This is a genomic window from Cupriavidus sp. 05L310, from assembly GCF_056398185.1.
The window spans coordinates 1-40,743 of the sequence record NZ_JBFTOX010000073.1 but is presented as its reverse complement, the minus strand read 5'-3'; the positions used below and the strand labels follow the sequence as shown (position 1 = coordinate 40,743).

Sequence of the window (40,743 nt, the reverse complement as noted above, 5' to 3'; positions counted from 1 at the left end):
TCGGGATCCGGCGAAAAGAGCGGCCGGGACCCAAACTCGCATCGCCTTAAGGCGATACTCAAACATGGGTCCCTCTTTTCCGCTCTTTTCGCCGGATCCCGAGGCGCCCCATACGGCCTGGTACACCTTGACGGCTCGCTTCGCATCGCTTGGGGGGCTCGCTTCGCATCGCGTTGGGGCTATACAAAAAACAACGGGTTGTCGGAGGTTCTTGGGGGGGAGGCGCTTAGGGGGCGGCCCGCCCTGCGCCTTTTGGTGCACGTGCAAGGCGGGGGCAGGGGGCGTTGGAAAAAGTATATGAGCATGGGCGGACGGCGTGCGCTCTGTTTCGCCGGAGCGTCATCGCCCGGCGGTGTGCAGTGCCGGCGCGGCGGCTGGTTCATGGCTCATGGCGAGTCCGCGAGCAGGGCGCGCAGTTGGTTCTTTGCCACTTTCTCCAGGGTGGACCGGGGCAGGCTCTCAACCAGCCTGATGTCATGCGGATGCTTGAAGCCCGCCAGTTGCGCCTTGCATGCGGACAGGATGCGCTCGGCCAGGGCCTGGCCGGTGCCGGCGTGCGGGATCACGAAGGCGACTGGCACTTCGTCCAGCATGGGATGCTTCTTGCCGACGACGGCGACTTCCGCTACGCCCTCGACCAGCGCGATGACGCGCTCGATTTCCGAGGCTGCCACGTTTTCCCCGCCGACCTTGAGCATGTCCTTGGCGCGGTCCGAGAAGTACAGGAAGCCGTCGTGGCCCAGGCGGACCCGGTCGCCGGTGATGAAGAGCCCGTCGTCGCGGAAGGCCGCCGCCGTCGCCGCCGGGTCGCCCGCATACTCCAGGAACAGGGAAACGCCACGGTGGCCGCCCACATGGAGGTTGCCTGTCTCGCCGGGGGCGACAGGCTGCCCGTCATCATCCAGCACGTGGATCGCATAGGCCTGGGACGGCCTGCCCATGGACATCGGGGCGTTTGCGAGGTGCGCGGAACCTATCGTGCCGTGGGTGATGGTTTCGGTCATTCCCCACCACCCGATCGTCCTGACCCCGAAGTGCGCATCCGTGGCCGGCGCGCAGACGCCGCTGCCCCAGAAGCGGTAGCTGTGGCGCGCCGGCCTGGGCTGGGTCAGCAGCGCCCGGACGCAGAACGGCACCATCGAGGTCCAGGTGCAACCATGCTTGACGGAGACTGGCCAGAAGCGTGATGCGGAGAACCCGGGTTGCACCACCACCGTGGCGCCCACCCAGAGCGCGGCTGCCACCGAGTAGATCTGCGCGTTGGTGTGGAACAGGGGGAGGTGGACCAGGTGCACATCCTCGGGCCGCAGGTCCTCGTGCATGGCGGACAGGCGCGCGCCCCAGAGCGCGTTCGCATGGGTCCAGAGCACCGCCTTGGGCCGGGCCGTGGTGCCGGATGTGTACTGGATGCCGAACGGCGCCATCGGGTCGTGCGGGCGCTCGATCAGTTGCGCGGGATCGGCGGAGATGGCGGCGAACGGCTCGAACCCGGCGAGGTCCGGCCCGGCGGCGGCGCCGCAATCCGTCCCGGTGACGGCCAGCCAGGCCAGGGATGGGGCCGCGGCCTTTACCATGGCGGCAAAGCGCGGTTGGGTGATGGCGCCGACGGCGCCGCTGTGACTGGCGAAGTACGCGAGCTCGTCGGTGCTCGACCGGGTATTGGTCGACACGGCCACGGCACCCGCGTAAGCGCAGCCCAGCCAGGCGATGACCGCCTCCGGGCAGTTGTCCAGGTGGACCAGCACGCGATCCGCCGGCCGTACTCCTCGCGCCTGCAGGCCGGCCGCAAAGCGGCGCACGCCGTCGCCAAAGTCCGCATAGGTCCAGGTCCTGCCTTCGCCTTCAAAGGGTTCCCAGATCAGGAAGGGATGAGCGCCGCGACTGGCCATCCGTTCGTCGATCAGGGTGCGGAAGTCGCTGCCTTCGAAGGGCGTCAGCGGTTTGGGGCTCGTTTTGTCTGCGTGGCTCATGGCGCTCGGGCTTTCCATCGGCGGGCTGATCGGGGAAACCCGTTCAGTGTTGCGACCACCGAGTGCGTGCGCCTCGTCCAAAGCGACGAAACCTGCTTGGTTGGCGTGAATCCGTGCAAGCTTTCCGCTTGCGCAGGCGCAGAGCGGGGTGCGCCGGATTCTGTCCCATCGATCCTGTAACGACGAATGAGCGGCACCGGGCGCATCCGGGTTGCTGCGTTCCCTTCCCCTGCTAGGGTCTGTCCCCGCTTTGCCGAGCCGTTACCATGGTTTCCGCCGCCGCCGCGCGGCCCGGGAAAAACGCAAGGCCGCGCACGGGCGAGATCACTGATCCTGCCAGGCTGAAGGCGTGTTTTGCCGAATGCACCGAGCCTGGCGGACATGTCGGACGAAACGAATCCGCATTCCGACATTCGCGCGGTGACATGAAGGCATTTGTGCGGGAAGTCCTCTTCGCCGGCAAGTGGCACCAGGCGTTCAGGGGGGAGGCTGCGCCGGACGGCCGGGCAGGCGAGGGCGCAAGACGCGCCCTGGCGGGCGCGCCTGCCGGCCGGGCGGATAAGCCCAGCCGGCGGCTTTGGCGGAGGTGCGGCAGGCACGCGTGCAAGGGCAATGATTTTGCACGGCGCCCGGCGCTACCCCGGTGAATCAGCTCTTTGAGAAATTCAGTGCCGGCGGCGCGTTATTCGGCTTGAACGGCGAGATCGAAAGCGTCTTCCCGTCCAGGTCGAAATGCGCCAGGTCCACGACGCGCAGGGTCTGATCCTGATAGCTCTTGATGTAGTAGCGCTTTGCCCTGAGATCGGCGATCGACGACCATTGCGTATATTCGAGCTGCCCGCCTTTGGGCGCCGTGGAAATGGAGCCCACCGGAATATCGAAATTATTCAGGATATGCTCTGCGAGCTTGATCGTTTGCGGGCCGTCGGGAAGTTGTTTGGCCGACGCGACATAGCCGAGGGCCCGGATGAAGCGGGACGGCGGCGTGGGATCGCCTGGAATGCCAAGAAGACCGGATCCCTGGCCAAAAGGCTCGAAGGTTTGCCCGGCAATCTTCATCGGATCGGCATCGACAGGCGAAATCTTTACGTAATTCCTGACATTGTTGAGGTGCCAGTCAAAGGTCGGCGAGTTGGTGAGGACGCCGAGCGGGTTGTCGTAAACTTTGAACTGGCCGCCGATAGGCTCGATCACGATCGAGGCGCCGGTCGCATCATGCAGGGGAAAGTGGAAAGGCAATGCCATGTCCAGCACTGGCGCCTTGATGTCGACGATTGACACATTGTTGAGTGCCGCCTTGACTTCGGCGACAGTCGCAAAGTTTGTCAGCACCCAGGTCAGGAACTCCCAGGACGCGATGGATTTGGCCGGATCGGCCTTCGCCGGATCGGTATAGCCGGCGAAACCGGGGAAGTAGAGGTTGCCACCCGCAAGGCCCTTCTCGTTCATCCCGTCGGCAAGCACCGGCTGTCCGCCCGACATGACGCCCACCACAGCGTAACGCGACTTCCAGCGGATGCCAGGCTTGTTGCCCGGGCCGGTGCCGACATACTCGTAATTGCGGGGCACCACGACTACATCCGGCTGCAGCTCGAAGCTGTACTCCATGGTGCGCGCATAGACAGGCGTGCCGTCTGCCGCTTTCAGCAGGAAATTGGTGCAGGCATTTGCCTGTGCGCCAAAGGCGATCAGGCATGCCATTGCCGCCGCCTTCATACGACCCGAAACTTTGTGTGATTTATACGCCACGATTACCCCTTATTTTTATTTGAAGCTTGCCTGTTAGAACAACAAGAACAACATTGACGTCTCGCTAGCCGGCACCGTTCGCACACAAAGGGCAATCCGTCCCAGTCTCCAGATCATTGCGAAAACGGTGCATATGCCAAGCATGCGCATCATAGCGCATGCGCAGGAATCATCACTCAATAGGGTGGGGCTGAAGCTTGGGTCCTGGTGTTCATATGCCGTTCATAGCGTTGGTTTTGAAATGCACCGCCGGTGCCACATCGGTATTACGGCGGCGGCCAGGGTTTCTGAAACTCTGCTCGTAGTGGACTCGATAGAAGAACCGCATGATTGGTCCGTCGTGAGCGATGTGCGATATCCCGCTGCAGAAACGCCGCGACAAGGCACCGGACTCGCCAACTTGAAGAGATCCTTCCGCGCTGTGCAAGCCGCTCAATCCTTGCCAAAGCCCTGGTTGACCAGCTCGACGGCCGTCGCCAGCTTGCCGACCGCGGCCGGAATCTCCTGGTCACTGACCCCGCCATAGCCCAGGACCAGGCCGTTTTGCGAGCGTAGCGGACTGGCGTAGTAAGAAGAGAGGGGGCGCGCCACGACGCCGTGGGCAAGCGCGCAACGCGAGACCAGTTGATCATTGGCGTGGCGAAGTACCACGGTCAGGTGAAGCCCGGTATCCGTGCCGACGATCTCGGCCTCGTCACCGAGCTTGCGTCGCAGTTCCTGTGTCAGCATCGCTTGCCGTTCGCCATAGATCTTGCGCATGCGCCGCACATGCGCAGCGTAGTGGCCGTCCGCAATGAACTCGGCAAGCGCGGTCTGTACTGACAACTGTCCGCCCCGATGCAGTTCGGATTGCGCCAGCGCGAAGGCATCCACCAGGGCGGTCGGCACGATGAGGAAGCCGAGCCGCAGCCCGGGGTAGAGCACCTTTGAGAAGCTGCCGACATAGATGGTGTTTTGATGCGGGTCCAGGCCCTGGAGAGAAGGCAGGGGCGCGCCATGATAACGAAACTCGCTGTCGTAATCGTCTTCGATGATCCAGGCATTGTGCCGATGCGCCAGCTCGGTCAGCAGGCGGCGGCGTGCGAGGCTCATCACCACGCCGCTCGGGTATTGGTGAGATGGCGTGACAAAGATGAGCCTGGGGCTGACCTCGGGGGTGATCGGAGGCAGCATGCCATGCTCGTCGACCGGTACGGCATCCATCTGCAGGCTCGCCGCGCGAAACACGCTGCGCGCTCCCCAATAGCAAGGGTCTTCAATCCATACGCGATCGCCGGGATCGGCGAGCAATCGGGCGCAGAGATCGATCGCCTGGTGGCTGCCTTGCGTCACCACGATCTGCTCCGGCGCGCAATCGACCCCGCGCGCCAGTGCCAGGTACTCCGCCAGCGCACGCTTGAGCGGCCGGTAGCCATGCCGGCTGCCATAGCCCAGTTGTTCCTGGCTGGCTGACTTCCAGACCTTGGTAATCAGGCGTTGCCAGACGCCACGCGGGAATTGCCTGACATCCGGAATGCCGGGCACGAAAGCGCCTACCTGCAGGTCCGACGCGCCGGCACCCGCCAGCAACTCGCGCGCGCGCGCCGACAAGCGCGTTGCGTCGCTGGCTTGTTCAATCTTGTCCTGCTGGCTCAGATCCGGCACGCGGTCGAGCACGGCTGGGTCGGGGGCGGTATCGCCAACATAGGTGCCGCTGCCGCCGTGTGTCTGGGTATAGCCTTCGTCGGTGAGGCGCTCATACGCATACAACACGGTGTTGCGGGCAATGCGCAGTTCCCTGGCCAGTTCGCGCGTAGGGGGCAGGCGCGTACCCGGGGATAACTGGCCGGCGAGAATCGCTTCGCGGATGTCGTCAAACAACTGCCTGTTCAATGGAGCCCCTGATCGTTCGGGGTGGCTCCAGTGACTGCGCGCGAGAAGCCAGTCAATTAACGGCGTCTCTTTCAATTCCTTGGCTCCATCTGAAAATTTGTACCGGCACTATACAGTGGGGCCAGCGCGCTTGTAGAGTAGATCCCATCATGTCGCGGCATTACCACAGAAGAATTTCAATTGAATAACCGAGTGCCGCCGCAACCCGCATCCAGAGAAAATATTTACCGTCAGGTAGGTCGATGACTCGTTGTCGCGTTGCGTGGCCTCACCAGAATGGCGCATTTACCGTGCCCATTTTTGGGGTGTTTGCAGAGGCAATAAATGAAGCGTTTTGCAGTAGCAGGAATCCAGATGCCGGTTTCGGCATTTGAAGAGAATATCAGCCAGATGAACCGATACCTGGCGCATGTCAGGCACCGCTTTCCGTGGGTCGATATGGTGATGTTCTCCGAGTTGGCGGCGTATGGTCCGAGCCCGTCGAAGGCCGAGGAGATGCCCGGTGTGGCAGAAGCGCGGCTTTGCGGACTGGCGGCCAAGTACGGCCTGTGGCTGATCCCCGGATCGCTGTTCGAACGTCTGGACGGCCGTGTCTACAACACGGCGCCGGTCATCGATCCTGCGGGCAATGTGGTCGCGCGGTTTCGCAAGCTGTTCCCGTTCCGGCCTTACGAGCAGGGTATCGCCGCCGGCAATGAGTTTGTCGTGTTCGATGTGCCGGGCGCGGGCCGCTTTGGGATATCGATCTGCTATGACATGTGGTTTCCCGAAACCACCCGGACACTGGCCGCGATGGGTGCCGAGGTGATCTTGCATCCGACCATGACGGACACCATCGATCGCGACGTCGAACTGTCGATTGCGCGCGCGTCGGCGGCGACGAACCAGGTCTACTTCTTCGATATCAACGGGGTCGGGGACGGCGGGGTGGGGCGTTCGATCGTGGTCGATCCTTCCGGCTATGTGCTGCATGAGGCGGGGCCGGGCACGGCGGAGATCATTCCCGTGGAGATCGATTTCGAGAAAATCCGCCGCGAGCGCGAGCGCGGCTTGCGCGGCCTTGGCCAGGCGCTGAAGAGCTTCCGGGATCGCGAGGTCGAATTTCCGGTTTATCAGCGCGGGAGCGGCGCCGATGCGTATCTTCACACCCTTGGAAAACTCGTCAAGCCGGGGGCCATGGAAAACGCGGAGCCGGAAATAACCGGTCCCGTCGGAGAATAGATTCGCTTGCGGGAAGTCCGCCGGATTAACATTATTATGATTATAAGATTCAGGTGAATCCGCGGAGACCGCTGGATCATGGCGGGAGTGTTTTCATCAAATCGGATGGATATAATTCCTGATTGATAAGGATTAATCCAGATACAAACAAAAAAGTACCGTCATTCAATGAATTCGTTCGGAAATCCGAACGTTTTGTTGAGCCTATTTCGATAGCAGAGGAACACCATGGCACGCAGCACGGCACGCAAAGTAAAGACCGGGCAGAGTACTTCCCTGAACCGATACCGTAGCGTCTGGGAGATGCGCGCGGATGGTTGGATGAACCTGACCGACGATCTTGGACGGCTGGTCAATCTTGGGAAGGAGTGCAAGGAATTCATCGAGCGCCACGCCCGGGTGAAAGAGACGCTGACCACGCTTGAGCCGATCGAAAGGTTCTGGGCGTTTCCCGGGTACCGGCTGTTCGAGCAACTGATCCTCTGGTTCGAATCCGGTGACCTGATCCGGCTGAATATCGCGGTGCATCGCATCAATCGCATGCTGGCGAGCGATACCTATCGGCATCAGAAGCTGTCCCTGGATGCGGAATCGGAAGAGCCCTCCGAGATCGAGACCGAGGAGGAACTGCAGGCGCAGATCGCGCGGCCGTACTTTGAAGTGCTGATTGTCGACAATATGACGCGGGAAGACGAAGAAGCCCTGCGCCGGCGCGTGCAACGCAAGCAGCGCGTGGATGATCCCTTTGTCTGGGATATCGTTGTCGTGCCCAGTTTTGAAGATGCGCTGATTGCCACGCTGTTCAACTTCAATCTGCAGGCTTGCGTGATCCGGCATGGCTTTCCGTTCAAGTCGGAGTACGAGCTGGACCTGCTGCGCACGTTCCTGGAAGGCCTCGACGAGGGCATCGAAGAGCAACCCGAGTCCGAGCGTGGTCCTCTGCTGGGTCAGAAGATCGCGGAACTGCGGCCGGAGCTGGACCTGTACCTGGTCACGGACGTCAAGGCGGAAGAGATCGCGTCGCGCCTGGGTGAAGTCTTTCATCGGATCTTTTTCCGGGAAGAAGACCATACCGAGCTGTACATGTCGATCATGAAGGGCGTCTCGGAGCGCTACAAGACGCCGTTCTTCACCGCACTGAAGGAATACTCGAAGCAGCCGACGGGCGTGTTCCACGCCTTGCCCATCGCCCGCGGCAAGTCGATCATGAACTCCAACTGGATCCAGGACATGGCGCAGTTCTATGGCCTGAACCTGTTCATGGCCGAGACCTCGGCCACCTCCGGCGGGCTGGATTCGCTGCTCGATCCCATCGGCCCCATCAAGGTCGCGCAGGAGTATGCGGCCCGTGCCTTCGGCGCGCGGCGCACGTTCTTTGCCACCAACGGGACTTCCACGGCCAACAAGATCGTGGTCCAGGCGCTGATCAAGCCCGGCGACATCGTGATGGTGGACCGCAATTGCCACAAGTCGCACCACTACGGCATGGTGCTGGCGGGCGCCAAGGTCGCTTATCTCGACTCGTATCCGCTGGACGACTATTCGATGTATGGCGCGGTGCCGGTGTCCCAGATGAAGCGCACGCTGCTGCGCTTCAAGCAGGCAGGCACGCTCGACAAGGTGAAGATGGTCCTGCTCACCAACTGCACCTTCGATGGCGTGGTCTACGATGTGAAGCGGGTGATGGAGGAGTGCCTGGCAATCAAGCCGGATCTGATCTTCCTGTGGGACGAGGCCTGGTTCGCATTTGCGCGCTTTCACCCGACCTATCGCCAGCGTACCGGCATGGATTCCGCGTCGCGGCTGCGCCGCGAACTGGACAGCGAAGAGTACCGCCGCCGCTACGAAGCGTTCACCGAGTCGTTCTCCGGGACGGACTGGGACGATGAAGAGAAGGTCGTCGCGACGCGCCTGATGCCGGACCCGGATCGTGCGCGCGTGCGGGTCTACGCCACGCAATCCACCCACAAGACGCTGACCGCATTGCGGCAGGGGTCCATGATCCACGTCTGGGACCAGGATTTCAAGGACAAGGCCGAGGAAGCGTTTCATGAGGCATACATGACGCACACCTCAACCTCGCCGAACTACCAGATCCTGGCCTCGCTCGATGTCGGCCGCCGCCAGGTGGAGCTCGAAGGCTATGAACTGGTCCAGCGGCAGGTTGAACTGGCGATGACCTTGCGGGAATGGATTCATTCGCATCCGTTGCTGAAGAAGTACTTCCAGTTCCTCAATGTCTCGCGCGTGGTACCTGCCGCCTACCGGCCTTCGGGCATCGATGCGTACTACAGCCCCGAATCCGGCTGGGCGAATATGGAAGCCGCCTGGCGGGTCGACGAGTTCGCGCTGGATCCCACGCGCCTGACGCTGTCTATCGGCACATCCGGTATCGACGGCGACACCTTCAAGAACAAGTACTTGATGGACAAGTACGGCATCCAGATCAACAAGACCTCCAGGAATACGGTCCTGTTCATGACCAATATCGGCACCACGCGATCGTCCGTCGCCTACCTGATCGAGGTCTTGATCAAGATTGCCCGGGAGCTGGACGAGCGCACGGGGGATATGAGCATGATCGAGCGCCGCCTGCACGAAAAACGCGTGTCCTCGCTGACGAAGGAGCTGCCGCCGTTGCCGGACTTCTCGCATTTCCACTTCGCGTTTCGCAGCGTCTGCAACAGCGGCCAGATCGAGACGCCGGACGGCGATATCCGCAAGGCGTTCTTCATGTCCTACGACGAGGAGAACTGCGAGTACCTCAACATGGCCGAGGTGGCCAGGGCAATCGGCAAGGGGCGCGAAGTGGTATCGGCCTTGTTTGTCATCCCGTACCCGCCGGGATTCCCGATCCTGGTGCCGGGGCAGGTGATCAGCTCGGAAATCCTGGAGTTCATGCAAGCGTTGGATGTGCGCGAAATCCACGGCTACCGCCCGGAACTCGGGTTCCGCGTGTTCAACGATGGCGCGCTTCAACAGCTGGCGCTACAGGCCGCGGGTGAAGCCGCCGCAGCGGTTGCCGCCGCCGCGAAGGCGTCGGTTTCGACGGTCGTCGAGGTGTCCACGGCGACGGTGGATGAGGTTGCCTCGGCGGCGCCGGGAGACCGTCCGGCACCAAAAAAGTAGAGGCGCGGGAGGCCGGCATCGACGCCCGGCTTCCCGCGACAGAGCCGAAATCGAAAGAAGAAAAGTGCCGGACCTGGAATCCCAGGGGCCGCGGGATTCCCGCGTCCAGCCGGTGCGGCATTCGCCAGGAGAAAACCGCAATGGAAAAAGTCCGTAATGTGTCAGATCTGCGCCTGATGTTCCACCGGAACGAGAGGCCAATCTACTTTATCAGTGCCACGAACTTCAACCTCCTGGGCATCGACCAGTGGGTCAACCGCTTCAAGTACATCAACTACATCGACTGCTTCGACGGCCGCCATCCGAACGTCTTCGTCCCGCCAGCGCTGCCGCATGAAGAGTTCACCTCGATCGAGGATATCAACAACTATCTGCTCCAGCACAAGGATGTGGTGGAGTTGATCGAGCAGCGCGGCGGCAAGCCCGCCGCCACCTTCCTGATGTTCGACGAGAAGACGGAGGAGCTCGCCGACGAGCTGGGTCTCGACGTCTGGTTTCCCCCGGCGGCGCTGCGCAGCCGCTGCGACAACAAGATGGAAACCGTACGCATCGGCAACAAGGCCGGGGTGGCGTCGGTACCTAATGCGCTGGAGAAGGTCCAGAGCTATGCACATCTGATGCAGATCGCGGAACGTCACGGGCTGGGGCGCGATCTTGTGGTGCAAAGCGCATTCGGCGATTCCGGGCATACCACCTTTTTTATCGCGAACGAGGACGATTTCAACAAGCACAAGGATGAGATCGTCAATGACCCCGAAGTCAAGATCATGAAGCGCATCAACTGCCGGGGCGCGACGCTGGAAGCGTGCGCAACGCAGTCCGGCACGCTGGTCGGCCCGCTCCTGACGGAGGTGGTGGGCGCGCGGGAGCTGACCCCTTACAAGGGCGGCTGGTGCGGCAATGAGATCTTCCCTGGCGCCTTCTCCGAAGAGGTAAGGGCGAAGGCGCGCGACATGGCCTTCCGTTTCGGCAACCAGTTGCTGGAGGAGGGGTATCGCGGCTATTTCGATCTTGATTTCCTGATCGACGTCGATAGTGGCGAGGTGTATCTCGGCGAGCTGAATCCCCGCATCTGCGGCGCCAGCCCGATGACCAACCATGCGGCTTTCGCGTATGCGGATACGCCCCTGTTCCTGTTCCATCTGCTCGAGTTCTCGGGGGTGCCCTTCGATCTCAATGTGCGCGAGCTCAACGAGCGCTGGGCCGAGAAATCGTTTATCGACGGATGGTCCCAGCTCGTCATCAAGTACACCGATGACAATGTCGACGTGGTGACGCACGCGCCGCCGTCCGGCATCTACCGCATGGCTGCCGACAGCTCGGTGTCCTATCACCGCTTCGACTTCAACCGGCGCGAGATCGAGAGCGAGCGCGAGGCGTTCTTCCTGCGCATCACCGGTCCGGGCGACTACCGCTATGAGGGCGCGGACCTTGGCATCCTGATTACGCGCGGCCGCTCGATGGACGATGACTTCAAGCTCAACGAGCGCGCGCATCACTGGATCCGGGGCATCAAGCAGTACTACGCCGCCAAGCCCCTGGTGTCGTCGCAAGCCGAGATGGCGCCGCAGCCTGGTGCGTTCAAGATCTTGTAGGTCCAATCCCCCGGGGGTGAGACATTCATGCGTTGTACTTTCGAAGCGATCAGCGAGGATTTGCCCGGCGCGCAATGGCAGAACGTCTTCCGGCAGTTCTGGCCCGGATACCGGCAATGGTATCTGCGCGACGGGGACCGCGCCCGCCCGGGCTTCCTGATGTGTCGCAAAGCCTTGCGCAACCATATGCCGGAACTCGTTCCCACCTGGGAGCGGCTGGTTGAGCTTGCCGGCGGCGGCGACGTCGAGGCGCGTTTCCTGTCGATGTGGGGGCCGCCCCCCTACATCGCGGGTTGCGCACAGGCGGTCTGGTTGCCCGTGCCGGGCCGCCAGACCGCAGGCGCCACGCCGGCGCTACTGCGCAACTACGATTTCGCGCCAGCCCTGCTCGAAGGCGTGTGGCTCGCATCGAGATGGCATGGCCGTCGGGTCGTGGCGGTCAACGACTGCTTGTGGGGCGCGCTTGACGGCATCAACGAAAGCGGCCTTGCCGCTTCGCTGTCCTTCGGGGGCCGCCAGGCGGTCGGCCACGGCTTCGGCATTCCGCTGGTGCTGCGCTATGTGCTGGAGTTCGCCGAGAGCGTCGAGGATGCCGTGGAGATGCTCTCGCGCATTCCCGTGCACATGAGCTATACGGTGAGCCTGCTCGATCGCCGGGAGCACTGGGCCACGGTCTTCGTGACCCCGGACAAGCCGGTCGAAGTGGTACGCAAGCAGGCGGTGAGCAACCTGCAGCAGGGCGTCGAGTGGGCGGCGCACGCCACCGCGACGCGGGCCGAGATCAGGGAGGAAGCACTGGCGGTGGCGGTGCGGCAGGCCGAGGACTCCAAGGATGTCCTGCGCGCCTTGCTGCGGCCGCCCCTGCTTCAGACGTCCTACGGGCGCGGGCACGGCACTTTGTACACCGCGGTCTATCACCCCTATGACGGTTCCGTCGAAATGGTCTGGCCCGATTCCTTGTGGCGGCAATCATGCCAGCATTTCCTGCCGGGTGCCCGCATGATCGAGTTCGACCTGGAAGCCACGGCGCTGCCCCATGCGGTGGTGCCGGCACGCCGGTGGACGCTCGACGACGTCGGCAGCTTTCAATGAGCCTGGCGGGCGCGTAGCCATGGATGCATAGGAACGATCAAGTAGCGGCAAGGATGTGCAGCCAGGGTGCGCCCCGGCCACGCACCGGCCATCCATTACCTGGGACACAAGCAGGACGCGATCCGGACCGGACCGCGGGGGCCCCGTATTGCCTGCAAGACACGCGGTGGGTATCCACTGCGGATCACGGGCTGAAGAATATCCAAGGAGCAATCATGAAGAAGAAGCGTCCAATCACCACGTATATCGTCATTGCGATGATACTCGGCGTCCTTGTCGGCTACAGCTGTCACCAGGCATTCCCCGACCCCGGCACCGCCAAGGAGATCGCTGGCTATATCTCCGTCTTTACCGATATCTTCCTGCGGCTGATCAAGATGATCATCGCGCCGCTGGTGTTCTCGACGCTAGTGGTCGGCATCGCGCATATGGGCGACGCGAGCACGGTGGGCCGCGTTGGCGTGAAGGCGCTTGGCTGGTTTATCGTGGCTTCGTTCCTTTCGCTTTCGCTTGGGCTGGTACTCGCCACGGCCCTGCAGCCCGGACACAATATCGGCTTGCCGCTGCCGGACGTGGGCGCGGCGACCAATCTGAAGACCAACGCGTTCACGCTGAAAGACTTCATCACGCACCTGGTACCGAAGTCCGTGGCGGAGGCCATGGCCACCAATGAGATCCTGCAGATCGTGGTGTTCTCGATCTTCTTCGGCACCGCGCTGGCCGCGCTCGGGGAGACCGGCAAGCGGCTGGCCGGCGTGATCGACGATCTTGCGCAAACGATGCTCAAGATCACGGGCGCGGTGATGTGGATGGCGCCGCTGGCGGTGTTCGCGGCGATTGCCTCGACCGTGACCACGCAGGGCTTGGGCATCCTGATCACCTTCGCCAAGTTCATGGGCAGTTTCTACCTGGGTCTTCTGGTGCTCTGGGGCTTGCTGATCCTGGCTGGGGTCTTCTTCCTCGGCAAGCGGGTGTTCGCGCTGATCCGCCTGATCCGCGAACCCTTCCTGCTGTCGTTCTCCACCGCGAGTTCCGAGGCCGCTTACCCGAAGATGCTCGATGCGCTGGACCGCTTCGGGGTCAGCCGGAAGATCTCCAGCTTCGTGCTGCCAATGGGCTATTCGTTCAATCTGGACGGCACCATGATGTACTGCACGTTCGCCGTGCTGTTCATCGCCCAGGCGTACGACATTCATTTGCCGATCAGTACGCAGATCACCATGCTGCTGTTGCTGATGCTGACCTCCAAGGGCATGGCGGGTGTGCCGCGCGCATCGCTGGTGGTGATTGCGGCCACGCTGAACCAGTTCGGTATTCCGGAAGCCGGCCTGCTGTTGATCATGGGCGTCGACCAGTTCCTGGACATGGGGCGTTCGGCGACCAATGCAGTGGGCAATTCGATCGCCGCGGCGGTGGTTGCGAAATGGGAAGGCCAGCTGGCGAGCGAGTCGGAGCTGGAAGCCCAGGGCGGCGGAAATGTCCCGGATGCGCGGGCTCCGCTCGGCAAGCCGGGGGCGGCGCAGGCATAGCCGGTGCCGGTATCCGGGAGCAAACCGGGGCTGCCATATGCCATAGGCCATAGGCCATATCGGCAGCCTCGCGCCAACGATCAGCGTAGGAGAATCCATGCATTCCAACAAAGCACGCGGGCAAGGCCGATTCCGGCAAGCTGCGGTGTGGGCTGTCACCGCGCTGTGCGCGGTGCTCTTCACCGGAGCCGCTTTCGCGCAGCAGGCCGGGGAGCTTTCCGGTGCGCTCAAGAAGGCGAAGGAGGGCGGTACCCTGACGATTGCCTATCGCGAATCGTCCCTGCCGTTCTCATATCTCGACAAGCTGGGCAAACCTGTTGGCTATTCCATCGACATCTGCCGGGCGATCGTGCAGGCGGCGGCTGCCGAGGTGGGACGCGACGTGGGCATTCAATGGGTGGCGGTCACGTCGGAAAGCCGCTTCGACGCTGTCATCTCCGGCAAGGCCGACCTGGAGTGCGGCTCGACCACCAGGAACGGCGAGCGCCTGAAGCGCACGGCATTTTCCCCGGTGATCTTTGTCGCCGGGACCAAGCTTATGGTGCCGCGCGGCTCGCAGGTCAAGACCTTCCGGGACCTCAAGGGAAAGTCTGTCGTCGCCACCGGCGGTACTACCAATGTGGACGCGCTCGAACGGCTCTCCGCCCGTTTCGGCCTGCAGTTGAATATCATCAAGGCGCGGGATCACGCCGACGCTTTCCAGGTATTGCTGCACCATGGTGCGGATGCTTATGCGGGGGACGATGTGTTGCTGTACGGCTTTCTCAGCGGCGGTCCGGCGGCGGGGAAGTTTGTGGTGACGCGCGATTTCCTTTCGTACGACCCTTACGCGATCATGTTCCGCAAGGGCGATCCGCAGTTTGCCGCCGTGGTCGACAAGGCTGTCCGGGATCTTGCCGCGTCCGGGGAGCTGGAACGAATGTACAAGCAATGGTTCATGGACAAGCTGCCCACCGGCGAGCGCCTGGGCTTGCCGATGAGCGCGCAGCTCGATGAACTCATTCGCGCGACGCCGGATCGGGCGGAATAAGCGATGCGGCATGGCGGGACGGTCAGTCCCTCGCGCCATTCGGACGAATGATGAACAAGACAGAGCTTCTCTCAAGAATGGCGACGGGAGCCCGCCTGCGCATTTCGTGCAATCCCTGGGGCGTCCCGATCCAGGGGGCCTTCCTCGATGAGCCGGGGAGGCCGGGGGGACTGCTGCATATTCCGCAGTGGCAGATCCTCCGGCTGGTTCGTTCCGGCCTGCTGCGCTGGAGGCGCGAGCCACGGGCGGCGTCCAGCGAGCTGATTCTCAGCGCTTCCGGCCTGGCCGCCGCCAGCCGGAAGCCCGTTCCCCGGTAGCCGGGGAGCGGGGTCCCGCGGCTCAGCGGTGCCTGGCGATGAAATCGCGCAACTGCGGATAGATCTCCTCGCGCCACCGCCGTCCCGAAAAAATGCCGTAGTGACCGCAACCCGCCGCGGTGATGTGCTGTTTGCGCGTGGCCGGAATGCCGGCGCACAGGGCATGTGCGGCGGCTGTCTGGCCCGCACCTGTAATATCGTCCAGTTCCCCCTCGATGGTCAGTAGCGCCGCGCCCTTGATGTCAGCGGGGCGCACCGGCTTGCCATCGATTTCCCAGGTGCCTTCGGCAAGCCGGAATTCCTGGAACACGTCACGGATGGTGTCCAGGTAGTACTCGGCCGCCATGTCGAGGACGGCGTTGTACTCGTCATAGAAACTCACATGCGCCTGGGCGTCGTCGAGATCGCCCTCGACGAGGTTGCGGTAGTAGTCGTAGTGCGAGGAGAGGTGACGGTCGGGATTTGTCGCTACAAAGCCGGCATGCTGCAGGAACCCCGGGTAGACCTTGCGCCCGTGGCCCGGATAGTTGGCCGGCACGGTATGGATCACATTGTTCTCGAACCACCCGAAGGACTTGTCGGTGGCCAGCGTGTTCACCGCGGTCGGGCTGCGGCGCGCGTCGATCGGGCCGCCCATCATCGTCATGGTCCTGGGCGTCGTCTCGCCCGCCGAAGCCAGCAGGGAAATGGCCGCCAGCACGGGCACCGCTGGCTGGCATACCGAGATCACGTGCAGCTTCTCCGCGCCGATGTGACGGATAAAGTCCTGTATGTAGCGGACATAGTCGGTCAGGTGGAAGGCGCCTTCCTCGACGGGCACCATGCGGGCATCGACCCAGTCGGTCACATAGACCTTGTGGTTGCGCAGCAAGGTCCGCACCGTATCGCGCAACAGCGTCGCATGGTGGCCGGATAGCGGGGCGCACACCAGCACCACGGGCTCGTCCTTCAGCAGCCGGATGGTCGCAGGATCATCCGCATAGCGCTTGAAGCGTAGCAATTTGCAGAACGGCTTCTGGACAATGGTCTGCTCCACGATCGGGACGTCCCGATCGTGGCATTGCACCGACTTGATATCGAACGAGGGCTTCTTGTAATCCTTGCCCAGCCGGTAGAGCAGTTCATAGCCAGCCGCCAGCCGCGTGGCGCAAGGCACGAGCGAGAGCGGACTGAGGGGGTTGGTGAGGGTCCGCGACGTCGCTTGCGCCAGGGCGGTAAGCGGCAGCAGCATGGCGCTCTTGAGTTCGTGGAACTGGTACAGCATGAGAAATGCCTTGTGAAGATCTAGTGTGAGAAACGGGCCGGATTGCCGGCGTCAGCCGGCCGGCGGCGGGAAACGGATATGGGCTGGCGGAGTTCGGCCGCTACTCCTCCGCCTGCACCTTGTCGTAAGCGATCTGGAGCCGGCGCAGCTTGGAGTACAGCGTCTGCTTCGGTATGGACAGTGCCTTCGCGGTGGCGGCGACATCGCAGTTGTGGCGCTTGAGTTCCTCCATGACAACGACCCGTTCGAACTGCTCGAGTTGCTCGGGCAGGCTGTTGCCGGGTTCGCTGTGGCTGTGATGCAGATCGAAATCGTCGGACAAGAGGCCGAGCACGAAGCGGTCGGCGACATTGCGCAGCTCCCGCACATTGCCCGGCCAGGAATGGGATAGCAGCACGTCGAACTGGGCGTTCTCGAGCACAGGCGCCGGACGGCCGAAGCGCGTTGCCGCCTGCAGGATGAGGTGCTCGAACAGCAGCGGGATGTCTTCGCGGCGCTCGCGCAGGGGCGGCAGGTCGATGAAGGCGACGCCAATGCGATAGTACAGGTCGGCACGGAACTTCTTTTGCTCGCTGAGCAGTTTCAGGTCCTCCTTGCTGGCGGCGATCACGCGGCAATCCACCGCGATGGATTCGTTGGAGCCCACGCGCTCGATGGATCGCTCCTGCAGCGCCCGCAGGAACTTGACCTGCACCGACAACGGCATGCTCTCGATTTCGTCGAGGAACAGCGTCCCGCCTTGTGCATGCTCGAACTTGCCGCAGCGGCGGCGCGTGGCGCCGGTGAACGAGCCGACCTCGTGCCCGAACAGTTCGCTTTCGGCCAGCGCCTCCGGCAAGCCGCCGCAATTCAATGGCACGAAGTTGGCGCTCCGGCGCGCGCTGTGGTCATGTAGGCAGCGCGCGACGAGATCCTTGCCGGTCCCCGTCTCTCCGTAGATCACCACATCGGCGGGCGCATTGGCGAGGGCGCGTACCGCGCGGCGCACGCGCTCCATCTGGGCGGAACGGCCGATCAGGCAGGCCTGGATCCCGCGCCAGCCCTCCAGTTGCTCGCGCAGGCCGCGGACCTCCAGGCTGAGCTTGCGGCGGTCGGCCGCGCGCCTGACCACAGACACAAGATGATCGGACGAGCACGGTTTCTCGATAAAGTCATAGGCGCCCACGCGCATGGCTTGCACGGCCATGGAGATATCGCCATGGCCGGTCATCAGGATCACGGGCAGGTCGCTGTCGAGGCCCAGCAGCTCGCTTAGCCAGGCCACGCCGCTGATCCCCGGCAGCTTGACATCGCATACCACCACGGCGGGCGCGCCGAGGCTGATGCTGCTGCGCGCCTGCTCGACCGAGGCGAAGCCGTCGACCTCGAACCCTGCCAGCTCAAGTGCCTGCGAGCTGCCTATCAGCACATCCTCTTCGTCCTCGACGAAGATCACGCGGATGGGATGGGTGTCGGTCATTGATGTTCCCCTTTGGTGGGCGGCGCCAGCGGCAATTCGACGACGAATTCGGCACCTCCCTGCGCCAGGTTGCGGGCATACAAGCGGCCGCCGAACTCGCGCACGATGTGCGCCGAGATCATCAGGCCGAGTCCCAGGCCCTTGCCCGCCGGCTTGGTTGTCACGAATGGTTCGAACAGGCGCGGCAGCACATCGGGATGGATGCCGGCGCCCGAGTCGCGGATGGTGAGCTGGCATTGCCCCTCGTGCGCGGCCGCGTGGATGTCGATCCGCCTGGCCGCAGCGTCCGACAACGCATCCGCGGCATTGCCCAGCAGGTTAATCAGGACCTGCTCCACGCGTACGTCGTCGGCCAGCACGCTGATGTCATCCGGGGCAATCGCTACGTTGACGGTGATATCCAGTTCCCGCATCCGGCTGGTCACGACAAAGAGCGCGTCCTGTATCACCTGCCGTACTACGACCGGCCGCAAGGGTTCCTGGGACTTGTGCGCAAACACTTTCAGCTGTTGCGTCAGGCGGCCAAGACGGTTGATGAGGTTGGCAATGCGCTGGAGGTTGCCCGCGGCATCCTTGAGCCTGCCTTTTTCCAGCAGCACGGCAGCGTTGTCCGACAGCGTGCGCATTGCCGCCAGGGGCTGGTTCAGCTCGTGCACGACCCCGGCGGACATCTGCCCGAGCGCGGCCAGCTTGCCGGCATGGACGAGGTCGCTTTGCAGCGCGCGCAGTTCGGCCGTGCGTTCGAGCACCTTGGCCTCTAGGCTATCGTGGGCTTCCCGCAGCGCGCGCTGCGCGGCCTTTTGCTGTTGGGCGGCGCGCCGGCGCTGGGCAACGACGAGGATCAGCAGCAGCAGGACCATGCAGGCCAGCAGGGCGCCGATGGCGGCATTGCGGGCGAGTGTGCGCGCGGGCAGTTCGTCGTCCAGCAGCACGATGCGCCAGAGGCCGTGGTTCACCGTGCGCTCGGACGCCAGGTAGTCCACGGCATCCAGATGCACGCGGCGGGTGTGTTCGTCCAGCCTGGCGCGTACCTGCCATTCCAGCGGCATCAGGTCGGATTTGCCATAGGTTCGCGCCTGCGCGGCCTCGGCCAGCATTGCCGCCGTCATGGGCGCCAGGGGCCGCAGCCGCCATTGCGGCAGCGAGGCCAGGATCACCACATCGCGTGCGTCGACGACAAGAACCTTGCCGGGAATCTGTATCCAGTTCCGCTCCACGGCGTCGAGGTTGACCTTGACCGTGGCGACGCCGCGCTGCGTGCCGCCTTGCTGCAGCGCGTACGCGAGATAGTAGCCGGGCCGGCCGGAAGTAAACCCGACGCCATAGAAGCGGCCCTGGCCGTGCGCGAGCGCATCCCGCATGTAGGGGCGGAACGAAAGGTCGGCGCCCACTGGCGTTCCCGGCTGGTCCCAGTCCGCGGCGGCCAGCGTCATGCCGGAGCGTTGCGTCACGTACAGGTTGTCGGCGCCGGCGGTCGCGGTGATGCCGTGCAGGTAGCGGCTGACCTGATGTTTCAGCGCCGCGTCTTCGGGCCGGGCGAGCAGGTCGAAGACTTCGGTGGTGGATTCCAGCAGCGAGGGCAGGTAGTCGAACCGCGACAGTTCACCGTCCAGCCGTGCGGCGACGACGTCAAGCCGATGCTGTGCCGCAACGCGCAATTGATCGAGACCGACGCGCAACGCCATGGCATAGGAGAGCCAGGCGGACAGAGCGATCGCAATCAATGCCATACCGCACCCGATCATCATGCGCATACGGCCCAGATTCATGTCGCGTGCCCTTTCTCCGCGGTCCTCGAACTCGCAGGATGGTTCGTCCCGGTACTGGGGGGGGAGGTACAACCCTTGTCCGCCCTGATACAAGTCATGCAAGTCATGCAAATCAGGATGATCAAGTGTACTCCCGGAACCTCCCCGGGCAGCACCCGGGTAGAACCCGAAGACAGGATCTTGCGCGGTGTCGCGATGCAGCATTCTTGCGGCCCGGCTAAGCGTAGTGGAGTTCGCGCGTCTTGCCGCGGAACACCCGGTACGAGAACACCGTGTAGCCGGCGATCGCGGGCACCGAGATGCAAACGCCCACCAGGATCACCTTCAGGGCTTCCGGGCTGCTGGCGGCCTGCCAGATCGTCAAGCGGTGGATGACGACATAGGGGAAGATGCTGTAGGCCAGGCCGATGAAGCTGAGTACAAAGACAGCGATCAGCAGCACGAAGGGCAGCCAAGCCACAGGCCCGCGCACCAGCCGGGTCTTCAGCAACAAGCGCACGGCCATCAGCATGACGCCGGTTGCCATCGGGATGGCAAGCAGCGCGATGATCTGCGGCAGCACGAACCAGCGCTCGCGCACCACGGCGCTGATCCAGGGGGTGGCCACGGAGATCAGCGCGAGTCCGCAGGCCATTGGCGCCCATGCGATCTTCGCCCACTGTATGGCGCGCTGCTGCAGTTCGCCCTCCGTTTTCATGATGAGCCAGCACGCGCCGAGCAGCACATAGGCCATGGGCAGCGCAATGGCGATGGCCGCCGCGAACAGCGGGTAGTTCCAGCCGTTGCCGAAGCCGCTGATGTAGCGGCCCAGCATCCAGCCCTGCGAGACCGATGCCAGGGTCGAGCCGGCGAAGAAGAGCCTGTCCCACATCGGCTTGTGCGCGCTCCTCACCTTGACGCGGAAGTCGAACGCCACGCCGCGCAGGATCAGGCCGACCAGCATCAGCGTGACCGGCAGGTAAAGCGCGGTCAATATCAAACCGTGCGCCTTGGGGAAAGCCACCAGCAAGATGCCGACGCCGAGCACAAGCCAGGTCTCGTTGGCATCCCAGAACGGACCGATCGAAGCCACCATGACATCCTTCTCGGCGGGCGTGGCCCGGTGCATCAGCATGCCGACCCCGAGATCGTAGCCGTCGCTGATCACGTAGACCAGCATGGCCACGCCCATCAGCGCCATGAAGATGACAGGCAGGGCGTCGTCTAGACGCATCCAGGTCATAGGGGGCTCCCGGTTGGCAAGGCATGTGGGGCAACAGCGCCGGATGGCGTGGCGGGCTGCGCGGCCGCATCGCCGCCAGGCAGCGCCTCCGGCTTTTCCGCCAGGTACTTCAGTACGCTGACATAGGCAACGATCAGCGCCAGGTAGACCGCGACGAACAGGGACAGCGTCAGTGCGATATGCGGCGCCGGCACGTTCGACGCTACGTCGGCGGTGCGTACCAGGCCGTGGACGATATAGGGTTGGCGGCCGATCTCGGTGACGTACCAGCCGGCCACCGTGGCAATCCAGCCGGAGAAGGTCATGCCCGCAAAGCCCCATAGCAGCGCGCGCGGCAGGCGGTGCGGCTGCCAGCCGGCGCGGCGGTAAAGCCACCAGCCCAGCCAGCTGCTGGCCAGCATCAGCATCCCCATGCCCACCATCACGCGGAAGGCGAAGAACAGCGGCAGGACGGGCGGATGCGCATCGAACGTATTCAGGCCGCGAATCTCGCCGTCCGGGTGATGCGTCAGGATCAGGCTGGCCAGCTTGGGGATCTCGATCGCCGCGTGATTCGTACGCAACTTCTCGTCGGGGATGGCAAACAGCAGCAAGGGTGCGCCACGCTCCGTGTCCCAAACGCCTTCCATTGCGGCGATCTTTTGCGGCTGGTGTTCGAGTGTGTTCAGGCCGTGCATGTCACCCACGGCGATCTGCAACGGGATCGCAGCGGCGGCGAGCGTCAGTCCGACGCGCAAGACCCTGGGCGCCGATAGCGGCGCCGTGCCCCTGAGCAATTGCCAGGCACTCAGCCCCGCGAGCAGGAAGGCGCAGGTCAGAGTGGAAGCGAGCAGCACGTGCGCGAAGCGGTAGGGGAAGGAGGGGTTGAAGATGACCTCGATCCAGCTCCTGACGTGGAACTCGCCATTGACGATTTCGTAGCCTTGCGGCGTCTGCATCCAGGAATTAAGCGCCAGGATCCAGAAGGCGCTGAGCGTGGTGCCGAACGCAACGAAGAAGGTGGACAGCAGGTGGACACGTTCGCTCACCTTGCCGTGCCCGAACAGCATCACGCCGAGAAAGCCGGCTTCGAGAAAGAACGCGGTCAGCACCTCGTAGGCAAGCAGGGGCCCGGCAATGTTGCCCACCGTTTCCATGAAACCCGGCCAGTTGGTGCCGAACTGGAAGCTCATGGTGATGCCGCTGACCACGCCCAGCGCAAAGGTCAGGGCGAACACCTTGGTCCAGAAGCGATAGGCATTCAGCCATGCATGGCGGACCTGTGGCTTGTCGCTGGCGAGGTAGCGCCAGCGGAAGAACAGCAACAGCCAGCCCAGCCCGATGCTGATGGTCGGGAACAGGATATGGAAGGTGATGTTGGCCGCGAACTGCGTGCGTGCCAGCAGGATGGGATCCATGTGTCCGGGTCTCCTCCGTGGGGGGATGATGGGGACGCTGCGAAAGGCGCGGCGTCCCGTTGCGCGTCACTGCATATGCTGCCCACCGTTGATGGCGATATTGGCGCCGGTCACGAAGGCGGCTTCCTCGGAGGCCAGGTAGATGATCAGGCCCGCCACTTCCTCCGGCTTGCCCAGCCGGCCCACCGGAATTTGCGGCAGGATCTTCGTGTTCAGGATGTCCTCGGGAATGGCGGTGACCATCTTGGTGCCGATATAGCCCGGGGAAATGGTGTTGACCGTGACGCCCTTCCTGGCCACTTCCAATGCCAGGGCCTTGGTGAAACCATGCACGCCGGCTTTCGCCGCCGAGTAGTTGGTCTGGCCGAAGGCGCCTTTGGAGCCGTTGACCGACGACACGTTGACGATACGGCCCCAGCCGCGCTCCACCATGCCATCGGCCACTTGCTTGCTCATATTGAACAGGCTGTCCAGGTTGGTGCGCAGTACGGTGTCCCAGTTGACCTTGTCCATCTTCTTGAAGGTCATGTCGCGCGTGATGCCGGCGTTGTTGATGAGCACGTCGACCGGGCCGGCCTGCTCCACGACCGCTGCCACAGCTTGCGCGCATGAGTCGATGTCGGCCACGTCGCAGGGGACCGCAAGGATGTCGTACCCGCGTGCCTTCATCTGCTGAACCCATTCGCCATGCGTGGTATTGCCGGGCGAATAGGTCACCGCGACCCTGTAGCCGGCATCGGCCATCTTGGTCGAAATGGTTTCGCCAAGGCCGCCCATGCCGCCCGTGATCAGTACTACGTGTTGCTTGCTCATGTTTTTCTCCTTGTTGTGGGATGCTGTCTTAGCGCTCGATGGCCAGCGCCACGCCCATGCCGCCGCCGATGCAGAGCGAGGCCAGGCCGCGTTTGGCGTCGCGGCGGACCATTTCATGAAGCAGCGTGACCAGGATGCGGCAGCCGGAAGCGCCGATGGGGTGCCCGATGGCGATGGCGCCGCCGTTGACGTTGATCTTGCGGGTGTCCCAGTCCATTTCCTGGTTGACCGCGCAGGCTTGCGCCGCGAAGGCCTCGTTGATTTCCATCAGGTCGAGGTCGTTGACGATCCAGCCCGCTTTGTGCAAACAGCGCTGCGAAGCCGGCACCGGACCCATGCCCATGATGGTGGGATCGATCCCTGCCGACGCGTAGGCCGCGATGCGCGCCAGCGGGGTCAGGCCCAGTTCGCGCGCCTTGCTCGCCGACATCAGCAACACCGCCGCCGCGCCGTCGTTCAGCCCGGACGCGTTGCCGGCGGTGACGGTGCCCGCCTTGTCGAAGGCAGGCCGCAGGCCCGCCAGGGCTTCGGCCGTGGTGCCGTGCTTGATGAACTCGTCGCTATCGAATACCACCGTGCCTTTCTTTGAGACGATGGAGACGGGCACGATCTCGTCCTTGAACTTGCCGGCCTTCTGCGCGGCCTCGGCCTTCTGCTGCGATGCGGCCGCGAACTCGTCCTGCTGGGTGCGCGAGATGTTGTAGGCCTTGGCCACGTTCTCGGCCGTGGTGCCCATGTGATACTGGTTGTACACGTCCCACAGGCCATCGACGATCATCGAGTCCGTCAGCTTCCAGTCGCCCATGCGCTGGCCGTCGCGAGAACCCAGGAGCACGTGCGGCGAAGCGCTCATGTTCTCCTGGCCGCCGGCGATGACGATGTCGGCATCGCCGCATTTGATGGCCTGGGCCGCCAGGTGTACCGCCTTCAGGCCGGAGCCGCAGACCTTGCCGATGGTCATGGCGGGCACGCCGACCGGCAGCCCCGCCTTGACCCCAGCCTGCCGTGCGGGATTTTGCCCACTGCCTGCGGTCAGCACCTGGCCGAGCAGGACCTCGTCGACCAGTTCCGGCTTCAGGCCGCTTCGCTCCAGCAAGGCCTTGATCACGGTAGCACCGAGTTCCGGGGCCGGGACCTTGGACAGCGAACCGCCAAACTTGCCGACCGCGGTTCTGGCGGCGGCAACGATAACGACGTCTTCCATACGATTCTCCTGCGTAGAAAAAGAGGGACTGACGGACCGGCCGGATGTCGCCGCCCGATCCTGGAATGGAACTCAGTGCAGCTTCACATGGGGTTCCGTGCGCCGGACGATCGAGCGGGCCAGCGTGTCGAGCGCGACCTTGGCGAACCCATGCAGTGCCAGCTCGTGCATCTTGTAGAGCGACAGGTACATCAGCCTGGCGAAGCGGCCCTCGACCATCATGCTGCCGCCGATGGGCCCCCCCATCATGCTGCCCACCGTGCTGAACCCGCCCAGGGATACCAGGGAACCGAAGTCGCGGTAGCGGTAGTCCGTCAGCGGCTTGCCGGCCATGCGGCGGCGGATCTGCTTGACCATGTGCGAAGCCTGCTGGTGCGCGGCTTGCGCGCGCGGCGGCACGAAGCCCCCCTTGCCTTGATTGGCCTCGGGCCAGGCGCAGGCAGCGCAATCCCCGATGGCGAAGATGTTGTCGTCGCGGCTGGTCTGCAGCGTCGGCCGGACCATCAACTGGTTGACGCGATTGGTCTCCAGGCCCGCGATATCCCTGAGGAAATCAGGCGCTTTCACGCCCGCCGCCCACACGACCAGTTCCGCCGCGAGGCGCTGGCCATCGCCGAGCAGTACGCCATAGGACAGCACCTCGGCGACCTTGGCGCCGGTCAGCACCTCCACGCCGAGCTTGCGCAGCAGGGCTTCCGTGGCGCTCGACAAGCGCGGGGGCAAGGCCGGCAGCACGCGGGGCGCGGCCTCGATCAGGGTGACCCGGATGTCCTTGTCCGCATCGACGCGGTCCAGGCCGAAGGCCACAACCTCGCGCGTGGTGCGGTGCAGTTCCGCCGCCAGTTCTACCCCCGTCGCGCCGGCGCCGATGATGGCGACGTGGAGTTGCTGGGCCAGCAGGGGCGTGGCCTGCGCGTGCGCGCGGATGCAGGCATTGACCATGCGCGAGTGAAAGCGCAGCGCGTCGGCGGGACATTCCAGCCGCATGGCGTGCTCATAGACGCCGGGCGTGCCGAAGTCATTGCTTTGGCTGCCGACGGAGATGACCAGGGTGTCGTAGCCAAAGGTGCGTTGCGGTGTGATCTGGTGTCCTTCATGGTCGACGTAGGGCGCCACGAGCACCTCGCGGCGTTCCCGGTCCAGGCCCACCATTTCCCCGACGCGGTAGCGGAAGTGATGCCAATGCGATTGCGCCAGGTAGCCCACCTCGTGGGCACTCATGTCCATGCTGCCGGCGGCGATCTCGTGCAGCTTGGGCTTCCACACATGGGTGCGGGTCTTCTCGATCAGGGTGACTTCGGCGTGTCCGCGCCGGCCGAGCGTGTCGCCCAGCCGCGTGGCCAGTTCAAGTCCGCCCGCGCCGCCGCCGACGATGACGATGCGATGGGGCCACGCCGTGGACGGGCTCCGATGGTTGGGGGCTGATGTCATCACGGTCCGCCGTTCACCGGTTCAATGTGGTACTGGCAACCGGCATGTGCGTCGCGGCCTGGTCGAGCACCACCTCGGGGTCGTCGGCCTCGCTGTCCGACTCGTTGTCCAGCGTGCGATGCATCCGTTCGACATCTAGGTCGCCGGTCCATTTAGCCACCACCACCGTGGCCACGCCGTTGCCGATCAGGTTGGTCAGGGCGCGCGCCTCCGACATGAAGCGGTCGATGCCGAGGATCAGGGCAAGGCCTGCTACCGGGACATGCCCGACCGCCGACAGCGTGGCCGCCAGCACGATGAAGCCGCTGCCGGTGACGCCGGCAGCGCCCTTGGACGTGAGCAGCAGCACCGCCAGCAGCGTGAGTTGCTGCGTCAGGCTCATGTCGGTGTTGGTTGCCTGGGCGATGAACACCGCCGCCATGGTCAGGTAGATGGAGGTGCCATCCAGGTTGAAGGAGTAGCCGGTCGGGATCACCAGCCCGACGACAGACTTGCGGGCACCCAGGTTCTCGAGCTTGGCCATCATGCGCGGCAGCACCGATTCCGACGAAGACGTGCCCAGCACGATCAGCAGTTCTTCCTTGATGTACCTGATGAATTTCCAGATCGAGAAGCCGTGGGCTCGTGCGATCCCGCCAAGCACGATAAAGATGAAGAACAGGCAGGTCGCATAGAACGTCGCCATCAACTGGCCCAGTTGCAGCAGCGAACCCACGCCATACTTGCCGATGGTGAAGGCCATGGCACCGAACGCCCCGATGGGCGCGACCTTCATGATGTATCCGACGATGGTGAACAGCACGTGCGAGAACTTCTCGATGAAGTCGAACACCAGCGTGCCGCGCCCGCCGAACTTATGCAGGGCGAAACCGAACATCACCGCGAACAGCAGCACCTGGAGAATCTCACCCTTGGCGAAGGCGTCCACCACGGTGTTCGGGATCACGTGCAGCAGGAAGTCCACCGTGCCCTGCATCTTGCCGGGCTCGGTATAGGCGGCGATGCTCTTGGTGTCGAGGGTGCTGACGTCCACGTTCATGCCGGCGCCCGGCTTGACGATGTTGATGATCACCAGGCCCACCACCAGCGCGACGCCGCTGACGATCTCGAAGTACAGCAGCGCCAGCCCGCCGGTCTTGCCGACCTTCTTCATGTCCTCCATCCCGGCGATACCCACCACGACCGTGCAGAAGATGATCGGTGCGATGATCATCTTGATCAGCTTGATAAAACCATCGCCCAGCGGCTTCATCGCCTCGCCGGTCTGCGGGTAGAAGTGGCCCAGGATGACGCCGATGACGATCGCGGTGATGACCTGGAAATAGAGGGATCTGTAGAACGGCTTCGGATGATTGTCTTTGTCCATGGTGGTCTCCTGTTTTTGGTTCGCGATCGCTGTCGGCGTTCAGATGCTAGATCCCTGCCGCCTGCGCCGTGGCGCGCTGGGAGCCGGCATCGACCGTCGCCACCGCCGTCATGTTGACGATGCGGCGAACGGTCGAGGATGAGGTCAGGATGTGCACGGGGCGCGCGGCGCCAAGCAGAATGCCGCCAACCGTGATGCCGCCGCCCGCCGCGATGCGCATCAGGTTGTAGGAGATATTGGCGGCGTCGACGTTGGGCATCACCAGCACGTTGGCTTCCGTGACCAGGCCGGAGTCGGGGAACTCTTGGTCCAGGATGGGCTTGGACAGCGCCGCATCGCCGCGCATCTCGCCTTCCATGGCCAGCGACGGGGCGCGCGATTTCGCCAGCGCCAGCGCCTCGCGCATCTTCACCGCGGCCGGGGCGGTGGAGCCGCCGAAGTTGGAGTGCGAGAGCAAGGCCACGCTCGGCGTGATGCCGAAGCGGCGGACGGCTTCGGCGGCCAGCAGCGCGATGTCGGCGATCTGTTGCGCCGTCGGGTCGAGGTTCACGTGCGTGTCGCAAATGAACAGCTGGCGGCCGGGCAGCATCAACATCTGCATGGCGGCAAGCGTCTCGCTGCCGGGCTTCAGCCCGATCGTGTCCCGCACATAAGCCAGGTGGTCCTGGAAACGGCCCACGGTGCCGCACAGCATCGCGTCGGCCTGGCCTTGCCGAACCAGCATGGCGCCCAGCAGCGTACCGCGGCTGCGCACCTCCGCCTGTGCCAGCGCGCGCGAGACGCCGTCGCGGCGGCTAATCTGATAGTACGCCTCGGCAGCGTCGCGGTAGACGGCAGGATCGAGCGGATCGATGCATTCGCAATCCTCGCCCGGTTGCAAGCGCAGGCCGAATTGCGCGATGAGCTGGACAATCACGTCGGGACGGCCCACCAGCATCGGGCGCGCGATGCCCTCGTCGATGACCACCTGCGCGGCGCGCAGCACGCGCTCGTCCTCGCCTTCCGCGTAAATCACCCGCTTCGGCGCGCGCTTGGCGGCGGCGAATACCGGCTGCATGGCGCTGCGCGACTGGTAGACGAACTGGCCGAGCCGCTGGCGATACGCCTCCATGTCCGCGATCGGGCGCGTGGCCACGCCGCTGTCCATTGCCGCCTGGGCGACGGCGGGCGCGACGGCTTCGATCAGGCGAGGGTCGAACGGCTTGGGAATCAGGTATTCGGCACCGAAGCGCAGGCCGACCGCGCCGTACGCCTGGGCCACCACCTCCGGAATCTCCGCATGGGCGAGTTCGGCAATGGCGCGCACGGCGGCCAGCTTCATCTCTTCATTGATGGTGGTGGCCCCGACGTCCAGTGCCCCGCGGAAGATGAACGGGAAACAGAGGACATTGTTGACCTGGTTCGGATAATCCGAGCGCCCGGTGCCAAGGATGGCATCGGGGCGCACGGCCAGCGCATCCTCCGGCGCGATCTCTGGCGTCGGGTTGGCCATGGCCAGGATGATCGGGTCGCGCGCCATGGTCTTGACCATCTCTGGCTTGAGCACGCCACCGGCCGACAGGCCGAGAAAGATGTCCGCGCCGCCGATGATGTCGGCCAGCGTGCGCGCGGAAGTGTCCTGCGCATAACGCGCCTTGTTCGGGTCCATCTGCTCCTTGCGGCCGAGATAGACCACGCCGTTGCTGTCGGAGACGAACACATTGCCCATGGGCAGGCCCAGGCTCACGATCAGGTCCAGGCAGGCGAGGGCGGCCGCGCCTGCGCCCGACGCTACCAGCTTGACCTCGCTGATATCCTTGCCGACATGCTTCAGCGCGTTGAGGATGGCGGCGGCGGCCACGATGGCGGTACCGTGCTGATCGTCATGGAAGACCGGGATCTTCATGCGCTCTCTCAGCTTCTTCTCGATATAGAAGCACTCGGGCGCCTTGATGTCCTCGAGGTTGATGCCGCCGAAGGTCGGCTCCATGCGGGCGATGGTTTCGATCAGCGCATCGGGGTCGTCTTCCGCCAGCTCGATGTCGAAGACATCGATGCCCGCGAACTTCTTGAACAGGCAACCTTTGCCCTCCATCACCGGCTTGCCGGCCAGCGGGCCGATGTTGCCCAGACCCAGCACCGCGGTGCCGTTGGTAATCACCGCGACGAGGTTGGCGCGCGACGTGAGGTTCATCGCCTCGGCCGGATCGCGCACGATCTCCATGCAGGCGTCGGCGACGCCGGGCGAGTAGGCCAGAGCGAGATCGCGCTGTGTGGCCATCGCCTTGGTGGGCGTCACGGAGATCTTGCCGGGCGTGGGATAGCGGTGGTAGTCGAGTGCGGCTTCGCGAAGGTTGTCGGTCATGGTTGTCTCTGTGGCTCGGTCGGGGCGCCGGAACGGCGGCAGACGTTCGTGCAATCTCTTGTGTGTGGCGGCACGACGCAAAGCGCTGCGTCGTGTGCCCGTGTCAATTTCCTTTTATTTCTTCTTCACCGGCGGCAGGTCGGTGCAATGGCCCTCAAACACCTCGGCGGCCATCCCGATCGATTCACCCAGCGTCGGGTGCGGGTGGATCGTCTTGCCGATATCGGCGGGCTCGCAGCCCATCTCCACGGCCAGGCAGATCTCGCTGATCAGGTCGCCCGCATGGGTGCCGACGATGCCACCGCCGATCACGCGATTCGTGGTGCTGTCGACGAGCAGCTTGGTGAAGCCCTCGTCGCGTCCGTTGGCAATGGCGCGCCCGGAGGCGGCCCACGGGAACACCGCCTTGCCGAACTGGATCCCTTCGGCCTTGCATTGCTCTTCGGTCTTGCCGGCCCAGGCCACTTCGGGGTCGGTGTAGGCAACCGACGGGATCTGGCGCGCGTCAAAGAAGGCGGGCTCGCCGTGCGCCGCCTCCGCCGCCACGTGCGCTTCGTGTACGGCTTTGTGCGCCAGCATCGGCTGGCCGACGATGTCGCCGATGGCGTGAATGTGCGAGACGTTGGTCCGCATCTGCTTGTCGACTTCGATGTAGCCACGCTCGGTGACGGCCACCCCGGCCTTCTCCGCGGCAATGGACTTGCCGTTGGGGCTGCGGCCCACGGCGACCAGCACCACGTCGTATACCTGCGGCGCGGGCGCCTCCTTACCCTCGAAGCTGACTTCGATGCCTGCCGGCGTGGCCTTGGCGCCAACCGTCTTGGTCTTCAGCATGACGTGGTCGAAGCGGTGAGCGTTTTTCTTCTCCCAGACCTTGACCAGGTCGCGGTCGGCACCCTGCATCAGGCCATCGAGCATTTCCACGACATCGATGCGGGTGCCCAGCGTGGAATACACCGTAGCCATTTCCAGGCCGATGATGCCGCCGCCCACCACCAGCATGCGCTTCGGGATCGACTTCAGCTGCAGCGCCCCGGTGGAGTCGACGACGCGTTCGTCGTCGGGCATGAACGGCAGCTTCACCGCCTGGCTGCCCGCAGCGATGATGGCCTTTGCAAACTTGACGACGCGCTTTGCGCCATCGGCTGCCACGACTTCGAGGTGATGTGGGTCGAGGAAGCTGCCCACGCCGGTGACCACCTCGACCTTGCGTGCCTTGGCCATGCCGGCCAGGCCGCCCGTGAGCTTCTTGATAACGCTGTCCTTGAACGCGCGCAACTTGTCCAGGTCGACCTCGGGCGCACCGTACTTGATGCCGTGGTCGGGCAGATGCGCAACCTCATCCATCACCGAGGCTGTGTGCAGCAGCGCCTTGGAGGGAATACAGCCGACGTTGAGACAGACGCCACCGAGCGTCTCGTAGCGCTCGACCAGCACCGTTTTCAAGCCCAGGTCGGCGCTGCGAAACGCGGCCGAGTAGCCACCGGGGCCGGCGCCTAGCACCAGCATCTCGCATTCCAGGTCTGCCGTGCCGCTATAGCTCGCGGCGTTAGGCACCGGCACGGAGGGCGCAGCCTTCGGCGGTGCGGCAGTCGGCGCCGCGCCGGCCGCCACACCCGTGGCCTCTACTATCAGGATCACCGAGCCTTCGCTGACCTTGTCGTTGACCTTGACCAGGATCTCTTTCACCACGCCGGCATGCGAGGAGGGGATCTCCATCGATGCCTTGTCGGATTCGACGGCAATCAGGCTGGTGTCCACGGCGATGGTCTCGCCGGGCCGGACCATGACCTCGATCACCGTGACGTCCTTGAACTCGCCGATATCCGGCACCTTGACTTCGACACGTTGGGTCATTGCAGCGCGCCCCTCAGAACAGCACACGCCGCAGATCGGCGAGCAGGTTGGCAAAATAGACGTTGAAGCGGGCAGCCGCGGCCCCGTCGATGACGCGGTGGTCCCATGACAACGACAGCGGCAGGGTCAGGCGCGAGGCCCAGTTCTTGCCATCGCCGGAGTGCTGCTTCCAGAAGCTCTTGCAGACACCCATGATGGCAACCTCGGGTGCGTTGATGATGGGCGTGAAGTTGATCCCGCCGATGCCGCCGAGCGAGCTGATCGTGAAGGTGCCGCCCGACATCTGGTCGGGCTTGAGCTTGCCTTCCCGCGCCAGCTTGGCCAGTTCGCCCATCTCCCGCGCGATGTCGGGGATGGACTTCTTGTCGACGTCGCGGATCACCGGCACCATCAGGCCGTTGGGCGTGTCGGCGGCAAAGCCGATGTGGTAGTACTGCTTGAGCACCAGGGTGTCGCCGTCCAGACTCGCGTTGAATTCCGGGAATTTCCTGAGCGTGGCCACCGCTGCCTTCATCATGAAAGGCAGCATGCTGATCTTGATGCCGCTCTTTTCCAGCTCCTTGTTCATCTGCACGCGGAACTGCTCGAGATCGGTGATATCCGCCTCGTCATGCGTGGTGACGTGCGGGATCACGACCCAGTTGCGGTGCAGGTTGGCGCCGGAAATCTTCTTGATGCGGCTAAGTTCCCTCCGCTCGACCGGGCCGAACCTGGCAAAGTCCACCTTGGGCCACGGCAGCAGGTCCAGGCCCGCGCCGCCACCAGCGGGCGCGGCGGCAGGCCTGGCGGCGGGCGTTATGGCGCCTCCCGAGCGGGCGAACGCCTCGACATCGGCTCGCAGGATGCGGCCATGCTCGCCACTGCCGCGCACCTTGCCCAGGCCCACGCCGGTCTCCCGGGCGAGCTTGCGCACCGCCGGTCCGGCGTAGGCGAGCGCGAAAGCGGGTTCGTCCACGCCACTCGAAGCTGGCGTAATGGGCGCAGGCGTCGCCGCGAGGACCGGAGCCGGCGCCGCGGATGCCACCGCCGGTGCGTCGCCGGTAGCCAGTGCCATGATGATGCTGCCTTCGCTGACGGTGTCGCCCACCTTGACGTGGATCTCCCTGACCACGCCGCCCAGCGGAGCCGGCACGTCCATGGTGGCCTTGTCGGACTCCAGCGACACCAGCGGATCCTCCGCCTTCACCGTGTCGCCGACCTTGACGAAGACTTCGATCACCGGCACATCCTTGTAGTCGCCGATGTCGGGGATGCGCACTTCGGCCAGCCCCGCAGGCGCGCTGAGCGGCGAGGGCGGCGCGCTTACGCTGGGCTTGGCGGTGCCGGCCGGCACCGCCAAGCCCATGCCCTCGAACTGCATCAGCAGGCTGCCCTCGCTGACGGCATCGCCCAGCTTGACGTGGATCTGCCTGACCACGCCGCCTTGCGGGGCCGGCACGTCCATGGTGGCCTTGTCGGATTCCAGCGAAACGAGCGGGTCCTCGGGCTTGACCAGGTCGCCCACCTTGACGAACAACTCGATCACCGGCACGTCCTTGAAATCGCCGATGTCGGGCACCTTGATATCAATGGCTTGGTTCATAGTCTTCAATCCTTGGCGTGTCAGACCGTCCACGGCGCTGCGCGCTCGGTGTCCACCGCATACTTGGCAATGGCCTCGGCCACCACCGCCGGCTTGATCGCGCCGTCATCGCTCAGCGCCTTGAGCGCGGCGATGGCAACGTGGTAGCGGTCGACCTCGAAGAAGCTGCGCAGCCTGGCGCGGTAGTCGCTGCGGCCAAAGCCGTCGGTACCCAGCACGACGTAGCGCCGTCCCGCGGCCTGCACGTATTCGCGTACCTGGTCGGCGTAGTTGCGCATGTAGTCGGTGGAGGCGATCACCGGGCCTTCATGGCCTTCCAGGCTGGACTCGACCCAGCTCTTGCGCCGGGGCTCGGTGGGGTGCAGCAGGTTCCAGCGCTCGGCGGCCATGCCGTCGCGGCGCAGCTCGTTGTAGCTGGTGGCGCTCCAGATGTCGGCGGTGACGTTGAAGTCCGCCTTCAGCAGCTCGGCGGCGGCGATGACCTCGCGCAGGATGGTGCCGCAGCCCATGAGCTGCACGCGCAGCCCGCCCTTGCCGGCCTTGCCGCCGTCCTTGAGCTTGTAGAGGCCCTTGAGGATGCCGGCCTCCGCGCCTTCGCCCGCGTCCGCGAGGCCGGGGTGCGGGTAGTTCTCGTTCATCAGGGTGATGTAGTAGTACACATCCTCCTGGTCCTGGTACATCCGGCGCATGCCGTCGCGCACGATGGTCACCACCTCGTAGGCGAAGGTGGGATCGTAGGAAACGCAGTTTGGGATGGTGCCGGCGATGATGTGGCTGTGGCCGTCCTCGTGCTGCAGGCCTTCCCCGTTGAGCGTGGTGCGCCCGGCGGTGCCGCCGAGCAGGAAGCCGCGTGCTCGGATGTCGCCCGCCAGCCAGGCCAGGTCGCCGACCCGCTGGAGCCCGAACATCGAGTAGTAGATGTAGAACGGGATCATCGGCACGTTGCTCGTGCTGTACGAAGTCGCAGCAACAATCCAGCTCGACATCGCGCCGCCCTCGTTGATCCCCTCCTGCAGCACCTGGCCGTCCTTGGACTCCCGGTAGTACATGAGCTGATCGGCGTCCTGCGGCTTGTAGAGCTGCCCGACCGATGAGTAGATGCCTAGCTGGCGGAACATGCCCTCCATGCCGAAGGTGCGCGATTCGTCGGGCACGATGGGCACCACATGCTTGCCGATGGCCTTGTCGCGCACCAGGGTCCCCAGCATCTGCACGAAGGCCATGGTGGTGGAGATCTCGCGCTCGCCGGTGCTGTCGAGCAGGCGCTGGAACGTGGACAGCGGCGGAATTTCCAGCGCATGCGACTTGCTGCGGCGGGCCGGCAGGTAGCCGCCCAGCGCCGCGCGCCGCGCGCGCAGGTACTGCATCTCGGGGCTGTCCTCGGGCGGCTTGATAAAGGGGATGTCGGCCAGTTGCGCGTCGCTGACCGGAATCTGGAAGCGGTCGCGGAAACCGCGCAACGCGTCCTGGGTCATCTTCTTGGCCTGGTGGGCGATCATCTGGCCTTCGCCGGATTCGCCCATGCCATAGCCCTTGACCGTCTTGGCCAGGATCAGCGTGGGCTCCCCGGTGTGCTTCACGGCGGCAGCGTAAGCCGCGAACACCTTCTCGGGATCATGGCCGCCGCGCGTCAGGCCCCAGATCTCGTCGTCGCTCATGTCGGCGACCAGCGCCTTGAGTTCTTCGTACTTGCCGAAGAAGTGCTCGCGTACATAAGCGCCGCTCTTGCTCTTGAAATCCTGGTATTCGCCGTCGACGCATTCCTCCATGCGCTTTAGCAGCAGGCCGCTCTTGTCCCTGGCAAGCAGCTTGTCCCAGCCGCCGCCCCAGACCACCTTGATCACGTTCCAGCCGGCGCCGCGGAAGACGGATTCCAGTTCCTGGATGATCTTGCCGTTGCCGCGCACCGGGCCGTCCAGCCGCTGCAGGTTGCAGTTGATGACGAAGATCAGATTGTCGAGCCGCTCGCGGCCGGCCAGCGAGATTGCGCCCAGGGATTCGGGCTCGTCCATCTCGCCGTCGCCCATGAAGGCCCAGACCTTGCGCGCCGAGGTGTCCGCCAGCCCTCGGCCTTGCAGGTACTTGAGGAAACGCGCCTGGTAGATCGACATCAGTGGGCCCAGCCCCATCGACACGGTGGGGAACTGCCAGAAGTCCGGCATCAGCCAGGGGTGGGGGTAGGAGGAAAGCCCGGTGCCGCCGGTTTCCTGCCGGTACCCGAGCAACTGCTGCTCCGTGAGCCGGCCTTCGACAAAGGCGCGCGCGTAGATGCCCGGTGCGCTGTGGCCCTGGATGTACAGCAGGTCACCGCCGTGCTGGTCGGTGGGCGCGTGCCAGAAGTGGCCGAAACCGATGTCGTAGAGCGTCGCCGCCGACTGGAAGCTCGCGATGTGGCCACCGAGTTCCGACGACTCCTTGTTGGCGCGCAGGATGATGGCCATCGCGTTCCAGCGGATGATCGAGCGCAGGCGATGCTCGATGGCGCGGTCGCCGGTCGATTGCGCTTCGTCCTTGGGGGCGATGGTGTTCCGGTAGCCCGTGGTCAGCGAGCGCGGCACATAGAGGCCGTCGCGCCGCGCTTCATCGACCAGCGCATTGACCAGTTGGTTGGCCCGCTCGGTGCCGCGATGCTGCGTGACCGCCTGCAGGGACTCCAGCCATTCGGCGGTCTCGACAGGATCGAGATCGCCCGCTTCTCGTGCGCTCATATTGTCTCCACGTGTTTTGTTTTGAGGTGCGTCAGATGATGCTGCGGCAGAGGGATATAGCAATCGCCGTGCCATTGCCGGGATGGCCGCGGACGGATCGCAAGTCGTTGATTAAACGGGAAACTGTTTGTGCCGGCCGGGCGGCCCGGTTGTGATTCCATATTGCGGCGCCTGGATCGTTATGAGATTTCATGTGAGGGCATCAGGGATTACCCCAGTCTGCGCGGGGGCCAGTTGCTCCGGGCTGCCGCGCGGGTGCTTCGGCGATGTCTTCGGTGTCTTCGGTGTCCGGCAACTGCGTCGGGCTCAGTTCGCCTTCCCATTTGGCGACCACTGCCGTGGCGATGCTGTTGCCGATGACGTTGGTCGCGGTCCGGCCCATGTCGAGGAACTGGTCGATGCCCAGGATCAGCAGCAGGCCGGCTTCGGGCAGGTTGAACATCGGCAGGGTGGCCGCCACCACCACGATGGAGGCGCGGGGCACGCCGGCGATGCCCTTGCTGGTGACCATCAGGACCAGCAACATGGTGATCTGCTGCGTCAGGCTGAGTTCGATGTTGTAGGCCTGCGCGATGAACAACGCGGCGAAGGCCTGGTACATCATCGAGCCATCGAGGTTGAACGAGTAGCCCAGCGGCAGCACGAAGCCGGTCACCTTGTCGGGGACGCCGAACTTCTCCATCTGCTCCATGGTCTTCGGATAGGCGGCCTCGCTGCTGGCGGTGGAGAAGGCGAGGATGGTCGGCTCGCGGATCAGCTTGAGCAGGGTGAAGACCCGCCCGCCGAGGAACAGGTAGCCCGCGCCCGTCAGCACCAGCCACAGTACAACCAGTCCCAGGTAGAAACCGCCGATAAACTTGCCGTAGGTGAACAGCACGCCAATACCCTGTACGGTAATGGCGGCGGCGACGGCGGCAAAGACGCCGAGCGGCGCAAAGCGCATCACGAAGTCCGTGACGCGCAGCATGATCGCCACCAGTTCCTCGATCGACGCGACCAGGTGATGCCCCACCTTGCCCTTGAACGATGCAATGGCGAAGCCGAAGAACAGCGAGAACACCAGGATCTGCAGGATCTCGTTCTGCGCCATGGCTTCGAACACGCTCTTGGGAAACACGTGCGTAATGAAGTCCTTCAGGTTCAGCGACGAAGTCTTGAGATTGGTGGCGGTGCCGATCTCCGGCAATGGCAGGTTCAGCGCATGGCCGGGCTGCAGCAGGTTCACAAAGAGCATGCCGAGCAGCAGCGAGATCAGCGATGCGGTGATGAACCAGCCCAAAGCCTTGATGCCGATGCGGCCCACCGCGCTCGCGTCCTTCATGCCGGCGATGCCCGCCACCAGCGTGCCGAATACCAGCGGCGCGATGATCATCTTGATCATGCGCAGGAAGATGTCGGTGACGATCGAAAAGTAGCCGGCAATCTCTTTCGCCATCCCCGCATTGGGCGCGAGGGTGTTGCAGAGATAGCCGGTCCCGATGCCCAGGACCATGGCGACCATGATCTGGGTGGTTAACTTGTTGGCTTTCATGTTGCGGTGTCTCCGGGGATTGCGGCAGATCGTTGTCTGGCCGTCGATTTGCGGGGCGGGGGCCCGCTGCTTCTTGCGGCGCTGGGGACGCCGTGACTCAGTTCACCGGGCGCGCGGCGCCAGGCTCAGCGGAGTGGGCTGCGTCAGCACTTCCGGCCGCAGGATCTGGTCGAGTTCCTCCCTGGACAGCAGCCCCTTTTGCAGCACGATCTCGTACACGCTGCCGCCGGTGGCGTGGGCCTCTTGCGCTACCGCCGTGGCGTTGGCGTAGCCGATATACGGGTTCAGGGCGGTGACGATGCCGATGGAGTTTTCCACCGTGGCGCGCAGGCGTTCCTCGTTGGCGGTGATGCCATTGACGCAACGCTCGGCCAGTGTCAGGCAGCCATTGCGCAGATGGCTGACGCTCTTGAACAGGCTGTGCGCAATGATCGGCTCGAAGGCATTCAGTTGCAGTTGCCCGGCTTCGGCGGCGAAGCTGACGGTGATGTCGTTGCCGATGACCTCGAATGCGATCTGGTTGACCACCTCGGGGATCACGGGATTCACCTTGCCGGGCATGATGCTCGATCCGGCCTGCATGGGCGGCAGGTTGATCTCGCCCAGGCCGGCGCGCGGGCCGCTGGAGAGCAGGCGCAGGTCGTTGCAGGTCTTGGAGAGCTTGACCGCCACGCGCTTGAGGACGCCCGACAACTGCACGAAGGCGCCGCAGTCCTGCGTGGCCTCGATCAGGTTCGGCGCGGTCATCAGCGGAATGCCGGTGATCTCCTTCAGGCGCTTCAGGATCAGCGGTGCATAGTCCGGGTGCGCGGTAATGCCGGTGCCGATCGCAGTGGCGCCCATATTGATCTCGCAGATCAGCAGCGCCGCTTCGCGCAGCCGCTGCTCGTCCTCGCCGAGCATCACGGCATAGGTGCTGAACTCCTGCCCCAGCGTCATCGGCACGGCATCCTGCAACTGGGTGCGGCCCATCTTCAGCACATGCTTGAATTCCTCGGCCTTGCGCTCGAACGCCCGCCGCAACACCGACATGGCGTCCACCAGCCCGAGGATGCCGAACCAGGTTGCGACCTTGAGGGCCGTCGGGTAGACGTCGTTGGTGCTCTGGCCGATATTGACCTGCTCGTTCGGATGCAGGTACTGGTATTCGCCTTTTTTGTGGCCCAGCAGCTCCAGCGCGCGGTTGGCGATCACCTCGTTCGCGTTCATGTTCGTCGAGGTGCCGGCACCGCCCTGGATCACGTCGACGACGAATTGGTCGTGCAACTTGCCGCCGAGCAACTCCGCGCAGGCCTTGACGATGGCATCGCAACGGGTTTCATCGAGCAGGCCGAGTTCATGGTTTGCCAATGCGGCTGCTTGCTTGATATAAGCCAGGGCCTTGATCAGATCCGGATAGATAGAGATGGGAGTGCCCGTGATCGGAAAATTTTCCACTGCACGCAGCGTGTGCACACCGTAATAGACATCGGCCGGGACTTCGCGATCGCCCAGCAGGTCATGTTCGGTTCTAAAAGATCCATTCGTCATCGGTGTGCTCCTCGCAGGTTTTGATGAATGAGAGGAGTGCAAGCTTATGGAAGCCACCGGCGCGTTGCGACCTTGATGCGAATTTGTCATGACGCGCATTGAGATATGCATGCCGGCGATGCTGCGCCATTAGCGGTGCCTGCTGGTTCTACGAGACAACCCGGATGCACGTGGAGGGATGTTGCAAATTTGGAATACGGCGCCGCGAAATTTGCATCACGGTATCGGGGTTCCACCAATTATTCCGTGATCGCCTTGCCGTATGATGTGACTCAGACCTTTCGCCTTCCACCCCGATGCCGAGTAGATTCCATCATGGAAACCAAGTGGCTTGAAGACTTCCTGTGCTTGGCGGAAACGCGGAGCTTTTCACGCGCGGCAGGCGACCGCCATATCACCCAGTCAGCGTTCAGCCGCCGCATCATGGCGCTTGAAGAGTGGCTGGGTGTCAGCCTGGTCGATCGCAGCGTGCATCCGGCAACCTTGACGACCGCCGGCTGGCTGTTCCGCCGCCTGGCGGCCGACCTGCTGCGTGACGCCTATGCGGCACGCGCACTGCTGAGCAGCCGGCAGCCCCTTGCCGAGAGCGACAAGGTCATCCGGTTTTCGGTGGCGCACACGCTGGTGTTCACTTTTTTTCCGGCCTGGCTCAAGTACCTGCACCGCAGTTTCGGGGCGCTGAGTGCCTGCGTGCATGCAGTGAATGTGCCCGAAGGCGTCCAGCAACTGGTCGACGACGATTGCGACATCCTGCTGGGCTACCACCATCAGCAGTTGCCGATCCTGCTGGACCCTAACGGCTTCCCGTTCCTGAAGCTGGGCGTTGAGCGCATCCAGCCGTACTCGGCGCCGGATAAGGACGGGCAGCCGATTTTCCGCCTGCCCGGCACGAGCGCCAGACCGTTGCCGTTCATGGCCTATTCATCCGGTGCCTTCCTGGGCAATGTGGTGGAGATGATCCTGCTCAATTCACCGGAGCCTTACGGGCTGCAACGGTGCTTCGAGACGCACATGTCGGAGGCCTTGAAGGCCATGGTCGTGGCCGGGCATGGCGTCGGCTGGTTGCCGGAGAGCTGCGTCAGCGACGAGGTGAGAGAGGGGCGGCTGGTGCTGGCCGGCCCGGGGGCGTGGTCGACGAGCCTGGATATCCGGCTGTATCGTTCGGCGACCAATCCGAAGCCCCTGGTCGATGAACTTTGGGCCTTTATCAGCCATGTACCGGACGCGCAAGCGATGGGACGCCTGGCGGAATCGAGCGACTGCGGCTTGTAGGGCAGGATGGGAAAGGGCCAGGCACGACACCGTCGTACCCGGCCCCGTCCGCGCTCAACTCAATACTTCCACAGGATCTTCTGCAGTTCCTGGGTGTCGTTGGTCTTGGTCAGCGCCAACGCCATCAGGATGCGCGCCTTCTGCGGCAGTTGGTCGTCGGTCACCAGCCAGTTGTACTTGTCGTCCGGCTGCTCGGCGTTGCGGATCACGGCGCCGCTGCCGGTGCGCGAGGCGCGCACGATCTGCACGCCCTTGGCGCGTGCCGCCTTGAGCGGCTCGACCATGTAGTCGCCCACGCTGCCGTTGCCGGTGGCGGCATAGACGATGGCCTTGGCACCGTTCTTCACGGCGGCATCCACGCTGCCCGGGTTGACGTTGCCGTAGGCGTACACCACGGCGACTTCCGGCAGCTTGTCGAGCTTGTCGATGTCCCATTCGGTCTGCAGGGTGTGCGGACGCGCGGGCAGGCGGAAGTAGAGCGTGCGGCCTT

The 40,743-nt window shown here is 64.0% G+C and carries 26 protein-coding genes; 7 read left to right on the top strand and 19 right to left on the bottom strand.

Features of this window, described 5'->3' with window-relative positions; genetic code table 11:
• Window positions 1–386 precede the first annotated feature (386 nt).
• The 3 genes from AC1DS6_RS36875 to pdxR all read right to left on the bottom strand — a co-directional run bounded on the left by AC1DS6_RS36875 (window position 387) and on the right by pdxR (window position 5,666).
• Window positions 387–1,970, bottom strand: coding sequence for an AMP-binding protein (locus AC1DS6_RS36875; protein WP_441633490.1), 1,584 nt, complete (start codon window positions 1,968–1,970; stop codon window positions 387–389).
• A gap of 648 nt (window positions 1,971–2,618) precedes the next feature.
• Window positions 2,619–3,671 carry a linear amide C-N hydrolase gene (locus AC1DS6_RS36870; protein ID WP_441633488.1) on the bottom strand — a complete coding sequence of 351 codons (1,053 nt, stop codon included), beginning with the start codon at window positions 3,669–3,671 and terminating at the stop codon, window positions 2,619–2,621.
• Window positions 3,672–4,151: 480 nt separating this feature from the next.
• Window positions 4,152–5,666 carry a MocR-like pyridoxine biosynthesis transcription factor PdxR gene (pdxR, locus tag AC1DS6_RS36865; RefSeq protein WP_441633486.1) on the bottom strand — a complete coding sequence of 505 codons (1,515 nt, stop codon included), beginning with the start codon at window positions 5,664–5,666 and terminating at the stop codon, window positions 4,152–4,154.
• A 249-nt stretch (window positions 5,667–5,915) separates the two neighbouring features.
• Between pdxR and AC1DS6_RS36860 the strand changes: the two genes are divergently transcribed.
• The 6 genes from AC1DS6_RS36860 to AC1DS6_RS36835 all read left to right on the top strand — a co-directional run bounded on the left by AC1DS6_RS36860 (window position 5,916) and on the right by AC1DS6_RS36835 (window position 15,187).
• Window positions 5,916–6,812 carry a carbon-nitrogen hydrolase family protein gene (locus tag AC1DS6_RS36860; RefSeq protein ID WP_477104349.1) on the top strand — a complete coding sequence of 299 codons (897 nt, stop codon included), beginning with the start codon at window positions 5,916–5,918 and terminating at the stop codon, window positions 6,810–6,812.
• Between the two features lie 228 nt (window positions 6,813–7,040).
• Window positions 7,041–9,941, top strand: a complete 2,901-nt coding sequence (locus AC1DS6_RS36855; protein WP_441633483.1) for an aminotransferase class I/II-fold pyridoxal phosphate-dependent enzyme — start codon at window positions 7,041–7,043, stop codon at window positions 9,939–9,941.
• A gap of 140 nt (window positions 9,942–10,081) precedes the next feature.
• Window positions 10,082–11,536, top strand: coding sequence for a biotin carboxylase (locus AC1DS6_RS36850; protein WP_441633481.1), 1,455 nt, complete (start codon window positions 10,082–10,084; stop codon window positions 11,534–11,536).
• Between the two features lie 27 nt (window positions 11,537–11,563).
• Window positions 11,564–12,628, top strand: coding sequence for a C45 family autoproteolytic acyltransferase/hydolase (locus tag AC1DS6_RS36845; RefSeq protein WP_477104348.1), 1,065 nt, complete (start codon window positions 11,564–11,566; stop codon window positions 12,626–12,628).
• A gap of 215 nt (window positions 12,629–12,843) precedes the next feature.
• Window positions 12,844–14,157 (top strand): dicarboxylate/amino acid:cation symporter, encoded by a 1,314-nt coding sequence (locus AC1DS6_RS36840; RefSeq protein WP_477104347.1) that lies wholly within the window; start codon window positions 12,844–12,846, stop codon window positions 14,155–14,157.
• A gap of 97 nt (window positions 14,158–14,254) precedes the next feature.
• On the top strand, window positions 14,255–15,187 hold the full coding sequence (locus tag AC1DS6_RS36835) for an amino acid ABC transporter substrate-binding protein (RefSeq protein WP_441633475.1): 933 nt from the start codon (window positions 14,255–14,257) through the stop codon (window positions 15,185–15,187).
• A 339-nt stretch (window positions 15,188–15,526) separates the two neighbouring features.
• Here AC1DS6_RS36835 and AC1DS6_RS36830 read toward each other — a convergent pair whose 3' ends face one another.
• The 15 genes from AC1DS6_RS36830 to aspA form a co-directional block, all read right to left on the bottom strand.
• Window positions 15,527–16,768 (bottom strand): polyhydroxyalkanoate depolymerase, encoded by a 1,242-nt coding sequence (locus AC1DS6_RS36830; protein WP_441633473.1) that lies wholly within the window; start codon window positions 16,766–16,768, stop codon window positions 15,527–15,529.
• A 100-nt stretch (window positions 16,769–16,868) separates the two neighbouring features.
• Window positions 16,869–18,227, bottom strand: coding sequence for a sigma-54-dependent transcriptional regulator (locus tag AC1DS6_RS36825; protein ID WP_441633471.1), 1,359 nt, complete (start codon window positions 18,225–18,227; stop codon window positions 16,869–16,871).
• Window positions 18,224–19,996 carry an ATP-binding protein gene (locus AC1DS6_RS36820; RefSeq protein WP_441633469.1) on the bottom strand — a complete coding sequence of 591 codons (1,773 nt, stop codon included), beginning with the start codon at window positions 19,994–19,996 and terminating at the stop codon, window positions 18,224–18,226. Before AC1DS6_RS36820 ends, AC1DS6_RS36825 begins: the two co-directional genes overlap by 4 nt.
• A gap of 217 nt (window positions 19,997–20,213) precedes the next feature.
• A complete protein-coding gene (locus AC1DS6_RS36815; protein ID WP_441633494.1) occupies window positions 20,214–21,209 on the bottom strand; it encodes a cytochrome d ubiquinol oxidase subunit II in 996 nt (331 codons plus the stop codon).
• Between the two features lie 5 nt (window positions 21,210–21,214).
• Window positions 21,215–22,615 carry a cytochrome ubiquinol oxidase subunit I gene (locus tag AC1DS6_RS36810; protein ID WP_441633467.1) on the bottom strand — a complete coding sequence of 467 codons (1,401 nt, stop codon included), beginning with the start codon at window positions 22,613–22,615 and terminating at the stop codon, window positions 21,215–21,217.
• Window positions 22,616–22,681: 66 nt separating this feature from the next.
• Window positions 22,682–23,428 carry an acetoacetyl-CoA reductase gene (gene phbB, locus AC1DS6_RS36805; RefSeq protein WP_441633465.1) on the bottom strand — a complete coding sequence of 249 codons (747 nt, stop codon included), beginning with the start codon at window positions 23,426–23,428 and terminating at the stop codon, window positions 22,682–22,684.
• A gap of 28 nt (window positions 23,429–23,456) precedes the next feature.
• Window positions 23,457–24,632, bottom strand: a complete 1,176-nt coding sequence (locus AC1DS6_RS36800) for an acetyl-CoA C-acetyltransferase (protein ID WP_441633463.1) — start codon at window positions 24,630–24,632, stop codon at window positions 23,457–23,459.
• 72 nt (window positions 24,633–24,704) lie between these two features.
• The gene (locus AC1DS6_RS36795; protein WP_477104346.1) at window positions 24,705–26,063 is read right to left on the bottom strand and encodes an NAD(P)/FAD-dependent oxidoreductase; all 1,359 of its coding nucleotides are present in this window, start codon (window positions 26,061–26,063) and stop codon (window positions 24,705–24,707) included.
• A gap of 13 nt (window positions 26,064–26,076) precedes the next feature.
• The gene (locus AC1DS6_RS36790; RefSeq protein WP_441633459.1) at window positions 26,077–27,429 is read right to left on the bottom strand and encodes a dicarboxylate/amino acid:cation symporter; all 1,353 of its coding nucleotides are present in this window, start codon (window positions 27,427–27,429) and stop codon (window positions 26,077–26,079) included.
• A 46-nt stretch (window positions 27,430–27,475) separates the two neighbouring features.
• The gene (locus tag AC1DS6_RS36785) at window positions 27,476–29,773 is read right to left on the bottom strand and encodes an NADP-dependent malic enzyme (protein ID WP_441633457.1); all 2,298 of its coding nucleotides are present in this window, start codon (window positions 29,771–29,773) and stop codon (window positions 27,476–27,478) included.
• A gap of 114 nt (window positions 29,774–29,887) precedes the next feature.
• A complete protein-coding gene (lpdA, locus tag AC1DS6_RS36780; protein ID WP_441633455.1) occupies window positions 29,888–31,630 on the bottom strand; it encodes a dihydrolipoyl dehydrogenase in 1,743 nt (580 codons plus the stop codon).
• A 13-nt stretch (window positions 31,631–31,643) separates the two neighbouring features.
• On the bottom strand, window positions 31,644–33,212 hold the full coding sequence (locus AC1DS6_RS36775) for a dihydrolipoyllysine-residue acetyltransferase (RefSeq protein ID WP_441633453.1): 1,569 nt from the start codon (window positions 33,210–33,212) through the stop codon (window positions 31,644–31,646).
• 20 nt (window positions 33,213–33,232) lie between these two features.
• Window positions 33,233–35,920, bottom strand: a complete 2,688-nt coding sequence (gene aceE, locus AC1DS6_RS36770) for a pyruvate dehydrogenase (acetyl-transferring), homodimeric type (protein ID WP_441633451.1) — start codon at window positions 35,918–35,920, stop codon at window positions 33,233–33,235.
• 202 nt (window positions 35,921–36,122) lie between these two features.
• Window positions 36,123–37,451, bottom strand: a complete 1,329-nt coding sequence (locus AC1DS6_RS36765; RefSeq protein WP_441633449.1) for a dicarboxylate/amino acid:cation symporter — start codon at window positions 37,449–37,451, stop codon at window positions 36,123–36,125.
• Between the two features lie 102 nt (window positions 37,452–37,553).
• Window positions 37,554–38,981 (bottom strand): aspartate ammonia-lyase, encoded by a 1,428-nt coding sequence (aspA, locus tag AC1DS6_RS36760; RefSeq protein ID WP_441633447.1) that lies wholly within the window; start codon window positions 38,979–38,981, stop codon window positions 37,554–37,556.
• Between the two features lie 315 nt (window positions 38,982–39,296).
• On the opposite strand from aspA, the gene AC1DS6_RS36755 reads away from it, so the two are divergent.
• Window positions 39,297–40,253: a LysR substrate-binding domain-containing protein gene (locus AC1DS6_RS36755; RefSeq protein WP_441633492.1), complete on the top strand. Its 957-nt coding sequence runs from the start codon at window positions 39,297–39,299 to the stop codon at window positions 40,251–40,253.
• Window positions 40,254–40,312: 59 nt separating this feature from the next.
• On the opposite strand, the gene AC1DS6_RS36750 is transcribed toward AC1DS6_RS36755, so the two are convergent.
• On the bottom strand, window positions 40,313–40,743 hold a 431-nt coding region (locus tag AC1DS6_RS36750), incomplete at its 5' end, for an L-asparaginase family protein (protein WP_477104345.1).

Bases quoted from the DNA above. Each gene is read 5' to 3' on its own strand.
- AC1DS6_RS36875 (WP_441633490.1), bottom strand. From the start codon at position 1,970: ATGAGCCACGCAGACAAAACGAGCCCCAAACCGCTGACGCCCTTCGAA.
- AC1DS6_RS36870 (WP_441633488.1), bottom strand. From the start codon at position 3,671: ATGGCATGCCTGATCGCCTTTGGCGCACAGGCAAATGCCTGCACCAAT.
- AC1DS6_RS36860 (WP_477104349.1), top strand. From the start codon at position 5,916: ATGAAGCGTTTTGCAGTAGCAGGAATCCAGATGCCGGTTTCGGCATTT.
- AC1DS6_RS36855 (WP_441633483.1), top strand. From the start codon at position 7,041: ATGGCACGCAGCACGGCACGCAAAGTAAAGACCGGGCAGAGTACTTCC.
- AC1DS6_RS36850 (WP_441633481.1), top strand. From the start codon at position 10,082: ATGGAAAAAGTCCGTAATGTGTCAGATCTGCGCCTGATGTTCCACCGG.
- AC1DS6_RS36845 (WP_477104348.1), top strand. From the start codon at position 11,564: ATGCGTTGTACTTTCGAAGCGATCAGCGAGGATTTGCCCGGCGCGCAA.
- AC1DS6_RS36840 (WP_477104347.1), top strand. From the start codon at position 12,844: ATGAAGAAGAAGCGTCCAATCACCACGTATATCGTCATTGCGATGATA.
- AC1DS6_RS36835 (WP_441633475.1), top strand. From the start codon at position 14,255: ATGCATTCCAACAAAGCACGCGGGCAAGGCCGATTCCGGCAAGCTGCG.
- AC1DS6_RS36830 (WP_441633473.1), bottom strand. From the start codon at position 16,768: ATGCTGTACCAGTTCCACGAACTCAAGAGCGCCATGCTGCTGCCGCTT.
- AC1DS6_RS36825 (WP_441633471.1), bottom strand. From the start codon at position 18,227: ATGACCGACACCCATCCCATCCGCGTGATCTTCGTCGAGGACGAAGAG.
- AC1DS6_RS36820 (WP_441633469.1), bottom strand. From the start codon at position 19,996: ATGAATCTGGGCCGTATGCGCATGATGATCGGGTGCGGTATGGCATTG.
- AC1DS6_RS36815 (WP_441633494.1), bottom strand. From the start codon at position 21,209: ATGCGTCTAGACGACGCCCTGCCTGTCATCTTCATGGCGCTGATGGGC.
- AC1DS6_RS36810 (WP_441633467.1), bottom strand. From the start codon at position 22,615: ATGGATCCCATCCTGCTGGCACGCACGCAGTTCGCGGCCAACATCACC.
- phbB (WP_441633465.1), bottom strand. From the start codon at position 23,428: ATGAGCAAGCAACACGTAGTACTGATCACGGGCGGCATGGGCGGCCTT.
- AC1DS6_RS36800 (WP_441633463.1), bottom strand. From the start codon at position 24,632: ATGGAAGACGTCGTTATCGTTGCCGCCGCCAGAACCGCGGTCGGCAAG.
- AC1DS6_RS36795 (WP_477104346.1), bottom strand. From the start codon at position 26,063: ATGACATCAGCCCCCAACCATCGGAGCCCGTCCACGGCGTGGCCCCAT.
- AC1DS6_RS36790 (WP_441633459.1), bottom strand. From the start codon at position 27,429: ATGGACAAAGACAATCATCCGAAGCCGTTCTACAGATCCCTCTATTTC.
- AC1DS6_RS36785 (WP_441633457.1), bottom strand. From the start codon at position 29,773: ATGACCGACAACCTTCGCGAAGCCGCACTCGACTACCACCGCTATCCC.
- lpdA (WP_441633455.1), bottom strand. From the start codon at position 31,630: ATGACCCAACGTGTCGAAGTCAAGGTGCCGGATATCGGCGAGTTCAAG.
- AC1DS6_RS36775 (WP_441633453.1), bottom strand. From the start codon at position 33,212: ATGAACCAAGCCATTGATATCAAGGTGCCCGACATCGGCGATTTCAAG.
- aceE (WP_441633451.1), bottom strand. From the start codon at position 35,920: ATGAGCGCACGAGAAGCGGGCGATCTCGATCCTGTCGAGACCGCCGAA.
- AC1DS6_RS36765 (WP_441633449.1), bottom strand. From the start codon at position 37,451: ATGAAAGCCAACAAGTTAACCACCCAGATCATGGTCGCCATGGTCCTG.
- aspA (WP_441633447.1), bottom strand. From the start codon at position 38,981: ATGACGAATGGATCTTTTAGAACCGAACATGACCTGCTGGGCGATCGC.
- AC1DS6_RS36755 (WP_441633492.1), top strand. From the start codon at position 39,297: ATGGAAACCAAGTGGCTTGAAGACTTCCTGTGCTTGGCGGAAACGCGG.